Source organism: Pseudoxanthobacter soli DSM 19599 (assembly GCF_900148505.1).
In the GTDB taxonomy this organism is placed as follows: Bacteria; Pseudomonadota; Alphaproteobacteria; order Rhizobiales; family Segnochrobactraceae; genus Pseudoxanthobacter; species Pseudoxanthobacter soli.
In genome coordinates this window covers 1-56436 of the sequence record NZ_FRXO01000014.1, presented here as the reverse complement: position 1 = coordinate 56436, position 56436 = coordinate 1, and the positions used below count along the sequence as shown (strand labels likewise).

Below are 56436 nucleotides of genomic sequence, written 5' to 3'. Positions count from 1 at the left end.
GCGAGATCCTCCTGGGCGTGCGCCGGCCAGAGACCCTCGGACTTAAGGTGCATCATCGCCACCAGCGCGAGGCCGTAGAACAGGTAGCGGAACTCGCCGAACTCACGCAGCAGCTCCGGCAGGCCGATCAGCGCCACCGCGCCGACCACCACGCCCGGCAGGCTGCCGAGGCCGCCGATCACGAGGATCGCCAGCACGTTGATCGAGACCACGAGCTGGAAGGAGTGCGGGAACACCGAGCCGATCAGCACGGCGAACACCGCGCCGGCCGCGCCTGCGAAGGCGGCGCCGACGGTATAGGCCAGAAGCTTCACCGCCACGAGGTCGATGCCGAGCGCCTGGGCGACGTCCTCGTCCTCGCGCACCGCCAGCCATGCCCGCCCGATGCGGGAATGCTGCAGCCGCCAGGAGACGAGCCCGACCACGCCGGCGAGCACGAGCGCGAGATAGTAGAGTTCCGCAGGCGTCTTCAGGATCAGGTTGCCGATGGCGGGCCGGGCGATCTCGATGATGCCCTGCGAGCCGCCGAGGGTGGGGCTCAGCGCGTCGGAGAGGACGAGCACGCGCACGATCTCGCCGAGTGCCAGCGTCGCCATGGCGAGATAGTCGCCCCGGACGCGCAGCACCGGCAGTCCGAAGATCAGGCCCGACACGGCCGCCAGCACCACGGCGATCGGCAGCGCGATCCAGAACGAGACGTGGGCGATCGCCGCGGGCGTCGTCGAGCAGAGCAGCGCGACGGTGTAGGCGCCGACGGCGAAGAACGCCACGAAGCCGAGGTCCACGAGACCGGCGAGGCCGAGTTCGATGTTGAGGCCCATGCCCATCAGGATGTAGAGCGCGACGAGCATCGCCACCTGCGCGACGAAGGCGTTCGTCACGAGCGGCAGCACCACGATCACCGCGATCATCACGCCGATGCCGGCGCGCCGGCGGCGTCGTTCGCCGACTTCGCCGCTGGTGCGGGCGATCACGCTGCCGCGCGCCAGGCTCAGCACCGCGCCGACGATGAACAGCACCACCGCCGCGCCGGGATTGACGCCCATGAAGCCGAAGATGTCGCCTTCCAGGCTGCCGAGCCCGGGAATGTTGTCGAGCACGCTCGCGAACACGTCGCGGAACAGGCCGGCGATGAGAACGGCCGCGAACCCGGCGACGACCGCCTTCCGCGCCCGCTCGGGAAGGGCGAACAGCACGCCGCCCAGCGCGCCGCCGACCGCGCCGCATCCGGCGATGAAGGCGAGCGCCTTCGCCGAGGCGAGGCCCATGCCGAAGCTCAGCGACCGCACCAGCATCGGGCTCGCCGCGACGAGGATCGAGCGCATGTTGACGCTGGCGACGAGCAGGACCAGCGCGGCGAGCATCACGCCCGCCACCAGCCCGGCGAGGGCACCGGCGCCGATCCAGTGTGCGCCCGAGGGCGCGCCCGCGGTCGCGGCGGCCTTTGCGGCGAGCGCGCCGCCGACCACGGCGATCAGCGCCACCACCAGCTGCGACAGCGTGAGCGTGTCCTCCACAACCCAGCGCTTGTCCATGATCACGTAAGCGCCGATCATGGCGAACGCGACGGCGGCGAGGCCGGTGAACAGGCCGACGCGCAGCGTCTCGCCCAGCGGGCCGCGGCGTCGGCGTTCGAGACGGAACGAGCTTGTAACGGCGGCGAACGTCATGCCTCAGGCCCTCTTGGTGGAAAGCCGCTCGCCGAGCAGGCCCTGGGGGCGGAAGATGAGGATCATCACCAGCATGCCGTAGCCGATGACGTCCTTGAGCTGGTAGGGCGCGGGAATGTTGAAGCCTTCGAGCAGCAGCGCGGGCCCCAGCGCCTCGGCGAGGCCGAGCACCAGGCCGCCGAGCATCGCGCCGCCGAGATTGCCGATGCCGCCGAGGATCGCCGCGGCGAAGCCCTTCACGCCGAGGAAGAAGCCCATGAACACGGTGATCTGCTTGAACACGAGCGCGTAGAGCACGCCGGCGACGCCGGCCATCGCGCCGCCGATGGCGAAGGTCGCGACGATGACGCGCCCGACATCGATGCCGACGAGGGCGGCGGCGTCGCGGTCCTCGGCCACCGCGCGCATCGCCTTGCCGAGCGGGGTCAGGCGGACGACGGCGAGCAGCCCGGCGAGCATGATGATGGCGGCGGCGAAGGCGATGAGCTGGGTGATCTGGAAGGTCGTGCCGAACACCGTCACCGAGCCTTCCATCCAGCCGAAACCGGGATAGGCGCGGTTGCGGGTACCGAACAGCCCGCGGGCGGAATATTGCAGCACGAAGGTCAGGCCGATGGCGCAGATCAGCGGCGCCAGCGAGCGCACGTGCAGGAACGGCCGGTAGGCGACGCGCTCGATCGCCATCGAGACGAGGCCGCCTGCGGCCATGCCCGCCGCCAGCACCAGGGGCAGCGCCAGCAGCGGCACCGCGTTGGTGGCGCCGGCCTTGTTGAGGGCGTCGGCCGCGAACAGCCCGGCGAAGGAGCCCACCATCATCACGTCGCCGTGGGCGAAGTTGATCATGCGCAGGATGCCGTAGACCATGGTGTAACCGAGCGCGATCAGGGCATAGACACTGCCGATGGTCAGCCCGAACACGATGAACGAGATCCAGTTCGCCGCCGAATAGGTGTCGGCGAGGATGGAGCCGACGACCCCGACGATCACCAGGGTCGCGACGACGACGCGGATCGCCAGCAGGATGTGGTCGACCCAGGTCGAGCGCCGGAGCCACTCTGCGAGTGGACCCGGCGCCCTGGTTCCGGTGACGCTCGTCACGGATAGATCCGCTTCGGGTTCACGCCCGGCTCGAACGTCGAGGGATCGTCGTTGACGAACTCCCAGATGGCATAGGCCGAGGCGCCGCAGTCGCCGTTGGCGTCGCAGTTGAGGGTGCCCGTCAGCGCCGGCAGGTCCTTCGTCGCCATCATCGCGTCGAACAGCGCCTTGCGGCCGATATAGAGATTGCCGTCGGCGTCGGTCTTGCCGACCTTCTCGATGGCCTTCATCGTCAGCAGCGCGGAATCATAGCCGTAGGCGCTGAAGCCGCCGATCGGGGCCTCGCCATATTCCTCCTTGAACTTCTCGACGAAGGCCGGGAACTGCTTGGAGAACAGGTCGGTCGAGGGACCGGTGATGCGGTAGCCGATCACGGAGGGGCCGGCGGCCTCGATGGTGTTGGCGCTGAAGGTGCCTTCGCCGCCGAGGATCTGGGTGTCCTTCAGCTCGGGAACCTCGCCCTTCTGGCGCAGGATGAAGCCGACGCTCGCCACGAACACCGGCGTGAAGATCACCTGCGGCTTGCCCTGGGCGATGCGGGTCAGCACCGGGCGCATGTCGGTGTCGGTGGGCGAGATCGCCTCGCTGGCGGTGATCGTGCCGCCCTTCTCCTTGAAGTTCTTCTCGAAGGCGCGGACCAGCTGCTCGGTGTAGGGGCTGCCGTCGTGGATGGTGGCGGCGGTCTTCAGCCCGACCTGATCGTAGAGATAGGCGGCGGCGAACTCGCCGGCCTTCAGGTCGTTCGGGATGACCCGCAGGAAGCCCTTGAAACCGTCCGGCCGGTCGGCGGCGGTGAGCGACGGCGAGGTCGCGCCGAACGCGACGCTGGGGATGCCGACATTCCACAGGATCGGGGCGCCGACGCGGGCGCCGGACGAGCAGGACGGGCCGAGCACGGCGACGATCTGCTTGTTGCCGGCGAGCTTGGTCGCCGCCGTCTGGCCGCCTTCGGCGGTGCACTGGGCGTCCTCGCCGACGAGCTTCACGTCGAAGCCCAGCACCTTGCCGTCCAGGTCGCCGATGGCGACTTCGGCGCCGCGCAGTTCGTCGATGCCCTGGTTGGTATCGCCGCCCGACTGCGAGGAATAGCCGCCGATCAGGATCGGCTGGCCCTTCGGAACCTCGACGACGCCGATGTCGTCGGTCACGGGGCCGACGGTCTCGGCCGCGACGCTTGTCGGCGCGATTCCCGTCGAGGCCATCAAGGCCGCGGCGAGCGCAAAGGCGCAGGCGCTGGTCTTTCTCATGGTCTACCCTTCTGGTTGCAGGCCTTATGGTTGCAGGTGCCCTGTCCTGTGGATCAGGTGTTCTTTTTCAGGCTCTGGTCTCCGCGCCGCCGGCCGCGGCTCTCCCCCGCGGTCCGCCGGCGATCTCCGATGGTCCTTAGGCCGCGATCGCCGGCGGCTTGCCGACGGCCGAAAGCGGGCCGACTTCGCGCTCCACCAGCGGCAGCACCTCGGCGGCGAAGCGCTCCAGCGAGCGGCGGGCGCGGGCGACCGGCATGTCGCCGAACTGGAAGAAGCAGTTGTAGTGCTGCGGGTTCAGGCGGCGGATTTCCTCCACCAGCCGCGCGGCGACGTGGTGCGGATCGCCGATCAGCAGGTTGTCGACGAAGGTCTCGATCGGCGGCTCGTCCGGGATCGGCGGGGCGATGACGAACGAGCCGTCGAGGGCGAGGTTCGAGGTGCGCAGGCCGTGGACCATGCGGCCGACATAGCGGGCGCGCTCGCCGGCTTCCAGCGCCTCCTGCCGGCTGTCGGTGACGTGGATATATTGCTGCAGCGCCACCGGCATCGACGGCCCGTCGAGCCCGGCGGCCACCCATGCGCCGCGCACCGCCTCGGCGATGCCGAACAGCGCCTGGCTGCCGCGCCAGCCCGCGGTGATGAACGGCACGCCGCCCCACTTCGACAGCGCCTTCAGGATCGGCGGGTGGGGCGAGGTGCAGTAGACCGACGGCATCGGCGTCTGGAGCGGCCGCACCGTGACGACGGAATCGGGGATCGTGATGTGCTCGCCCTTGAACGACGCCTTGCCGGTGGTCAGGAGCTGCTCGACGATGGACCAGTATTCGAGGAAGATTTCCGTCTTCTTCGCGACGTCGGCGCCGTAGCGCTCGAACTCGTAGGCCTGATAGCCGGTGCCGACGCCGATCACCGCCCGCCCGCCGGTCGCCTGGTCGAGGAAGGCGATCTCCTGGGCGACGCGCATCGGGTGATAGAGCGGCAGCACCACCACGCCCGCGCCGAGCTTGATGCGGCTCGTCGAGCCGGCCATCACGGCCGCGGTCAGCAGCGGCGACACACTGACGGAATAGTTGGTGAAATGGTGTTCGGCGAACCAGGCGATCTCGAAGCCGACGTCCTCCGCCAGCTTCACCATGGAGCGGGTATCCTCGATCACGCCCGCCACGCCGCCGGGATTGTCGCGCAATCCCATCAGGTTGAACAAACCGAAATTCATAGGACGATTGCCATCTGTTTCGGCCCGCCCCGCAAGGCCGGCCAAGGGGAACCAGGGGTGCGGATCAGGGGATGAAGTACCCGCCGGAAACGGCGACGGTCTCGCCGACCATGTAGCGGTTCTTCTCCGACAGCAGGAACAGGATGACGTCGGCGATGTCCGCCGGCTCGGCGACGCGGCCGATGGGCGCCTGGGCGATCAGTTCCGGCAGGAAGCCCGCGGCCTTGGCCTTTTCCGTCGCGATGGCGGCCGGGCCGACGCCGTTGATCAGGATGCCGTCCGCGCAGAACGCGATGCCGAGGCTCTTGGTCAGGCTGACGACTGCCGCCTTCATCGCGGCATAGTGCATGTTCTTCGGGTGCGCCTTGAAGGCGTCGATGGAGGCGACGTTGACAATGCGCCCGCCGCCGGCGGCCTTCATGTGCTCGATGGCCGCGACCGAGACATGATAGAGCCCCTTCACATTGACGGAGAAGCTGAAGTCCCAGTCGGCGTCGGTGATTTCCAGGATGGGCTTGCGCGGATAAACGCCGGCGCAGTTGACGAGCCCATGGATCCGCCCGGCCTTCCCGGCCGCTTCGGCGAACAGGGCCGCCGCGCTGTCGCGGGTGGTGATGTCGCCGATCACGGCGAAGGCGCTGCCGCCCGCGGCGGCGATCTCGTCAACGACCGCGCCCGCGGTCTCGGCGTTGAGGTCGAGGACGACGGCGGTTGCGCCCTCGGCGGCGACGCCCTGGCACACGGCCTTGCCGAGTCCGCTAGCGCCGCCGGTTACGATAACGGTCTGGCCCTTCATAAAGGCTCCACATGCTGAGGCTACGACGGGTGTCGATCTCGAAGGGCGAATGCCGATCGGTGGCGCCGACGTGAGGGACTGTCGCAGACGCAAAAGCGGCGCGACAAACGATCAATTCTACTGAATGGATTAGCTGGGGGCCGCCGGACGGCGATGCCCCAGTGCAGCTTGGGCTGGCGGGCAAAGCCCCAGCAGAGCTTGGCCTGCAATAAGAACGGCTAATTTGCCCGCCCGCCCTTGCCGGCCTACCGTCGGACCCGATGGGAGGACTGTCATGGTCAAGTTGGGCTTGTTCAGCCTCATGGGTCTCTATGACCGCAACACGTCGCCGGCGTCCGTGCTGCGCACGACGGTCGACACCGTGCGGATGGCCGAGGACATGGGGTTCGACGTCGCGTGGTTCGCGGAGCATAACTTCACCAACCATTCGATCTGCCCGTCATCGCTTCTCATGGTGGCGCATTGCGCCGCCGAGACCTCGCGCATCCGTCTTGGCCCGGCCGTGCTCGCCCTGCCGTTCTACGAGCCGCTGCGGATCGTGCAGGAAGCTGCCTTTGCCGATCTCCTCACCCGCGGGCGGCTGGTTCTCGGTCTCGGCACCGGCTACCAGCCCTATGAGTTCGACCGCTTCCGGGTCGATCCGAACTATCGCCACCAGAAGATGATGGAGGCGTGGGACATCATCGAGCAGGGCCTGACGAGCGGCGTGATCGAATATCGCGGCACGATGTTCGACATTCCCCGCACCGAGCTGTCGATGCGCCCGTTCGGCCTGGCGATGCCGGAGGTGTTCGTCGCCTCCAGCCATCCCGAGCTGGTGGCGCGCATGGCCCGTCACGGCCACACCCCGTTCATGAGCTTCGGTCATCGCGGTCTCAATGCCGCCACCGCCTTCCGCGACGTGATCGTGGAGCGCTGGGCCGCCGCCGGCGGCAATCCGGCGACGATGCCGCTTGCCGTGCAGCGCTATGTCTATGTGACCGACGACGAGAACGATGCGCGCCATGCCGCGGCCTGCGTGCGCGATCTCGCCCGCGCCGCCGTGCCGCTCGCCACCGCGGCGCTGCCGAAAAAGGACGGCCCGTTCCTGCGGCTGATGCCGCTGAACGACGAGCCGCCGCTCGACGACTTCCTCGAAAACGCCGTCATCGGGCCGGCGGAATATTGCGCCGAGAAGCTCTACGAAGAGATCGTGGCGCTGAAGCCGACGCATCTGTCGTGCTTCATGGGCTTTGCCGGCATCGGCCGGCGTGAGACGCTGGCCTCCATGGAGCGCTTCGGCTGCGATGTCATTCCGCGGCTCGAAGGGCTGGTCGAGCTGCGGGACGTGGATATGCAGGACGCGGCCTGACACGGCTGGCGGACGCCGCCTTGGCGGCAGGAATGGGAGGGGCAATGACGGACCGGGTCAATCCCGCTTCGGACGCACTTGGGGGCAAGCTGCTCGGGGGCAAGCTGGTCGCCGGTGACGAACGCAGCGAAGCGGGCGAACCGCGCGCCGGCAAGCGCATGCACCGGTTGCCGCCCCTGAACCTGTTCCGGGTGTTCGACGCCGCCGCACGGCACGGGAGCTTCACCACGGCCGCGGACGAACTCTGCGTCACCCAGTCGGCCGTCAGCCAGCAGATCCGCCAGTTGGAGGACCTGCTCGACGTCCGCCTGTTCCGTCGCCTGCCGCGCCGGGTCGAACTGACCCGGGAGGGAAATTCGCTCGCGAGCGCCGTCAGCGAGTCGCTCAGTCTGCTCGCGCGTGCCTGCGACCGTATCGCCGATCCCAAGGCCCCCGCCGTGCTCTGCGTCAACGCGCTGCCGTCGATCGCCTCGCGCTGGCTGGTGCCGCGCCTGAAGCGGTTCATGCAGCTCAACCCGCAGGTCAAGGTCACGCTGCTCGCTTCCAGCGATCCGGTGGACTTCGACCGGCAGGACATCGACGTCGCCATTCGCTGGGGTCGCGGGCCGTGGCCGGACGTTCATGCGGAACCGCTCGGGCGCGACCGCTTCTTTCCGGTGTGCAGTCCGACGCTGCTGCGCGAAGGCCCGGCCATCCTGCGGCCCCACGATCTCAGCCGGCACACGCTGCTGCAGGCGGCCAATTCCAGCCTGTGGGCGGCCTGGTTCAGCGCCGCCGGCGTCGGTTCGATCTCGTTCGAGGAAACCCTGTTCTTCAACGACGCCGGGGTGATGCTCGACGCCGCCGTGCAGGGCCAGGGCATCGCGCTCGCCAGCCACCTGCTCGTCGAGCACGATCTCAAGACCGGCCGCCTCGTCCGACCGTTCGAGGCGGCGATCTCGACCGAGGACGGGTTCCACGTCCTGACGAGCCCGGCCTTTTCTGAGAAGCCGGTGGTGGCGGAATTCCGCCGCTGGATCCGTCAGGAGGCGGCGATGGCTTTCTAGAGCGCGTTCCGATCCGATGGAAACATCAGATCGACAGGAAATCGCTCCGGCTCCGTCTCGCTGCCTCGGCCCTATCCGTCTCTTCACGTCTTCCTCTCCGCGCAGGCGCGACCGCCCCGGTGGCGCGCGGTGCGGTCCGATTTTCGCCGGCCGGCCGCTTCCAGCCGCGCCGTTCAGACGGGAGTTCTCATGCTTCGACTTGGTTTCGTCGGCACCGGTGCCTTGGCCGAGGCGGTGGTGCAGGGCCTTCAGGCGACCCGTGGCGCCGACATCGCCGTCGCCGTGACGCCGCGCTCGAAGGCGCGCGCCGACGCGCTCGCCGCCGCCTATCCGAACGTGAGCGTGGCCGAGACCGCCGCGGTCGTCGCCGGCAGCGACGTGGTGTTTCTCGCGGTGCGGCCGCCGCAGCTCGACGAGGCGCTGGCCGGCATTTCCTTCCGTCCCGATCAGGTGGTGGTGAGCTTCCTCGCGGGCGTCCCGCTGGAAAGGGTGCGGGCGAAGGTCGCCCCTGCCGCGCGCGTCGTGCGCGTCAATCCGCTGCCGCCGATCAGCCTGCGCAAGGGCCCGGTGATGATGGTGCCGCCCGATCCGCTGGTCGAGGAGCTGTTCGCGCCGCTCGGCGATCTCATCGTGTCCGACCGCGAGGCGGATCTGGTGGCGATCGCCAACGGCAGCGCGGTGATGTCCAGCCACTACCAGCTTCAAAACACCGTCGTCGCCTGGCTGGAACAGCGCGGCATGTCGCCGGACCGGGCGACGCTCTATGTGCGCTCGCTGTTCGCCGGCCTCGCCGAGATCGGGCTCAAGTCCTACCGCGACGGCGAGCCGCTCGATCCCGCCCATCACGAAACGAAGGGCGGCCTCAACGAGCGCGCCCGGGCGCACCTGAACGAGGTCGGCTGGTTCGACGAGATCGGGCGCGCGCTCGACATCGTCGAGCGTCACGTGCTCACCAAGGCCAAACCGGCCGAGTAGGCCGACGTTTGCTGGCGAAGGCGAAGCCGGCCGAGCAGCCGGCACGGGCGAGCCGTGATCAGGTCACGGCGTTCGGGCGCGCGGCGGCGTCGTCGATCAGTCCGACGACGGCGTGCAGCCGGCGGACATAGTCTGCTTCCGGCCTGAGCGAGGCGAGCACGCCGCCGCTGCCGAGCCGCACCAGATCCTCCGTCAGCGGCAGCACCGCCGCGACGGGGGTCTGGAACGCCGTGACGATCTTCTCCGCGAGGCCGTCCTGGTCCGTCGTCTCCAGCACCTTGTTGACGACGAGGAGGAGCTGCGACACCTCCAGCCGGTGGGCGAGTTCGAGCGTCACGGCCGTGCCCTGATAGTCCTGATGGTCCGGGCGCAGGACGAACAGCACGCTGTCCGAAATCGCGATCGACAGCAGCGTCTCCTCGTTGACGCCCGGATGGGTGTCGATCAGCAGGATGTCGAGATCGAGCGCCTCCGACAGGATCTGCATGCCGTCATTGAGGCGCTCGACCGCGTAGCCTTCCTTGAGGATGCGGGCGATCTCGCCTGCGCGCATGCTGCACGGCACCAGGAACACCGCGCCGCCCGGCCCGGGCGAGGCGACGCTCGGCGTCACGTCGAGCGCGGCCTGTTCGATCAGGCACTTGCCCCAGAGATAGTCGTTCAGGCTGGCGTGGATCTCGGCGCGTTCGAGGCCGAACAGCGCATGGATGCCGGGCGAGCGGATGTCGGTGTCGATGATGCCGACCCGGCGCCCGCGCTGCGCCAGCAGCACGGCGAGGTTGGCGACGATGTTCGACTTGCCCGTTCCGCCCCGATAGGAATGCACGCAGACGAGTTTCGTCACTGACCGGCCTCTTGCACGCGGCGCTGTCGCGCGCGGATTTCGCGCGCCCGGCTGCTGAGCTGCCGGAAATAATCGGTTTCGGTGATCTCGCCCACCTGCTGCTGGGTCTGGTGGCGGTCGATCTCGACCTTCATCTGCTCGACCACCTCGCTGAGGCGGCGATTGTCCTTCTTGAGCTGGCGGTTGGCGATCTCGAGCTCCTTCTTCGCCTCCGTCAGCTCGGCCACGAGCCGTTCGAGCTGGATCTCGCGCGCCTCGATCCGCACCAGCATCAGCCCGAACGATTCCGCAAGGTCGGCGATCATCGGCGACACGCCGTCGTCGGCCGAGGTTAGCGAGAACAGGTCGTCCGCCTCGCGGTAGTTCCCGTGGGAGATCTGATGGCAGATCTTCTGCAGGTGCTCGACGATGGGGTGAGCGGTCGGGTTGTCTTGCACGTAGCGGTCATCCATGGGGCGAGAGACGATCCGCCCGGGCGCGCCGTTGGGGCCGGGGCGGGATGTCCCGGATTATAGTCCATCCCCATGACGCTGCCATCTCCCATGGCACTGCCATCTTGTTCCGGGCTTGCCGCGACCCGGATGTCGGCGCCGGACCAACCTTCGAAAGCGCGGCGCGTGATCGAGATCAATGCCGCGGTCCCGTCCCGGGCGTCTTCTGGTCCCTCCCGAGAGCAACACCCTTTGACCGGCCCCGCCGCCGGGGTGCAGGATGAGGCGGCAGGGCCGCCGGACCACGGAAATCTGCCCGATGGACACCTTGACCGACAAGGCCGCCGATCTCGAAGGCCGCGTCGTCGCCGTGCGCGGCGCGGTGGTCGATATCGCCTTTGCCGCCTCCCGCCTGCCGCCGATCGACGACGCGCTCGAGATCCGGGGCGACGGCGGCCTCTCCGTCATGGCCGAGGTCCAGGCCCATCTCGACCCGGCGACGGTGCGGGCCATCGCGCTCCAGGCGACCGCCGGGCTGCGGCGCGGCGATGCGGTGCGCGCCATCGGCGGGCCGGTGCAGGTGCCCGTCGGCGAGGCCGTGCTCGGCCGCCTTCTCGACGTCACCGGCCGCATCGGCGACCGGCGCGGTCCGCTTCCCGCCGATGTGCCGCGCCGGCCGATCCACCGCGCGCCGCCGCCGTTCGCCGAGCAGAGCGGAACGTCGGAAATCTTCGCCACCGGCATCAAGGTCATCGATCTTCTCGCGCCGCTCGCCCAGGGCGGCAAGGCGGCGATGTTCGGCGGCGCCGGCGTCGGCAAGACCGTGCTGGTGATGGAACTGATCCAGGCGATGGTGCGCAGCTATCAGGGCATCTCGGTGTTCGCCGGCGTCGGCGAGCGCTCCCGCGAGGGCCACGAGATGCTGCTCGACATGACGAATTCCGGTGTGCTCGACCGCACCGTGCTGGTCTACGGCCAGATGAACGAGCCGCCCGGCGCCCGCTGGCGCGTGCCGATGACCGCGCTCGCCATCGCCGAGTTCTTCCGCGACGAGCGCCACCAGAACGTTCTCCTGCTGATGGACAACATCTTCCGCTTCGTCCAGGCGGGCGCGGAGGTGTCGGGCCTGCTCGGCCGGCTGCCGTCCCGCGTCGGCTACCAGCCGACGCTCGCGAGCGAGGTCGCCGCGCTGCAGGAGCGCATCACCTCGGTCGGCCAGGCCTCGGTCACGGCGATCGAGGCGGTCTATGTCCCGGCCGACGATTTCACCGATCCGGCGGTCACCACCATCGCCGCCCATGTCGATTCCATGGTCGTGCTGTCGCGCTCCATGGCGGCGGAGGGAATGTATCCCGCCGTCGATCCCATCGCCTCGTCGTCGATCCTGCTCGATCCCTTGATCGTCGGCGAGGAGCACGCCGCGGTCGCCACCGAGGTCCGGCGCACCATCGAGCACTATCGCGAGCTTCAGGACGTGATCTCCCTGCTCGGGATGGAGGAACTCGGCGCCGAAGACCGCCGCATCGTCGGCCGCGCGCGCCGCCTGCAGCGCTTCCTCACCCAGCCGTTCACCGTCACCGAGGCGTTCACCGGCGTGCCCGGGCGCACGGTCGCCGTCGCCGACACCATCGCCGGCTGCCGCGCCATCCTGGCCGGCGAATGCGACGACTGGGACGAGAGCTCGCTCTACATGATCGGCGACATCGCGGAGGCCCGCGCCCGCGAGACGGCCGCGCGCGGCAAGGCCGCCGCGCCAGGGCAGGGACCGCCATCATGAGCGCGACCGCGCCCACCCTCATGCCCACCCTCTTGCACCTCACCATCACGACGCCGGCCGCCGTGCTGGTCGACGACGCGGCCGTGCTCGCTGTTCGGGCGGAGGACGGCAGTGGCAGCTTCGGCATCCTTCCGGGCCACACCGGCCTTCTCACGGTGCTCGCCCCGTCAGTGGTGCGCTGGCGCTCGGCCGGCGGTGCAACGCGCTATTGCGCCGTCGATGGCGGCGTCATGACGGTGTCCGCGGGTGCGACGGTCGCGATTGCCTGCCGGGAAGGCACGCTCGGCGACGATCTCGACCGGCTGCGCGACGACGTGGCGGCGCTGCGTGCCGCGCAGGCCGATGCCGGGCGCAAGGCGCGCGTGGAGGAAATGCGTCTCCACGCCCGCGCCGTGCGCCAGTTGATGCGCTACATGCGGCCGGGCTCGGGCGACCTGATCGAGGTGCCGCCGTCGGCCGGGGGAGACGGGGAATGACGTCCGCTCCAACCGGCGACGATGGTTCGAGGGATGAAGACCGCCTCGCGGAGGCGGCCCGGCGCGCCGCCGACCGGGAGGAAAGCAGCCGTCGCACGCCGGAACCCTCGCTGGGCGTCCGTCTCGGCCAGATCGGCGTCCTCGGCTGGGCCATCGTCATTCCCGCCCTCATCGGGGTCTTCGTCGGTCGCTGGCTCGACGAGCGCTTCGGCACGGGCATCTTCTTCTCCGCGCCGCTCCTGATGATCGGCATCGCCATCGGCTGCTGGTCCGCCTGGAAATGGATGCACCGACCATGATGGAAGCAACCGATCCGCAGCCGGTGATGACGTTTCTCGGCCGCCTCGGCGAGGCGCTCGCCCACTTCGGCCTCGCGCTCGGGCCCGCGGGCTCGGCGGCGCTCGCGCTGTGCGTCGGGTTCGCGCTCGGCATCGTGCATTTCGGCTCATTGTGGTGGAACGTGCGGCTCTATGCCGGCGGCGGGGCGCTCAAAGCCTTCGCGGTCCAGGTCGCGCGCTTCGCGCTGCTGGTGGCCGTGTTCGTCGCCCTGGCGCGGCTCGGTGCGCTGGCGCTCGTCGCCGGCGCGCTCGGTCTCGTCGCGGCCCGCGCGCTGCTGGTCCGCCGGCTCGGACGCGCGCCGAGCGAGGATGCGCCATGATCGGCTCGCCCCTCGTCCTCGAACCGTTGTTCTCCATCGGGCCGGTGCCGATCACGTCGCCTGTGGTCGTGACGTGGGCGATCATCGCGGCCCTGTGGGCCTTCTGCGCGCTCGCGACACGGCGGCTCGCGATGCGGCCCACCCGGGCGCAGGCCGTGCTCGAAATCGTGGTCGGCGCCATCGACGGCCAGATCCGCGACACCATGCAGACCGAGCCCGGCCCCTACCGGGCGCTGATCGGCACCATCTTCCTTTATGTGCTGGTGGCGAACTGGAGTTCGCTCATTCCCGGGATAGAGCCGCCGACCGCGCATCTCGAAACCGATGCCGCGCTGGCGCTGGTGGTGTTCTGCGCCACCATCGCCTACGGCATCGCGGTGCGCGGCCTCGGCGGCTACCTGAAGACCTTCGCCGATCCGAGCTGGATCATGATCCCGCTCAATGTCGTCGAGCAGATCACGCGCACCTTCTCCCTGATCGTCCGCCTGTTCGGCAACGTCATGAGCGGCGTGTTCGTCATCGCCATCGTGCTGTCCCTTGCGGGCCTGCTGGTGCCGATCCCGCTGATGGCGCTCGATCTGCTCACCGGTGCGGTGCAGGCCTACATCTTCGCCGTGCTGGCCACGGTGTTCGTCGGCGCCGCCGTGGGCGGGGAGGGCGGCCCGCCGCCCGCGCCTCCCACGGCCGCCGCCGGTCCCTCTCCCAAAGACAGCGAACGGAAGACGTCATGACCGACACCGGTTCGAACCTGATCGAGATCGTCAGCATCCTCGCGGCCGCCATCGCGGTCTCGTTCGGCGCCATCGGTCCGGCCCTCGCCGAGGGTCGCGCGGTGGCGGCGGCGATGGATGCCATCGCCCGCCAGCCCGAAGCCGCCGGCACGCTGTCGCGCACGCTGTTCGTCGGCCTCGCGATGATCGAGACCATGGCGATCTACTGCCTCGTGATCGCGCTTCTGGTGCTGTTCGCAAACCCGTTCATCCACTAGGCCGGCCGCGTCATGCACTTCGATTGGTGGACGCTCGGACTCCAGACGGTAAACGTCCTCGTCCTGCTGTGGATCCTCTCGCGCTTCCTGTTCCGGCCGGTCGCGGCGATGATCACCGCGCGGCAGGCGGAGGCCGCGCGGCTGCTCGACGATGCCGAGGCCGCCCGAACCGCGGCCGAGGCCGAACGCGCCCACGCCGTGGAGGAGGCGCAGAAAACCGTCGCGGCCCGCGCCGCCTTGCTCCAGGCCGCCGCCGCCGAAGCCGATGCCGCCCGCGTCGCCGGGCTCGCCGCCGCCAAAGCCGAGGCCGATCGCCTGCGCGCCGCCGCGGCGGCGGACATGGAACGGGCGAAGCGCGAGGAGGCGGCCGGTGCCGATGCCCGCGCCGCGAGCCTCGCCGTCGATATCGCGGCGAGGGTGATGCGGCGCCTGCCGGACAGCGCCCGCGTCACCGGCTTCATCGAAGGGCTTGCGGAAGGCATCGCCGCGCTTCCCGCGTCATCCCGTGCCGATCTGGCCTCGGGCGATGCGCCCGTCCGCCTCGCGGCCCCCCGTGCGCTCGATGCAGACGAAACCGCCGCCTGCCGGGAGGCTCTCGCCCGCGTTCTCGGCCGTCCGGTGGAGATAGCGGTCGATCCCGATCCGGACCTGATCGCCGGCCTCGAACTCCGGGCGGAGCACGCCGTCGTGCGCAACAGCCTCAAGGCCGATCTCGACCGCATCGCCGCCGCCCTCGAGGCGGAAGCGGGCGGGCCCGAAACGAAGGATGCCGCGTCATGACGCCGTCGGAAACGGACTGGCTCGGCCGCAACCGGTCCGTTGTGGAACGCACGCCGCTTGCGCCGCAGGTCGAAGCCGTCGGCCGCGTCGAGCGCGTCGCCGACGGGATCGCGCGCGTCTCCGGCCTGCCGGATGTCCGGCTCGACGAACTCCTGCGTTTCGAGAACGGTGTCGCCGGTTTCGCGCTCACGCTCGACGCCGAGGACATCGGCGCCGTGCTGCTCGACGACGGCGCCGCCATCGAGGCCGGCTCGCGCGTTGCCGGCACCGGCGAGGTCATCCGGGTTCCGGTCGGGCCGGGGCTGCTCGGCCGGGTGGTCGATCCGCTCGGCCGCCCGCTCGACGGCGGCCCGCCCATCGTCGCGGAAGACCATCACCCCATCGAGCGGCCCGCGCCCGCCATCATCGAGCGCGATCTCGTCGCAGAGCCCGTCGAAACCGGCATCCTCGTGCTCGACGCGCTGTTCGCGCTCGGTCGCGGCCAGCGCGAACTCGTCATCGGCGACCGCGCCACCGGCAAGACCGCGATCGCGGTCGATGCCATCGTCAACCAGAAGCGCTCCGACGTGATCTCGGTCTATGTCGCGGTCGGCCAGCGCGCCACCGCGGTGGAGCGCGTGATCGAGGCGGTGCGCGCCCACGGCGCGCCGGAACGCTGCATCTTCGTGGTCGCCTCGGCGGCGGCGCCGGCGGGCCAGCAGTGGATCGCCCCGTTCGCCGCCTTCACCATGGCGGAATATTTCCGCGACCGGGGCGGCCATGCCCTCATCGTCATCGACGACCTCACCAAGCATGCCGCGACCCACCGCGAACTGGCACTCCTCACCCGCGAGCCGCCCGGCCGCGAGGCCTATCCGGGTGACATCTTCTATGTCCACGCGCGGATGCTGGAGCGCGCCGCGAAGCTCGCGGCCGACAAGGGCGGCGGCTCGCTCACCGCGCTGCCGATCGCCGAGACCGATGCCGGCAACCTGTCCGCCTATATCCCGACCAACCTGATCTCCATCACCGACGGGCAGATCGTGCTCGATTCCCGCCTGTTCGCGGCGAACCAGCGCCCGGCGGTGGATGTCGGCCTCAGCGTCAGCCGCGTCGGCGGCAAGGCGCAGCGTCCGGCGCTGCGGCAGCTTTCGGGCCGCATCCGGCTCGATTACTCGCAATTTCTGGAACTGGAAATGTTCACCCGCTTCGGCGGCATTTCCGATACGCGCGTCAAGGCGCAGATCACGCGCGGCGAGCGCATCCGCGCGCTCCTGACCCAGCCTCGCTTCGCCAATCTCAGGCTCGTCGATCAGGCGGCGCTGCTCGCCGCCCTGGCCGCGGGCGTGTTCGACAGCCTGCCGCCGGAGCGCCTCGCCGCCCTGCGCGCCGCGCTTCCGTCCCGGCTCGATGCGACGACGCAGGATATAGCCCGGGCGCTCGATGCCGGCGGCAAGCTCGACGACGCGGCCCGCGATCGCCTCGTCGCCATCGTCCGCGATCTGGCCGCGGGCCTCGCCGGCGCGGCGGCGGAGCCGGCCTCATGACCGAACGCCTCAGCGACGTCGAGGCCCGCATCGGCACGGTGAACCAGCTGTCGGCCGTGATCGCCGCCATGCGGGGCATCGCCGCCGCCCGCGCCCGCGAGGCGCGGGGTCGTGTCGACGGCATCCGGGCCTATGCCGGCATGATCGCCCATGCCGTCAGCCAGGCGTTGGCATTCCTGCCCGAGGTCGAGCGCCGCCATATCGCCGATCCGGGGGACGGCGGCGGTGCGCGCGGCGTCCGGGGTCACGCCGTCATCGTGCTCACGGCGGAGCAGGGCTTCGCCGGCACCTTCAGCGAGCGGGTGCTGGAAGCGGCCGATGCCGTCGCGGTGGAGGGCGGGGAAGGCGGTGTCGAACGTTTCCTCATCGGCGACCGCGGTCTTTCCCTCGCGGAGGAACGCGGCTCGCCCGTCGCATGGTCGGCGCCGATGGTCGCCCACGCCGCCCAGGCCCCCGTGCTGGCCGGTCGGATCGTCGATGCCCTCTATGACCGCATCGAAGCCGGCCGGATCGCGCGGGTGACCGTGGTTCATGCCGTGCCGGGGGGCGCTGCGGCGGTCGAGACGACGGCGCGCCGGCTGGTGCCGTTCGATGTCGCCCGCTTCCCTCCGGCGACGGACGGCATCCCGCCGGTGCTGACGCTGCCGCCCGCCGACCTTCTGGCACGCCTGATCGAGGAATATGTGTTCGCCGAACTCTGCGAGGCGGTGACGCTGTCGTTCGCGGCGGAGAACGAGGCGCGGATGCGCGCGATGACCGCGGCGAAGACGAATGTCGAGGCGACGCTGGGCACGCTGGTCGCCCGGTCCCGCCAGCTGCGCCAGGAAGAGATCACCAACGAGATCGTAGAACTTGCCGCGAGTTCCTCGACCATCGCATGAGGCGTTTGCGACGGGCGGCGCGATCGGCTGTTTGGAAAACGCGTTTTTGCACAAGTCGATAGAGCGATGCCTTGAAGTCCGCACGCATCGTTTGGCCGCGCGCGGTCAGCGCGTCCGCTGTGCCGGATCGCGCGCGACGATGCCCGGCGCGAGCACGGCGAGTTCCGTCAGCTCGCCGGCAATATCCCGAAGGACCGGCAGCACGCTTTCGACCAGGGCGTCTCGCTCCAGATGCGCGGCGGCGGCGCCGACATTGAGCGCGGCGACGACGCGGCCGGAGGCGTCGCGGATCGGCACGGCGATCGAGCGCAGGCCGATCTCCATCTCCTGATCGATCAGCGCATAGCCGGAAGCCGCGACGGTCGCGAGTTCGGCGCGGAGGTCGGCGGCGGTCACGCGCGTATGAGGCGTTCGGGCGGGAAAGGGCGCCGCGGCGAGATAGCGGTCGAGCGCGGCCGGATCGAGTTGGGCCAGCAGAACGCGCCCCATCGAGGTGCAATAGGCCGGGACCCGGCTGCCGACATGGAGCGCGATGGAGATGATCCGCTTCGTTTCCGCACGGGCGATGTAGGCGACCTCGTCGCCGTCGAAGACGCCGATCGAGCAGGATTCTCCGACCGTGTCGCGCAGCCGTGTCAGATAGGGCTGGGCGGCCTCCGCGAAGCTGGTCGAGGTGAGATAGGCCTGCGCCAGCGTCAGCAGCATCGGCCGCAGCCGCCATTCGCCATCGCCGCCGCCGATATAGCCGAGCTGCTCCAGTGTGTAGAGGCAGCGCCGGGCTGCCGCGCGCGGCAACCCTGTCAGGGCGGCGGCGCGGCTGACGCTCAGCACCGGCTCCCGCTCGAAGGCCCGCAGCACGAGAAGTCCGCGCGCCAGCGACAGCATGAAATCGGGGTCACCCGCGAACCGGTCCAGCGCCTGCGCGGGCGTCTGTTCGGCCGCGACCTCGTCCTCGCACGCATCTTTTCGCTTGACCATGGGCGGTTCCGGTTCCATCAATGACGAATATCGTACAGTATGTGCGATTATCGGTCAAACTTAAATCGACAAACCGTCAGTCAGAACGCGGCGGACAAAAGCGATGGCAAAATTTCTGGCGCTCGCGGAAGCGTGCGAGGAGGTCGTCCGGGACGGCGACACCGTGGCCTTCGAGGGCTTCACCCATCTCATTCCCTATGCCGCCGGCCACGAGGTGATCCGGCAGAAGCGCCGGGAACTGGCGCTGGTGCGGATGACCCCGGACCTGCTCTACGACCAGATGATCGGCTGCGGCATGGCCCGCAAGCTTACCTTCTCCTGGGGCGGCAATCCGGGCGTCGGCTCCGCCCACCGCATCCGCGAGGCGGTGGAGAAGGACTGGCCGCGCCCGCTCGAAATCGAGGAGCACAGCCACGCCGCGATGGCCGCCGCCTATTGGGCGGGAGCCGCCAATCTGCCGTTCGCGACGCTGCGCGGCTATCGCGGTGCCGAGCTGCCGCGGGTCAATCCCAACATCAGGTCGGTCACCTGTCCGTTCACCGGCGAGGTGCTGGCGGCGGTTCCCGCGATCCGTCCCGACGCCGCGGTGATCCACGCCCAGAAGGCCGACCGGGAGGGCAACGTCCTGATCGAGGGCATCGTCGGCGTGCAGAAGGAGGCGGTGCTGGCCGCCCGTCGCTCGCTCGTCACGGTCGAGGAAGTGGTCGACGACCTGCGCGGCTCCTACCCCAATGCCTGCATTCTCCCGCACTGGGCGGTCACCGCGATCTCTGTCGTGCCGGGTGGTGCGTTCCCGTCCTACGCCCACGGCTTTTATCCCCGCAACAACGCCTTCTATCTCGCCTGGGACGCGATCTCGCGCGATCGCGACAGCTTCCTCGCCTGGATCGAGGAGAACGTGATGAACGCCGGACCGGAAGCCTTCCTGCCTCATGCCGGCGCTGCGCGCTCCGGCAAGGCGGTTTGAGAGCGGTAACCAAGCAATGAGCGCCCAAATCAACGCTTCGAGCGCCTATTCACCGACCGAAATCATGACAGTAACCGCCGCGCGCCTGCTCACAGACCGCGACGTGTGCTTCGTCGGCATCGGCGCGCCGTCCGCCGCGTGCAACCTCGCGCGCCTCACCCACGCGCCCGGGATCACGCTGATCTACGAGAGCGGCACCATCGCCACCCGCCCGAACGTCCTGCCGCTGTCTATCGGAGACGGCGAATTGTGCGAGACAGCTCTGACCACGGTTTCCGTGCCGGAAATGTTCAATTACTGGCTCCAGGGCGGGCGGATCACGGTCGGTTTCCTCGGCGCGGCCCAGGTCGATTGCTATGCGAACCTGAATACCACCGTCGTCGGTCCCTACGATCACCCGAAGACTCGCCTTCCCGGCGGCGGCGGCGCCCCTGAAATCGCAACCAACTGCCAGGAAGTCTTCATCATCCTCAAGCAGTCGAAGCGCGGCTTCGTGCCGAAGGTCGATTTCGTCACCTCCATCGGCTACGGCCGCGGCGGCAACGAACGCGAGTCGCTCGGCATCACCACCAAGGGGCCGACCCAGGTCATCACCGACCTCTGCATCATGCGCCCCGACCCCGAGACGAAGGAACTGACCGTCGTCTCGCTCCATCCTGGAACGACGCGGGAGCAGGTGGCCGAAGCCACTGGCTGGCCAGTGAAATTCGCCGCCGTCCTCGAAGAAACCCCGGCGCCGAGCGCGCTGGAACTCGATGTCCTGCGTGACCTTCAGGCGCGCACCAAGGCCGCGCACGGGAGCTGACCATGACCGAGGCCTTCATCTGCGATGCCGTTCGCACCCCCATCGGCCGTTTCGGCGGCTCGCTCGCCCACGTCCGCATCGACGACCTCGCCACGGTGCCGCTCAAGGCGCTGATGGCCCGCAATCCGGGGCTCGACCCGGCGGCGATCGACGAGGTCATTCTGGGCTGCGCCAACCAGGCGGGAGAGGACAATCGCGACGTCGCGCGCATGGCGCTGCTGCTGGCCGGCCTGCCGGTGAGTGTGCCGGGCGTGACCGTCAACCGGCTGTGCGCATCCGGCCTTGAGGCGGTGGGGCAGGCCGCCCGCATGGTGCGGACCGGCGAAGCCGGGCTCGTCGTCGCCGGCGGCGTCGAATCCATGAGCCGGGCGCCCTTCGTAATGGGGAAGGCGGAGACGGCATTTTCCCGCGCTGCCCAGATCGAGGATACCACCATCGGCTGGCGCTTTATAAATCCGGCGATGAAAGCGCTCTACGGCGTTGATTCCATGCCAGAAACCGGCGAGAATGTCGCCGATATGTATGGCATCTCGCGCGAGGCTCAGGACGCCTACGCGGCCCAGAGCCAGGCGCGTGCGGGTGCCGCGCAGGCCGCCGGATTCTTCGCCGAGGAGATCGTGCCCGTCGAGGCGCTCGATGCAAAGCGCAAGCCGTTCGCCTTCACCGCGGACGAACACCCCCGGCCGGAAACCACCGTCGAGGCGCTGGCGAAGCTCAAGGCGCCGTTCCGCACGCCCGGCACGGTGACGGCCGGCAATGCCTCGGGCGTCAACGACGGCGCGGCGGCGATGTTCGTCGCCGACGAGGCGACCGCGAAGGCACAGGGGCTCACGCCGCGGGCGCGCATCCTCGGGATGGCCTCGGCCGGCGTCGAGCCGCGGGTGATGGGCATCGGCCCGGTCCCCGCGAGCCGCAAGCTGATGGCGCGCCTCGGGCTGACGATTGACGATTTCGGCGTGATCGAGATCAATGAGGCGTTCGCGAGCCAGGTCATCGCCTCCATGGGCGATCTCGGCGTCGATACCCGCGAGGAGCGCGTCAACCGCCACGGCGGAGGCATCGCCCTCGGTCATCCCCTCGGCATGAGCGGCGCGCGCATCGCACTCACCGCGGCCCATGCGCTGGAGAAGACCGGCGAGCGCTATGCCCTCGTGACGCTCTGCGTCGGCGTCGGCCAGGGGCTCGCCGTGGCATTGGAGCGGGTGTGATGGATGTCGAATACCTGACCGTCGACGACGGTTGCCGGCTGGCCTATCGCTTCGACGGGCCCGCCGACGCGCCGGTGGTGGTGCTGTCGAATTCGCTCGGCACCGCAATGGAAATGTGGGCGGCGCAGGTGCCTGCCTTGACGCAGCGCCATCGCGTGCTGCGCTACGACACGCGCGGCCATGGACGCTCGGGCGTTCCGGCCGGCGCCTATTCCATGGACCGGCTCGGCCGCGACGTGGTCGGGCTCATCGACGGGCTCGGGCTGGAACAGGTGTCGTTCTGCGGGCTTTCCATGGGCGGCATGGTCGGCCAGTGGCTGGGCGTGCGGGCGCCGGAGCGGCTGGCGCGGCTCGCGCTCTGCAACACCGCCGCCTATATGGGGCCGCCGTCGAACTGGTCCGCCCGGATCGATACCGTGCTCGCCAGCGGCATGCCGGCGATGGTGGACGCGGTGATCGAGCGATGGTTCACGCGGCCTTTCCGGGACACTGCGCCCGACGCCATCGCCCCCGTCCGCGCCATGCTGCTCGCGACCGATCCCATCGGCTATGCCGGCGCCTGCGCGGCCATCCGCGACATGGATCAACGCCCCACCGCCCCGCTGATCAAGGCGCCGACGCTCGTGATCGGCGGCGACCACGATCCGGCAACGCCGCCGGCGACGGCGGTCTGGCTCACCGAAGCCATTCCCGGGGCCCGGCTGACGATGCTCGAAGCCGCGCATCTCTCCAACATCGAACAGGCGGAGCGCTTCACCGCGACGCTGGTCGACTTCCTCGGCTGACGCTGCGCATCCGTCCGGCCGATGCCGGTTCGTCGCGACGAGGGTGTGTCGCCCATCATGGCCGGCGAACGCCTTCGGAAGCGGCGAGGGGTCGCCCCCGAGGCTGGACGCGCCGCGGCAAGATCGCCGCGCGTCGAACGCGACAGGAGTGTCTGCGGCCGGCCGGCGGGAATGCCGGCCGGCCGTTTCTTCATGTCTTGGTCTGCACGACCTCAACGGGGCCATGATCGTCGCAGTGGTCGCCATGAGGATGGTGCAGCCGGCCGTCGACCAGATAGTCGACGTGGTCGCCATGGGGCACAGCCTCATGGCCGCAGTCCGGCCCGTGGGCATGACCGGTCCCGTGGCCTGCCGCCGCCGAGGTGCAGCCGTCAGGATTGGTGTCGCTCACCTCGATGACGTGCTCGTCGACGTGATCACCGTGCGGATGATGCAGGTGGCCGTCGTGCAGGTAGTCGACGTGGTCGCCGTGGCGTATGGCGGTATGGCCGCAGCCGGCGCCATGATCGTGGTCATGGCCGGCATGGGTCTTGTGGTCGTGCGCGGTCTCTTTGTCGGGCATCAGGCTCTCCTTGGCCGTCGGTTCGTGGGCAACGCAGGCGAACGGCGTGGTCTTCCGCGGCCTTGCGGCGCGGTCGAAAAAGTCCATGGTCCGGCCTCGACGCGTTCACGCCGACACGGCGTCCCAGGCCGGGAACGGGTCGCGCAGATGCCGGTAGGCGAGCGGATCGAAGCGCTCGACCCGTTCCGGCCCGGCGAGGCAGTCGTCGAGCGCCGCGCGGATGGCGCCCTCATCCATGCCGGTCCCGATGAACACGAGTTCCTGCCGCCGGTCGCCCCAGACCTCGTCCCAGTTCCCGGCGACGGCGCGGCGCCATTCCGGATGGTCCGGCCAGCGTTCCACCGGCACCGCGACCCACCACCGGCCGAGCGGGGTCACCCGCGCGGTCGCGCCGGCGAGCGAAAATTCACCCACCCAGTTCGGCCGCGTCGCCAGCCAGAAGTGGCCCTTGGCGCGGATCAGACCCGGCCACGTGCGGGCGATGAAGGCGTTGAGCCGGACGGGATCGAACGGCCGTCGCGCCCGGTAGACGAAGCTCTCGATGCCGTACTCCGCCGTCTCGGGAACATGATCCTTGAAGCCGTAGAGTTCCTTGAACCACAGCGGATGCTCTTGAGCCTTCTCCTCGTCGAACAGGCCGGTATCGAGGATGTCGGAGAGCGGAGCGCGGCCGAAATCGGTCTCGACGATCCGCGCATCGGCATTGAGCGAGCTGACAATCTTGCGGACGAGTTCACGCTCACCCCGTGCCACATCTGAGATCTTGTTGATGACCACGACATCGGCGAATTCGATCTGCTCGACCATCAGGTCGACGATGGTGCGGGCGTCCTCCTCGCCGGCGGTCTCGCCGCGGTCGCGCAGGAAATCGCGCGAACCGTAGTCCCGCACGAGGCTTGCGGCGTCGACCACCGTCACCATGGTGTCGAGACGGGCGACGTCGGACAGGCTGTCGCCGTTCTCGTCGCGGAAGGAGAAGGTGCTCGCGACGGGCAGGGGCTCGGCGATGCCGGTGCCCTCGATCAGGAGGTAATCGAACCGTCCCTCGCGGCTGAGCCGGCGGACTTCCTGCAGCAGGTCGTCCCGCAGCGTGCAGCAGATGCAGCCGTTGGTCATCTCCACCAGCTTCTCGTCGGTGCGCGAGAGGTTCGAACCGCCCTCGCGCACCAGATCCGCGTCGATGTTGACCTCGCTCATGTCGTTGACGATGACGGCGACGCGGCGGCCTTCGCGGTTATGGAGGACGTGGTTCAGCAGGGTGGTCTTGCCCGCGCCGAGAAAGCCGGACAGGACCGTCACGGGCAGACGCCCGTCATGCGCCGGAAGGGGCGACATCGCAAACTCCGTAACTGTAATGTTATAACATTACACATTGATACCGGCGGGCGGGTGGGGAAGTCAATGGCGGCCTCCGCGACGGACGGGCGGGCCGTTCCGACGAGAATCGGGCGGTCATTCGTAAACGATTCGACGTCGCGACTGCCGCGGGGAGATTCGCCTGCGAGGCGCCGGACGGCCTTATCCCCGACTCGCGCGGTGTGTCCGGATCCGGCGATGCGCCGGAGACGCGGGCGGCGAGTGCTCCGTGTCGCCGCTATTGAAGTATCTGAAATAACATAGAAAAAAGCAATTCGTGCGCGCGGGGGCTTGTGCATCCGGCGGCGTTCGGCCATCGAGCGGCAGGGGAAATGGCGATGTTGTCCGTGCCCGGGCTGTGCTTTCCACAGAGCGGCATGGAAAGGTTAACCACCGTTAACCCGCAATTAACCATATCGGCGCTGACTGGAAGCACACGGAGAGACACGATCGTGACCATCGCCATCAGACAGCCTCGCCTTCCGATCCGGTTTCGTGGCCGTTCCTATCTGGCCCTGGTGCTGACGCCGGAAGAGCCGACCGAGGCATGGTTCGCCGGCCTCGATGCGTGGTCGGCGCAGTCGCCGGGCTTCTTCCGAACCCGTCCGGTGGTGCTGGACGTGTCGGCGGTCGCCAAGGGGCGGTCGGATGTGGAGGCGCTCGTCGCGGGTTTTGCGGAACGTGGCGTGCGGCTCGTGGGCATCGAGGGCGCGAAGCCCTCGTGGGTGACGCCGGAGATGCCGCCGCTGTTCACGGGCGGCAAGGTGGTCGACCCGGACAAGTTGACGGACTGTGCGGACGAGAAGGCCGTTGCCGAGGCGCCTCCGGAGCCGGCGCCGATTCCGCAGCCGGTGCGCGACATGCCGCGAATCGAGCCCGCCTCGCGGCAGGAAGCGGCGTCGCTGTTGATCGAAGAGCCGGTGCGCTCGGGCGCGTCGGTGTTCTTCCCGCAGGGCGACGTGACCGTGCTCGGCTCCGTCGCCTCGGGCGCGGAGGTGGTCGCGGGCGGTTCGATCCACGTCTACGGCACGCTGCGCGGCCGGGCCATCGCCGGCTGCGGCGGCAACCCGAAGGCGCGCATCTTCTGCCGGAAGATGGAGGCGGAACTGCTGGCGATCGACGGTCTCTACAAGACGACGGAAGATTTGGCGCGCGATCTGAGGGGCAAGCCGGTGCAGGCTTGGCTCGAAGGCGATGCGATGAAGGTGGCAGCGCTCGGCTGATCGAGCATGGAGGCAGGAAAGATGGCCAAAGTTCTGGTCGTGACGTCGGGCAAGGGCGGAGTCGGCAAGACGACGTCGACTGCCGCTCTCGGAGCAGCCCTTGCCGATGGCGGCAAGAAGAAGGTGGCCGTCGTCGATTTCGACGTCGGTCTTCGCAACCTGGACCTGATCATGGGCGCTGAGCGCCGGGTGGTCTATGACCTGATCAACGTCGTCCAGGGTGATGCCAAGCTCAACCAGGCGCTGATCCGCGACAAGCGCATCGAGAGCCTGTTCCTGCTGCCCGCCTCCCAGACCCGCGACAAGGACGCCCTGACCGAGGAAGGCGTCGCCCGCGTCATCGAGGACCTGAAGAAGGAATTCGACTGGGTCGTGTGCGACAGCCCGGCCGGAATCGAGCGCGGCGCCACCCTCGCCATGCGCTTCGCGGACGTCGCGGTGGTCGTGACCAACCCGGAAGTGTCGTCGGTACGCGATTCCGACCGCATCATCGGCATGCTCGATTCCAAGACCAAGAAGGCCGAGGACGGCGGGCGCATCGACAAGCACCTGCTGATCACCCGCTACGATCGTAACCGCGCCGAGCGCGGGGAGATGCTGAAGATCGAGGACGTGCTCGAAATCCTGTCCGTGCCGCTGGTCGGCGTGGTGCCGGAGAGCGAGGAAGTCCTGCGTGCGTCCAATCTGGGTTCGCCGGTGACGGTCCTGAGCCCGCTCAGCGCCGCCGGCCGGGCCTATACCGACGCCGCCAAGCGCCTGACGGGCGAGGACGTGCCGATGGTGGTGACCAACGAGCGCCGCGGCTTCATGACCCGGCTGTTCGGACGGAGGGCGGCATGAAGCGGTTCAATTTCTTCCGGGCGAAGCGCGTTCCTCCGGCCTCGGCGGCGCGCGACCGGCTCCAGCTCCTGCTTCAGCACGAGCGCGGCGTCGGCGGCGATCCGAACCTGATCCTCGTGCTGCGCGAGGAGATCCTGAAGGCCATCGCCAAGCATGTCGACGTCGCCTCCGACAAGGTGCGGGTTGCGATGCGCCGCGAGGACCTGATGTCGACCCTCGAAGTCGAAGTCGATCTGCCCGGCGCAGTGGGTGCCAAGCAGGCGGCCTGATTCCGGCGTGGCCGCCTTGCCGCGGCCACCGTCCAGCGGTCGCTGCCGCATGATTGGCCCCGCTCCGGTTGCCGCCGGGGCGGGGCTCTCCATTTTGCGTGTGCGGGTTCTTTCCGAAGTGCCGGGTTGAGGCTGCTTTTCCCGGGGGGAATATCTCGTTCGCCCCGGAAATCGGCTATGGTGCCGGCTCGCCGATGCGTTCCGCCATGCCTCTCGCGGGCGCTTCGGTCCTCCGCAAGCATCGGTTCGGGATTGGCGCCTTGGTTCGGTTCCTCAAGCGAGAGTGGTATACGATTGCGATCGTCGGCATGGTCGTGCTGGCATCGCTGCTGCCGATCCGGGGAGAGGCGGCGCGCGGGTTCGATACCGCAACGACCCTCGCCATCGCGCTTCTGTTCTTTCTGCACGGCGCGCGTCTGTCGCGGGCGGTGGTTATCGCCGGCCTGACCCACTGGCGGCTTCACATCGTCATTCTCGCGACGACGTTCGTGCTGTTCCCGGTGCTGGGCTCGGCCGTGTTCCTGATGCCGGGAATCCTGCCTCAGGCGCTGATCACGGGCATCATGTTCCTGTGCGTGCTGCCGTCGACGGTGCAGTCCTCGATCGCATTCGTTTCGATCGCCAAGGGCAACGTGCCGGCGGCGATCTGCGCAGCCTCAGCGTCGAACATTCTCGGCATGTTCATTACGCCGCTGATGAGCGGGGTGATCTTTCACAGCCTCGGTCACGGCAGCGGGTTCTCGACCGATGCGCTGGTGTCCATCCTGCTCCAGCTGCTGGCGCCGTTCATCGCCGGCCAGATCGTGCAGCCCTGGCTCGGAAGCTGGTTCGGCCGCCACAAGATCCTGACCCAGATCGTCGACCGCGGGTCGATCCTGATGGTGGTCTACGCTGCGTTCAGCGAGGCGGTCATCGGCGGCATCTGGCACCAGATCTCCATCGGCTCGCTCGCCATCGTGCTCGTGCTCGACGCCGTTCTGCTGGCGATCGTGCTGGTGATGACCTATTTCGGCAGCGGCTGGCTCGGCTTCAACCGCGAGGACCGCATCACGATCACGTTCTGCGGCTCGAAGAAGAGCCTCGCGTCCGGCGCGCCGATGGCGAACGTCATCTTCAGCGGGCAGGATGTGGGCGCGATCGTGCTGCCGCTGATGTTCTTCCACCAGATCCAGCTGATGACCTGCGCCGTGCTGGCCCGGCGTTTCGCGGCGGCGGTCGATGCCGACGAGGCCGCGCTGAAAGGCGCGGCGGAATAGGAGCGGTCGCCGGTCACGGGCTTCTCGATCGCACGGCAATCGTCGCAGCCACGATTGCCAAACCGGCGAATAGGGTTTTCAACGAGAGGCTCAGGGAAGGCCGCAGCCGCGCGCTCGCACGGCGCGAAGGCCGGCAAGAACCGCCCGACGGGAAGAAGCCATGTTCGATTCAGCCACGAAGCTCGCCCACAACCTGACCAAAGATGCGTTCAAGGAACTGGAGCCGCAGCTGCGCGAGGACCTGCTGAACGCCCAGTTCGACCTGGTAGACCAGCGCAAGAAGGCGGTGCTGGTGCTTCTGAACGGACCGGACGGGGCCGGCAAGGGGCAGGTGCTGAACCGCTTCTACCAGTGGCTCGACGCCCACTATCTCGAGACGATTTCCTACGACAATCCGGACCGCTTCCATCATCACCACCCGCAGGCGTGGCGTTACTGGCGCGATCTCCCGGCCAAAGGCCGGATCGGCGTGATGCTGGGCAACTGGTATCACATCATCCTGCGCGAGATGCTGGAGGGTGACGTCTCCCCGGCGACGCTGACCCATACGCTGGACCGTGTGAACCGTATGGAGGCGATGCTCTCGGCCGAGAACGTCGTCATCGTGAAGCTGTGGCTGCACCTCGGCCGCGACGAGGCGATGGAGCGTCTGAAGCGGGGCAACGGCCACCGCGACATCGACGACCTGACCATCCGCGAATGGCCGCAGATCGAGACTGGCAAGGACCACGACAGGCTCCTGATGGAAAGCGTGCGCGTCGCCGAGATCACGTCGACGGCCTACGCGCCGTGGATCGTCGTGCCGGCGGGCGACAGCCGCTATCGCGACGCCGCCGCCGGCAAGGCGCTGCTCGACGCGCTGCTGCGCGCCTCCACCCCCCAGGCGGCGGCCCCGGCCCCGACCGCCGCTTCCACGCCGTCCGCGCCTTGCGGCCCGATGCAGTCGAACGACACGCAGGCGGGCGCGAACGGCACCGACGCCGCGCCCTCGACCCGCTTCAAGCTGCCCGTCGCCTCGCTGGTCGGCTCGCTCGATCTCTCCAAGCGCCTCGATGAGGACGAGTACAAGGCCCGCCTCGAAAAGGCGCAGCTCGGCATCGCCGAGCGGATGGCCTCCAAGGCGATGCGCAAGCGGGGGCTGATCTGCGTGTTCGAGGGCAACGACGCGGCCGGCAAGGGCGGCGCGATCATGAGGCTGCGGCAGGCGCTCGATCCACGCCGGGTGCGCGTGCATCCGATCGCCGCGCCGAGCGACGAGGAACTCGCGCATCCCTATCTCTGGCGATTCTGGCGCCGGATCCCCGCCGTCGGCCATTCCGCCGTGTTCGATCGCAGCTGGTACGGCCGCGTGCTGGTGGAGCGCGTCGAAGGCTACTGCACCGAGGAAGACTGGATGCGGGCCTACGGCGAGATCAATGATTTCGAACGCGATCTCGACGCCAACGGTTTCCTCGTCATGAAGTTCTGGCTGGCGATCAGCCAGGACGAGCAGTACCGGCGCTTCAAGGAACGCGAGGCGGTTCCCTTCAAGCGCTTCAAGCTGACGCCCGACGACTGGCGCAACCGCGAGAAGTGGCCGCTTTACGAAGCCGCGGCCAACGACATGGTCGACCGGACGAGCACGACGTTCGCGCCCTGGACGCTGGTGGAGGCGCAGGACAAGCTCTATTCCCGCGTCAAGATTCTGGAGACCATCGTGGGCCGGCTGAAGGACGCGGTCGCCGGCTGAAGGCGGCGGCGACCGGCCGCCGAAACGCGTTGAAGCGGCCTCGCGATTTCGTGATCATACCGTCTGCAGCGTGCCACGTTGATTGTGGCATGCGGCTATCACAGTTGTGGAGCCTTGGTGCCACAGACGGGAGTTCCACTTGGACTATCTTGCCAGCCTTGCCGCCGATCCGGCCGCCTGGGCCGCCCTCGCCACGCTGATCGCCATGGAAGTGGTGCTCGGTATCGACAATCTGCTCTTCATCTCCATCCTGACGAACAAGCTGCCTGAGGAGCGACGCAGTTCGGCACGCCGCATCGGCATCGGCCTGGCTCTGGTTCTCCGCCTCGGGCTGCTCGGGACGGTTGCGTTCATCGTGCAGCTCACGACGCCGATCTTCGAGGCGTTCGGCCACGGCTTCTCCTGGCGGGACATCATCCTTGTGGCGGGCGGTCTCTTTCTGGTGTGGAAGGCGACCAAGGAAATTCACCACAGTGTCGATCCCGATTCCGGGGACATGCTCACGAGCGGCAAGGCGACGCTGAGTTTCTCCGCGGCGATCGTGCAGATCCTGATGCTCGATCTGGTGTTCTCCATCGACAGCATCATCACCGCGGTCGGCATGACCGATCACATCCCGATCATGGTCGTCGCCGTCCTCGTCGCGGTTGCCGTGATGCTGCTGGCTGCCGATCCGCTGGCCGGCTTCATTCACAAGAACCCGACCATCGTCATGCTGGCGCTCGGCTTCCTGCTGCTGATCGGGACAACGCTCATCGCCGACGGCTTCGGCTTCCATGTGCCGAAGGGCTACATCTACGCCGCGATGGCGTTCTCCGCCGCCGTCGAGGCGCTGAACATGCTCGCCCGCCGGCGGAAGAAAAGTCCGCCGCCGGCCGCGTAAACCCGGCCTCCGGGTCGACGGCGCGGCATCGGCATGGTTCATTGACTCCATGCCTTACGTCATCGTCGACCCGGTTCCGTGGCGATCCCTGATCGGCGCCTTCGAGCGCGCCGAAGCGACGCTGGCGCGCCTCGACGAGCGGCTCGCCGGCAGCCCGGTGGCGGACGGTTGGCGCGCCCGCGCGGACTATAGCGAAGCCGGCGCGTCGCTGCGGCTGGAAGGGGCGCTGGTGCCGCTCGAGGACCTCGTGCTCAACGACGCGGCGATGGACATCAGAGCCCCGACAGCGGAACTGGCGCGAGCCGCTACCGTGCTCGCCACCCGTCGCCTGATGACCGGGGCGCCGGCGGACGAGCCCTTCACGCCGGTCGGGCTCGCCCGGCTGAAGGGCGTCGCCGATCCGCGCCGTGACGGCGACCGGCTGGAACCGGCAACGCCGACGCGCCAGCGAACGGCGGAGCCGGATGCCATGGCGTCGCTGTTCGCCGATCTCGATGCCGTTCTCGCCCGGACCAGCCGCCATCTCGCAGGGGAGGAGCCGGTGGCGGACAGCCGGCCGGTCGCGCCCACGCATGACCGTCGTACCCGGCAGGCCGAGCCGGACGACGACGATGGCGAGGCGGCGCTCGCGGAGTGGTGCGACGTCGTGGCTGCGACCGGCGGCCAGCCGGCGATGCTGGCTGCGGCCGTCGCCGTCGATGCCTGGACCGTCCTGCAGCCGATCCCGAGCCGGCCATGGCTAGGGCCGCTGCTGGGCGCCGCATTGCTGCGCCGGCGCGGCAAGACGCTCAACCACCTCGCCTGCCTGAATGCCGGCCTGCTCGAAGGCCGGCGCGGACCGACCCCGGCTGGTGCTACCGGCAGGCTCGTGCGCATCCTCGACGGCATTGCCGCAGGCGCGCGTATCGGCCTCGAAGACCACGACCGTCTGCTCCTGGTGCACCGCCGGCTTGCCGCCCGGCTCGCCGGGCGACGCAAGAACTCCCGGATGCCGGATCTGGTCGATTTTCTGCTCGCGAAGCCCATCATCACGGTCGCCATGGCGGCGGCGGCGCTCGATATCAGCCCGCAGGCGATCCAGGTGCTGCTGGCCGACCTCGATCCCGTGGTGCGCGACATCACCGGCCGCCGGCGCTACCGTGCGTTCACGGCGCTACCGGGCTGACGGTCGGCCCGTGGCCGGCGCCTTGACCGGCGCCGGGCGGGGACGGATTGTGCCGCTCCATCTTCGCCGCGCCGCGTGAGCGGCCGACGCTTCCAGCCCGGGGGACCAATCGTGACGACGTTGCTGGCGAAGAACGCCACCGTTCTGGTGACCATGGACGACGAGCGTCGCGAACTGCGCGATGCGGGCCTGTTCGCACGCGACGGCATCATCGTCGCGGTCGGTCCGGCCGACACGCTGCCGGAGACGGCGGACGAGGTGATCGACCTCTCCGGTCAGATCGTGCTGCCCGGCCTCGTCAACTGCCACCATCACCTCGACCAGGTGCTGACGCGCAATCTTCCGGCCGCTCAGGACACGAACCTGTTCCCCTGGCTGAAGGCGCATTACCGCATCTGGGCCTCCCGAACGCCTGAAGCGTCGCGGACGGCCACGATCGTCGGTGCGGCGGAACTGGCGCTTTCCGGCTGCACCACGCTGTTCGACCACGCCTATGTGTTCCAGAATGGCTGCCGGGTGGACGACCAGATCGCGGCGGCGCGGGAGATCGGCATCCGCTTCGTGGTATCGCGCGGCTCGATGTCGCTCGGGGAATCGAGGGGCGGGCTGCCACCGGATTCGTGCGTGGAGGACGAGGACGCGATCCTCGCCGATTGCGAGCGGGTGGTGGCGCGCTATCACGAGACCGGACCGGGCGCGATGACGCAGATCGTGCTGGCGCCGTGCTCGCCGTTCTCGGTGACACCTGAACTGATGCGGGAATCGGCCGGTATGGCGCGCCGCCTCGGCGTTCGGCTGCACACCCATTTGTGCGAGACCATCGACGAGGAGCGTTTCACGCTGGAGCGCTTCGGCATGCGCCCGGTGGACTATCTGGAGACGCTCGACTGGGCCGGCGGCGACGTCTGGTATGCCCATGCCATCCACGTCAACGACGACGAGATCCGGCGCTTCGCCCATCGCGGCACAGGAGTATGTCACTGCCCGAGTTCGAACATGCGGCTCGCCTCGGGCATCGCGCCGGTGCGCCAATATCTCGATGCCGGAGTGAAGGTCGGCCTCGGGGTGGACGGCTCGGCCAGTAACGACGCCAACCACATGCTCAATGAGGCTCGCATGGCGATGTTGCTCGCGCGCCTGAGGTTGGGGCTGCCGCCACCGGCCGGGCCCGACAATCCGCTGCCGACCTCGCACCCCGACCGGGCGCACGAGTGGATGAAGGCGCGCGAGATCCTGGAGGTCGCGACCCGTGGCGGCGCGGCGGTGCTCGGCCGCGACGACATCGGCGCACTGCAGCCGGGCAAGTGCGCCGATTTCTTTACGCTCGACCTTAATGCGGTGACGTTCGCCGGCGGGCTGTCCGATCCGGTCGCGGCGACGCTGTTCTGCATGCCGGGCAATGCCCGGCACACCTTCGTCGGCGGCCGGGCCATCGTGCGCGACGGCAGGGTGGTGACGGTGGACCTGCCGGCGGTCGTCGCCGAGCACAACCGGCACGCCGCACGGATGGCGGCGTCCGGAGGCTGACGAACCGGCCTCCGTCAGGCGAAGCCGAGGAAGCGCGCGGTGTCGGGATCGATCGGGATGCCGTCGCGGGCCCGCGCGTCTGCGACCTTCCATTCGCGGTCGCCCGGCGCCATCACCTCGGGATCGCCGCGCCGGGGTGCGGCGCGCACGGCGGCCACATAGCGCGACATCGTCGCTTCGTAGAGCGCGCGGCCGGCAAAGCGCTCGGGGTCGATCACCAGCACGAAGTGCCCCATGTTGCGCGGCGTGGAACGCTCCTCGCTGTACATCGGGATGAAGTCGTGATCGAGCGTCGTGCCCATCAGCACGGCGGACAGCAGCGTGGCGAGGCCGGCGAGACCGGCGCCCTTGTAGCCATATTCCGTGCCGCCGAGCGGCAGCAGCATGCGGAACGCGAACGGGTCGATGGTGGCGTAGCCGTGCTCGTCGGCGGCGACCCCTTCCGGCAGCGCCTTGTTCAGGGAGCGATAGAGCAGCACGCGGTTCATCGGGATGGATGACGTCGCCATATCGAACAGCCACGGCCGCTCGCCGGGCACCGGTGCGGCAAGCGCGATCGGATTGGTGCCGTGGAACGGAGCCGCGCCATCGTGCAGGGTGACGACAGAGTCGGTGTTGGTGGTCGCGAACGTGATGAAGCCGTCTTCAGCGCCCGCGAGCGCGTAGGCGCCGGCCGCGCCGAAATGCGAGGAGTGCTCGACGCCGACAGCGGCGACACCGGCCTCGCGGGCGATCTCGCAACCGAGCTCAACCGCGCGGTAGGCGCCGACGTGGCCAGGGCCGTCATCGCAATTCACGACCGCGGAACCGGCGGCCGTCCGGCGTACCGTCACGTTCGGGCGCGGGTTGACGCGGCCGCCTTCCATCATGCGCACGTAATGCTCGGTCAGCCGCACGCCGTGGCTGTCGACGCCGAGGCGCGAGGCGTGCATCATCGCCCGCGTGGTCGCCTCCACGACCAGCGGACTCGCACCCACCGTCGCCAGCCTGTCGCGAACAGCGGCGGCGAGGGCCGCTTCCGCCACCAGAACCACGTCCTTCTCGCGAACGTCGCTCCTGTCTCGATCCGTCATGAGAAGCGCCTCCCGACGCCTGAAGCTTGCCGGGGGACCACGCCGGCGCTGGCGTGATCCCCCGCTTCTTATGTGGAACCTGAATCGGTCAGGCGGCCGTCAGGACGACCTTTACGCTCTGGGAACGGTCGAGCGCCAGCCGGAAGGCGGCCGGCGCATCCGAAAGCGGCCGGTAGCCCGTGACGATGCCGAGCACGTCGATCTCGCCCGCCACGATGAGGTCCACCGCCTCGCGGAACTCGGGACCGAACCGGAAAGAGCCGCGCAGGTCGAGTTCCTTGGCCATCAGCTTGTTCGCCGGCACGGGCAGAAGCCCGCCGGGCAGGTTGCCGATCTGCACGAGCGTGCCGCCCCGACGGACCGTGTCGATCGCCGTCGTCAGCCCCGCTGCGGTGCCCGAGATTTCCATCGCGACGTCGAACGGCCGATCGGCCGCAACGGTCTCAAGCTCACCTGTGCCGGTGGAAATGTCGAGAATGCGGTCGGCGCCGAGCCGGCTCGCGAAGGCGAGCGGAGCGGCGGCGATATCGACCACGGTGATCGCGGCCGCGCCGGCCCGCCGGGCTGCGATCATGGTGAGGAGGCCGATGGGGCCTGCGCCGAACAGCACCACGTTGCGGCCGCGAAGATCGCCCGCCCGGGCGACGGCGTGGAGGCAGACGGCGAGGGGTTCGGCGAGTGCCGCAGCAGCGAACGGCAGCGTTGCCGGCACCTTCACGCATTGCTCAGCGGTCGCATCGAACAGGGTGGCGAAGCCGCCCTGCATGTGGGGTGTCTTCGAGGCCGACCCCATGAAGTAGATGTTCTCGCAGAGGTTCTCGCGCCCCTCCAGGCAGCGCGGGCACCGATGGCACCAGCGCGACGGATTGACCGCAACCCGGTCGCCGACGGCAAGGCCGGGCGCCGCGCCGGCGATCTCGACGATCTCGCCCGCGACCTCGTGGCCGAGCACGAGCGGCGAGCGCACGACGAAATCGCCGGTCCGGCCATGGCGGAAATAGTGCATGTCCGAGCCGCAGATCCCGCCCGCCCCGAACCGCACCCGGACCATGCCGGGTGCGAGGGGGGCGAGAGCGCCTTCGACGATGCGAAGGTCTTCGGCGCCGAACAGCGTCGCCGCAACGGTCCCTGTCATCGCAGCAGCCCCAGATGACGCGGCAGCCACAGGGTGATCTCCGGGATGAAGGTGATCGCGATGAGGGCGACGATGAGCGGGACCAGCCACGGCAGGATCGCCATCGTGGTGCGCTCGACGGAGAGCTTGGCGACGCGCGACAGCACGAACAGCACCATGCCGAGCGGCGGGTGCAGCAGGCCGATCATCAGGTTCAGGGTGATGATGAGGCCGAAATGCACCGGATCGATGCCGAACTTGAGCACGATCGGCAGGAGGATCGGCACCAGGATCGTGATCGCCGCCGTTGTGTCGAGGAAGCAGCCGACGAACAGCACCAGCAGGTTCACCAGGATCAGAAACACCCACTTGCTCGCGGTGAGCGACAGGATTGCATCCGACAGCAACTGTGCCGTCTGGCTGACGGTTAGGAGCCAGGCGAAGATCGAGGCGGCGGTGACGATGAACAGCACCGAGGCCGTCGTCTCGATAGTATCGAAGCTCGCCTTGGCGAGGGTCGCAAGCGTCATGGTGCGATAGCGCACGAGGCCGAGGAACAGCGACCAGATCACGGCGGCGACGGCAGCCTCGGTGGGGGTGAACCAGCCGAGCGTCATGCCGCCGATCAGAATGACCGGCGTCATCAGCGCCATCACGGCGGAGAAGTCGAAATACCAGTCGAGCGCCAGCAGCACGACGAGCGCGATGAGAATGGAGACGTTGACCGACAGGCCGGACATCATCATCGCATAGACCGCCGCCGGGAAGGCGAGCACCACAACGACCTCGGTCGAGGCGGCGGCAAGCCGGCGGATCTCGAACTTCGTGTCCGAACCCCAGCCGAGCCGGTAGGCGAACAGCGCGACCGTGATCATCATCAGCACGGTCATGAACACGCCCGGCATCACGCCCGCCATGAACAGCGCGCCGATGGAGACGTTCGACATCATGCCGTAGATCACGAACGGCAGGGACGGCGGGAAGATCGGTCCGAGCGTCGCCGAGGCGGCGGTGACGCCGACGGCGGCCTCGACCGGATAGCCGTGGTCCTTCATCGCCTTGATCTCGATGGTGCCGATGCCGGCAGCATCCGCCAGCGCGGTGCCGGACATGCCCGAGAAGATCACGGAGCCGATGATGTTCACCTGGGCGAGGCCGCCCTTCATCCAGCCGACGAGCGCGAGCGCGAAGGAATAGATGCGGCCGGTCACACCGGCGATGTTCATCAGGTTACCGGCGAGAATGAAGAACGGAACGGCAAGCAGCGGGAAGCTCTCGACGCCGGCGATCATGCGCTGCGCCAGGATGACGGGCGGCGCCACGTCGTAGATCAGCATGTAGAGCACGGAGGCGACGGCCATCGAAATCGCCACCGGGACGCCGATCGCCATCAGGACGATGAAGGAGAGGAGAAGAAGCGTCATGAATCAGTCCCCGGCGTGCTCGAAGGTGCCGTCGAAGGCATCCGGTCGTTCCAGAACCGAATATCCACGGCGGATATTGGCGATGAAAACCTGGATGGAGCGGATCGTCATAAGGATGAAACCGGCGAATACCGTGTAGAACACGATCGATTTCGGCAGGTCGACGGTTGTCATCATCTCGTCGGGGATCATCGCGGCATAGTCCCAGACGAGGTAGGCGCCGTAGGCCAGGAACGCGATGCGGATGAGGTCGACCACCGTCGCCAGGACGCGGGCGACGGACTTCGGCATGTAGTGGTAGAGCACGTCGACCTGGATATGCCGCGACAGCCGCACGCACATTGACGCGCCCAGGAAGACGACCGCGATCAGGCAGTTGATCGCGATTTCCTCCGTCCACGCGAAGCTGTTGTTGAGAACATAACGCGTGAAGAACTGCAGAAACACGCAGAATGTCATGACCCAGAAAACCGCAAGGTTTATCCAGTCCTCGAAGGCGTATTTCGACAGATCAACCGGGGCGGCCTCTTCCTCGAAGGCGTGGGCCATTTCCGCGGTGGAAATCGGAGCGTGAGTTTCCTGGGACAATATGGTCTCCTCCTCGGAAGGTGACGGCCTCGGCACGTCTCGACCAGGTGACGGTTGGGTGACCTCAGGGCAGGCGCTGCTAACGGGCCCGTTGTGTGGCTTCCGTCGGGATCCCCGCGTTCATGCCCTTGCGCAAAGGCGATACCGGCTCGCCGCCGCTGAACGACGGCGCCGATCAGGCGCGGTCGCGTTTCCGCGCCGCGCCTGACGACACGGGCCGCCGGCGTGCCCCCGCAGGAGCCGGCGGCCCGGTTTCACGACGAGTTACTGGATTGCCTGGATCGCGTCCCAGTCGCTTTTGCTGTAACCGAAGTCTTCCATCGGCACGCGCTCCATCACGGCGTTCTTGAAGTCGTTCTTGTCGACTTCCGTGACGGTGATACCGCGATCCCGGAAGACCTGCACGAGTTCGCCTTCACGCTTCTCCACCTTCGCGGTGGCGCGCTCCGCGGCCTCCTGGACGACGTCCGTGAAGATTTTCTTGTCCTCGTCGGAAAGGCTGTTCCAGAGCTTCTTGGAGAACACGGTGTTGAGGTGATCGACGATGTGGCCGGTCAGCACGATGTACTTCTGGACTTCGTAGAATTTCTTCGCCTCGATCGTGGTCAGCGGGTTCTCCTGGGCCTCCACAGTGCCGTTCTGCAGCGCCAGATAGACTTCGGCGAACGCGATCGGCGCCGTGTTCGCGCCACAGGCGCGCGGCATGGCCAGATAGGCCGGCACGTCGGGCACGCGCATCTTCAGGTTTTCCATGTCGGCACACTTCTCGATCGGCTTGTTAGAAGTGGTTTGCCGGGTGCCGTAATAGGTGACCGCCGCGATATGGTTGCCAGTCTTCTTCTCGTAGCCTTCGGCCAGCCGCTTGAACACGTCGCTCTTCGAGTAGGCGATGAGGTGCTCCGGGCTGCGGAAGGTGTAGGGATAATAGGCGACGCCGATCGGCGGGTAGGAACGGGCGGCGAAACTGGAGCCGGAGACGATGATGTCGACGGTGCCGAGCGTCAGGCCCTGGTTGATGTCGCCTTCCTTGCCGAGCTGGGAAGCCGGATAGACATCGATCTGGTAGCGGCCGTTGGTGCGCTTGGCGATTTCCTCAGCGGCCCAGACCGATTCCGTGTGGAACGGCTCGGACGTTTCGTAGACGTGGGCCCATTTGAGCTTGGTCTGTGCGTCTGCCGTGCCGGCGAGGCCGAAGCTCAGGCCAACGGCCAGCGCTGCAATGGCTGTCTTGAAGAGCATGCGTTTTCCTTCCCTCTTTTTATGGTCGGCTACCGAGACAAAGTGTTCCCGGTGTCGGGCGTGCCGCCGTTGTCGCCTTGCGGACGGCGCGGCTTCGATGGAGAGGCACTGCTGGCGTCTGCGCCCGAACGAGCCCACGGCAGCCGTCAGGCGGACAATGTTTCCCCGCTTGTGGAAGCGGGGGTGATTTCCTCGAAATTGGTCTGAAAGCGGATCTGCGACTGGGCGAGGTGATAACGCATCGCGTTGCGGGCCAGTTGAGGGTCCCGCGCGACGATGGCATCCCGGATCGCCTGATGCTCGCCGAACGCGAGGCGCCAGGTCTCCGCGTTCTCGAAGTAGCGCGACAGCTTCTCGAAATAGGGGTTGATGCGCTGGTCGAACAATTCGCCGACGAAGCGCACCAGCACGCCGTTGCCGATGATTCCGGCGACGGCGGTGTGAAACTGCCTGTCCAGCTGCAAGGTCTCGCGCGTCGGATGTGCCGAGCCATGCATGCGGGCGAGCAGGTCGTCGAGCACGGCGATGTGCTCCGGTGTGACCATCAGCGCGGCTTCCTCGGAGATGCTGCCCTCGATCAGCTCCCGGGCGCGCAGAAGCTCGAACGGGCCTTCGATGGGCGTGGCGCCAGGCGGCGGCGGGAACCCGGCGGACGGGGGCTCCAAGACATAGACCCCCGACCCGACCCGAATACGGACCCGGCCTTCCACCTCGAGCGCGATCAGCGCCTCGCGGACGGTCGGTCGTGACACGCCGAGCTGCTCGGCGAGATCGCGCTCCGCCGGCAGCCGCCCGCCGGACGTGAACTCGCCGCGGGCGATGAGCTGGCGCAAATGATCCGCGACCTGCCGGTAGAGCCGGCGGGATTCGATCGGTTCGATCGGCATCGGGATGGAGTCCCTATGGTGCGTTTCCTGCCGGTCTTTGCCGGCTTTGGTCAGTTGGTATGACCAATTAAAACGATTTGTGGCTTCTTTTATTCTCGCCGTCAAGTTGCCGTACGAACATTTTCACATTTCCGCCTTAGTTCCCGCTGCCGCGTCTCGGCCGGAACCCGCACCGGCTTCGGCATTCCGGGCTCTTACGCGCATGTCGTCAGAAGCCGTGCAGTGCCCCGCCGTCGACCACAAGAACGTGGCCGGTGACATAGGCGGCCGCGGGCGAGGCGAGATAGGTCATCGCCCATCCGATATCGGACGGCTCAGCGAGGCGGCCGAGCGGAATTCGGGCATCGATCTTCGCGCGGCGTGCCGGGTCCGAGGCGGTCGCCGCGCGGAACAGCGGCGTATCCACCCAGCCCGGAGCGACGCCGTTGACGCGGATGCCGCGCGGCGCGAGTTCCGTCGCCATGGCGCGGATCATGCCGACGTGGGCGGCCTTCGCGGCGGAGTAGCCGATGACGAACGGGACGCCGAGGAAGGATGCCATCGACGCCGTGAACAGGATCGAGGAATCGCGACGGCGTGCGAGTTGCGGCAGGAATGCCCGCGACAACGCATAGGCACCCACCACATGGACGTCGAGCACGGCCTCGACGTCGGCTGGCGTCATGTCGTCGATCGGCTTCTTGATTGTTTGCCCGGCATTGTTGACGAGGATCGAAACGGCGCCGCGCTCGGCTTCGACCCGCCCGGCGAACGCGGCAACGTCCCCGGTTTGCGTGATGTCGAAGACGAGCCCCGCCACCGCATCGCCGCCGAGCTCGGCGCTCGCGGCTCCGAGCTTCGACGCATTCGTCCCGACGATGGTCACGCGGGCGCCGGCGGCGAGAAAGCACCGCGCCGTCGCCAGCCCGAGTCCCGAGCCGCCGCCTGTGATGAGGGCGTGATGCCCGGCGAGACTGAAAGGAGAGGCAATGGCGTCGGCCTTGCCGTCCATAGGCGTCATGATCTTCCTCGAATCCCGTGCAGCGCTGCGGGAAGGCGTCCTCAGGACGGGGTGCTCCGGGCTGACTCGCGCACGATGTTGGCGAGGGTGTTGTTGCGGCTCTCGATGAGGTGCGTCTCGACGGCGTTGCGGACGGCTGCTTCATAGCCGGCGGCGAACGCCTCGATGATGGTGCGGTGCTCGTCGACCGAGCGGGCATAGTTGCCCGCGTTGTAGACGAACACGGTGTGGGTCTGCCGGAGGATGCGCAGGTGCCACTCGGCGACCAGGGCATTCCCGGCGGCGAGCACGATGTGCTGGTGGAATTCGCGGTCGAAGGCGAGGGCACTCGAGAGTTCGTCTAGGCCCTCCCGGCCCGCATGGAAGGCGTGGCGGGCGAGATTGCCGCGCAGGGTCTCGATGAAGGCCGGCGTGTTCGCGCCGCGCTCGAAGATCCGCGCGACCGCATTCAACTCGATCAGCAGCCGGGCTTCGTAGAGCTCCTCCACCTCATGGGTGGTGAAGCGGCGCACGACCGCACCGCGCCGGAGCGGCCATTCCACCAACCCGTCGGATTCGAGCCGGAGCAGGGCCTCCTTGATCGGCGTCGGGCTGATGGCGAGTTCGACAGACAGCTCTTCCGGCAACAGCCGCTGCCCGCCCGCGAGCCGCCCTGAAAGGATGCGGGTTCGAAGCTCTTGATAGGCCTGCTCGGCAAGTGTGGCGCGGACGACGATGCTCATGGCGCCGGACTGTGCCGGCTTCAAAACCCGAATTCAAGATATTCGATAGAAAATTTTTTATTTTCGATTTTGCATCGGCTCGGCTAGAACAAGCGCATGGGAGCCGGGTCGAGGCTGGTCGGTCATCCATGCGCGTCCTGCATTGGACGGTGGCGATGCGGCTCATCCAACCGCCCAATCAGGGGAGGCCAGCCGTCCCCTTCCTCCCGAGCAACGACAACAGCCACCGCGGAAGCGCCCACATGAAAATCGTCGCCGTCGAGCCTTTCATTCTCCACTTGCCGCTCACTGCGGATTCGATCTCCGACTCGACCCACTCGATCACCCACTGGGGCGTGGTCGGAACCCGCATCGTCACGTCGGACGGGCTGGAAGGATACGGCTTCACCGGCACCCATGCGGATCTCGCGTCCGACCGGCTGATCACCTCGTGCATCCGCGACTGCTACGCGCCGCTGCTGATCGGCGAGGACGCGGTGGAACAGACGCGGCTGTGGAAGAAGCTGGCGCGCTCGCCCGCGCTGCAGTGGGTCGGCCGGGCCGGCATCACCCACCTTGCCCTCGCCGCCGTCGACGTCGCGCTGTGGGACCTGCGTGCCAAGCAGGCCGGGTTGCCGCTGTGGAAGTTCCTGGGCGGCGCGACCACCGGCAAAGTCGAAGCGTACAACACCGATATCGGCTGGCTGTCGTTCACCCAGCAGCAGCTGCTCGACGGCTCCCGCCGCGCGGTCGAGGTCGACGGCTTCACACGCATCAAGCTGAAGGTGGGCCACGACAATCCGAACGTCGACATCGCCCGGCTGACGGCGGTGCGCGAGGCGGTCGGTCCCGCCATCCGCATTGCCATCGACGGCAACGGCAAGTGGGACCTGCCGACCTGCCTGCGGTTCGTCGCGGCGGCGAGAGACCTCGACATCTTCTGGTTCGAGGAACCGCTCTGGTACGACGATGTCGGCTCCCACGCGGCGCTGGCGCGCGCTAGCGCCATTCCGGTGGCGCTCGGCGAGCAGCTCTATACCGTCGACGCCTTCCGCGGCTTCATCGAGGCCGGTGCCGTCGCCTATGTGCAGCCCGACGTGACGCGCCTTGGCGGAATCACCGAATATATTCAGGTCGCGGATCTGGCGCTGGCCTACCGGCTGCCGGTTGCGCCCCATGCCGGCGAGATGAGCCAGGTGCACGTCCACCTGTCGCACTGGCATCCGGCCTCCTCGATCCTGGAATATATTCCCTGGATCAAGGACCACTTCGTCGAGCCCATCCGGGTCGAAGCGGGCATCTACCAGCGGCCGGAACAGCCGGGCGCCGGGACCACGCCGCTCGCCGCCAGCATGGAGCGCTACGGCAAGAGCATCGGCTGACGCGCGCGACGCCCGGACACGGACGCGCCGATCCGACGGGACGAAGCCCGTCGCGCACAAGCGCGGCGGGCTTTTTCATGACGGGGAGGGGGCGGCTCCGCAGGAACGATCGCGCCTTTGAACGGTGGGCGAAGCAGCCTTGCCACGGAGAGATGCGACGTCGCCCTTGTTCGAAACCGACAAGATACTATCCTCGCGCCGCTTCATTGCCGCGGCCGCCCCGGCGGACCGCCGCGTTGCCTGCCAACCAGAACAGAACCGGACGCTTCATGGATACCACCCGCATCAGCCGAGAGATCACCAGCCTCGTTCAGGACGAAGGGGCGCTTTTCGTCGGCCGCGTCCACCGGCCGGATGTCGACGGCCCGGCGGTCGTGCGCGTCGACGGCGACAGTCTGGTCGACATCACCTCCGCCTTCGCCACCGTGCGCGACCTGTTCGAGGCTGAGGATCCGGCGGCAGCCCTTCGGTCGGCATCTGGCGAAGCCATCGGCTCGCTGGCGGAAATCGCCGCCAACACGCCCGCTGCCGTTCGCGACGCAACGAAGCCCTATCTGCTGGCGCCGGTCGACCTGCAGGCGATCAAGGCCTCGGGCGTGACCTTCGTGGTGTCGATGATCGAACGCGTGATCGAGGAGCGCGCGCGGGGCGACGCCGATGCGGCCGAAGGCATCCGCCGCCATATCCGCGCGCTTGTCGGCGACGACCTGCGCCGCCTGAAGCCCGGCTCGCCGGAGGCGATGGCGCTGAAGCAGACCCTGATCGAAGCCGGCGCGTGGAGCCAGTATCTCGAAGTCGGCATCGGCCCGGACGCGGAGATCTTCACGAAGTCGCAGCCGATGTCGGCCGTCGGCGCGCTTTCCGATATCGGCGTTCACCCGAAATCGACCTGGAACAATCCCGAGCCGGAAGTGGTGCTGGCGGTATCCTCGGCCGGCCGGATCGTGGGGGCCACCCTCGGCAACGACGTCAACCTGCGCGACGTCGAGGGCCGTTCGGCGCTGCTGCTCGGCAAGGCGAAGGACAACAATGCGTCGGCTTCTATCGGTCCGTTCGTTCGCCTGTTCGATGAGGGCTTCACCCTCGACGACGTGCGCCAGCTCGACCTGACGCTCGTTGTGGATGGACCGGAGGGATATCGCCTCGAAGGCCGCTCGTCGCTCGGCGAGATCAGCCGCGACCCTGCCGACCTCGTCGCCCAGACCGTCAACGCCCACCATGCCTACCCCGACGGCCTGGTGCTCTATCTCGGCACGATGTTCGCGCCGGTCGATGATCGCGACGAGCCCGGCCGCGGCTTCACCCACAAGACCGGCGACATCGTCACCATCTCCACCCCGCGGCTCGGCAGCCTCGTCAACCGCGTGCAGCCGACGGACGCCATCGCGCCGTGGAGTTTCGGCGCCGGCCAGTTGATGCGGAATCTCGCCGCGCGCGGCCTTCTCGCGTAAGCAGCCTTCCGGCGCGGCGGGCTGATCCCGTCGCGCCGGCTAGCCGTTCGGCCGAAAGCCGGTCCTGCGCCGCCGGACGGCAAGAGTTCACGCAACGCGGCGCCGCAAAGATGGGTCGGTTGATCAGGACCGGGTGAACCATCACCGCGTCCGGCGCCGCGCCCCGCGTGTCGACGGCAAGGTCGGTTGCGCGGGACGGGCATCAACACTGGGCCCCCTGTCCCACAAAGGTTCCCACACCCCGCCTTCGGCCCGGGAGGCTGGCGAAGCGGAGCCGCCGCCGCCTGCCGACCGCTCGATCTCCGGAAATTGATTGGCGTCGACGCGAACCAGTCGTATGAGAAGCATATGATCTGTGTATCGTCGCAGTGCGATGCCGGCCCCGCAGAGTGCTTCCCGTGCCTCCTCCACGGGAAGCGCGATCGTCGCCGGCAGACGTTGAACCGCGGAGATCCCGCCGCAGAATCGGTCGTTGCGTGCCGTAGGTGATGCGCTTCGTCTGCGTTCCGTCCGGTGCGACCGTCGGACGGAACGCCACGTGGCGTTCTCCACGGCCGACGGCGGTCGAAGGATGTTCCATCTGGGGAGCGCGAGCGCCTTCCAAGATTTCATCCTGCGGTGGTCTTGCCTTCTCCGTCTCCTGACGAGCCTGCTTCCCGAGGCGCCATCGGCGGCGCTTCTCCGTCGCCAGCAAAGATACGGTTCGGTTTCCCACTCATGGACATGTCGGTGCGTCGCCTCAGTTTGTCCGCGTCCTTCGCTCTCATCTCCCGCCGGTCCCGCGGCACCGATCCGCTGGAGGGGCAACGCGGCCGCCCTGCCGCCAGGCGCCTTGCAGCCGGTTTCGCCGTGATCCTCGCCCTTGCCGCCTGCAACAAGGAGGAAGGAAAGGCGAACAATCCGCCCAATGCGGCGGCCGGCCGGCCCGAGGTCGGCGTCGTCACGCTTCATCCGCAGTCTGTCGCGATCACGGCGGAGTTGCCGGGCCGTACCAGCGCGTCACTTGTCGCCGAAGTCCGCCCGCAGGTGAGCGGCATCATCCAGAAGCGCCTGTTCGAGGAAGGCGGCGAGGTCAAGGCCGGCGATCCGCTCTACAAGATCGATCCTGCGAGCTATCAGGCGGCCTATGACAGCGCCCTTGCCGACCTGCAGCGCGCCGAGGCGGCGGTTCCGAGCGCGCAGGCCAAGGTCGAGCGCTATCAGGGTCTCGCCAAGCAGAACGCCGTCAGCAAGCAGGACCTCGACGACGCCACCGCCGCCTTCGCGCAGGCGAAAGCCGATGTCGCCGCCGCGAAGGCCGCCGTTCAGACCGCAAAGATCAATCTCGATTACACCACCATCACAGCGCCGATCAGCGGCCGTATCGACAAGTCATCGCTGACCGAGGGCGCGCTGGTGACGGCAAACCAGGACACGCTGCTCACGACCATCCGCACGCTCGATCCGATCAATGTCGACGTGACCCAGTCGAGCACCAATCTTCTCAACCTCCGCCAGGCCATCGCGGCCGGCAAGGTGAAGCTCAGCGGCAGCAATGTCAGCGTGAAATTGAAGCTCGAGAACGGGACGATCTACCCCTCCGCCGGCCACCTCGAGTTCTCGGAATCCTATGTGAGCCAGACCACGGGCACATACGCGATGCGGGCGGAGTTCCCGAACCGCGACCGGCTCTTGCTGCCCGGCATGTATGTGCGGGCGATCGTGGAGGAGGGTGTAGCGCCGAACAGCTTCCTCATTCCCCAGCGCGCCGTCAGCCGCAATACCAAGGGCGAGGCAGTGGCGTGGTTCATCGACGCCGACGGCAAGGCCCAGCAACGGGTGCTCTCGGTGTCGAGCAGCGTCGGCAACAACTGGCTGGTGGATTCCGGTGTCGGTGACAACGATCGCGTCATCGTGGAGGGCACGCAGCTGGTGCGGGCCGGTCAGCCCGTCAGCCCGGTCGAAGTGGTCATCGACGATACCACCGGCGAAGTGCGCAGCCGCAACGAATCCGGCTCGATTTCCGGAGAACAGCCGTCCGCCGAAGCCGGGCGCGGGTGAGGCGGCAGCATGTCGAGCTTCTTTATCAACCGGCCGATCTTCGCCTGGGTGATCGCGATCGTCATCATGCTCGGCGGCCTGCTGGCATTGAGATCGCTGTCGATCTCGCAATATCCCCAGATCGCGCCGACGACGGTGCGCATCACCGGCACCTACCCGGGCGCCGACGCCCAGACCGTCGAGAACTCGGTGACCAAGATCATCGAGCAGGGCATGACCGGGATCGACAATCTCGACTACATGACCTCGACGTCCACCTCGACCGGCCAGTCGCAGATCACGCTGACCTTCACCAGCGCCGCCGATCCGGACGTGGCGCAGATGCAGGTGCAGAACAAGCTTCAGCTCGTCACCTCGCAGCTGCCGCAGATCGTGCAGAGCAACGGAATCACGGTCACTAAGTCGTCTTCCGGCTTTCTGATGGTGGTCGGCTTCGTCTCGACCGACGGCAAGATGACCAACACCGACCTTGCCGACTATGTCGACAGCACGCTGAACGACACGCTGAAGCGCGTCGAGGGCGTCGGCGATACCCAGCTGTTCGGCTCGGGCTATGCCATGCGCATCTGGCTCGATCCCGACAAGCTGCAGAAATATGCGCTGATGCCGAGCGACGTCGCCTCGGCGATCGAGGCGCAGAACACGCAGGTCTCGGCCGGCCAGCTCGGTGGACTGCCCTCCCGCAAGGGCCAGCAGCTCAATGCCACCGTGACCGCGCGCAGCCGCCTTCAGACGCCCGAACAGTTCCGCAACATCATTCTGAAAAGCACCACCAGCGGGTCGCTGGTGCGGCTCAACGACGTTGCGACGGTCGAACTCGGTGCGGAGAGCTACAACACGGACTCGCGCTACAACGGCAAGCCCTCTGCCGGCCTCGCCATCAGCCTTGCCACCGGCGCCAACGCCATCAGCACGGCGGAGGGCGTGAAGGCCACCATCGCGAGGCTGTCCTCGACATTCCCCGAGGGCGTCGAGGTGGTCTATCCCTACGACACGACGCCGTTCGTGCTGCTGTCGATCGAGGAGGTCGTCCGCACGCTGATCGAGGCGATCGTCCTCGTGTTCGTCGTCATGCTCGTATTCCTGCAGAACATCCGGGCGACGTTGATCCCAACGCTGGCCGTGCCGGTCGTGCTGCTCGGGACCTTCGGCGTGCTGGCGGTGGCCGGCTATTCCATCAACACGCTGACGATGTTCGCGATGGTGCTCGCCATCGGCCTGCTGGTGGACGACGCCATCGTGGTCGTCGAGAACGTCGAGCGCGTGATGCACGAGGAGGGGCTTTCGCCTCGCGACGCCACGCGCAAGTCGATGAAGGAAATCACCGGCGCGCTGATCGGCATCGCCATCGTGCTGTCGGCCGTGTTCGTGCCGATGGCGTTCTTCGGCGGCTCCGTCGGCGTGATCTACCGGCAGTTCTCTGTCACCATCGTCTCGGCGATGGTGCTTTCGGTCGTGGTCGCGCTCATCCTCACACCGGCGCTCTGCGCCACCATCCTGCGGCCGCCCAAGCCCCACGACCAGAAGCGGGGGCTGTTCGGGCTGTTCAATCGGGGTCTCGAAAGCGGCACGCGGTCCTATGAGCGTGCTGCGGGCGGCATCATCCGGCGGCCGAAACGCTTCCTTCTCGCCTTCGTCCTCATCACCGCCAGCATGGGATGGATGTTCCTTCATCTGCCAAGCTCGTTCCTGCCGGAAGAGGATCGCGGCATCCTGATCACCAGCGTGCAGCTTCCTGTCGGAGCCACGCAGGGCCGGACCCAGCATGTGCTCGATCAGGTTCGTGAGCACTATCTGACGGAAGAGAAAGGTGCTGTGGAAGGCGTGTTCACCGTCGCCGGATTTGGCTTCGGCGGCCAGGGCCAGAATGTCGGCCTCGCGTTCGTGCGGTTGAAGCCGTTCGACGAGCGCAAGGACCCGTCGCTGTCGGCACAGGCAGTCGCCCGTCGCGCCACGATGGCCTTCTCGAAGATCCGCGATGGCCGGGTGTTCGCCCTCGCGCCGCCTGCCATCCAGGGCATGGGGAACACCAGCGGGTTCGATTTCTATCTTCAGGACATCAATGGCTTCGGTCACGACCGCCTGATGCAGGTCCGCAACCAGCTTCTGGCCGCGGCCGCAAAAAGTCCGCTCCTTACCAACACCCGTCCGAACGGGCAGGAGGACACGCCGCAGTTCTCGGTCGATATCGACCAGGAGAAGGCATCCGCCCTCGGTGTCGGCCTGGACGACATCAATCGCACGCTCTCGACCGCTTGGGGCAGTGACTACGTCAACGATTTCATCGACAGGGGCCGCGTGAAGCCGGTCTACCTGCAGGGCGGGGTCGATTTCCGCATGCAGCCGGAAGATCTCGGCAAGTGGTATGTGCGCAATGCCAGCGGCGACATGGTGCCGTTCTCCGCATTCGCCTCCAGCCGGTGGACGTTCGGTTCGCCGCGGCTTGAGCGCTATAACGGCTCGGCCGCCGTCGAAATCCAGGGCGATCCGGCGCCGGGCGTCAGTTCCGGCGACGCCATGGATGAGATCGACCGGCTGGCGGCCGAGCTGCCGGCCGGCTACGGCCACGAATGGACCGGCCTTTCCTATCAGGAGCGACTATCCGGCAGCCAGGCGACGGCGCTCTATGCCATCTCAATCCTGGTGGTGTTCCTCTGTCTCGCGGCGCTCTACGAGAGCTGGTCGATCCCGTTCGCCGTCATGCTGTCGGTCCCGATCGGGGTGTTCGGCGCGCTCGCCGCGGCGCTCTGGTTCGGACAGGCCAACGACGTCTACTTCAAGGTCGGGCTGCTGACGACCATCGGCCTTGCCGCGAAGAACGCGATCCTGATCGTGGAATTCGCCATCGAGCGGCAGGCGGCGGGCCACGACCTCGTCAAGGCGACCATCGAAGCGTCGCGCCAGCGCCTGCGGCCGATCCTGATGACGTCATTCGCCTTCATCCTGGGCGTGACGCCGCTTGCGATCGCGACCGGCGCGGGCTCCGGTGCGCAGAACGCCATCGGCATCGGCGTGATGGGCGGCATGATCGCCGCGACCGCACTTGGCGTGCTCTTCGTGCCGCTGCTGTTCGTCACCGTGCGGCGGGTCTTCAAGGGGCGGCCACGAACGGGTGTTCAGGCCCCGGCGGAATCGGCATCATGACCGGCGCGCGCCGGGCCGGGAATGCCGGCAGCCATGCGATGGTTCTTCCTCCAGCCCACACGGTGATCGCGACGATGCCGGCAATCGATCTTCGTTCGCGCAGGACGGCGCTGCCTGTCGCCCGCGCGTTCGCGCTGGCCATGGCGGCTGTTACACTGGCCGGCTGCGTGGTGGGCCCGGACTATCACAAGCCGAACCTTACGATGCCCGCGAAGTGGGGCAACGCCAAGCCGGCGGAGAATGACGGCGCGCCGCAGCTTTCCAAGTGGTGGACCCGCCTCGGCGATCCGATGCTGGACGAACTGGTCGACCAGGCCGTCGCCGGCAATCTCGACGTCGCCGCGGCGAAGGCGAGGGTGCGCGAGGCGCGCGCGACCTATCGTCAGCAGGTCGGCACGCTGTTCCCGGTCGTCGATGCCAGCGCCTCCGCCACCCGCTCGGCGAACGGCGGAAAGGTGTCTGATTCTGGTGACATCACGGTCGAGGGCCCCTTCAATTCCTTCCAGGCCGGCTTCGACGCCAGCTGGGAACTCGATCTGTTCGGCGCCAACCGGCGCGGCATCGAGGCGGCCCGTTATGGTGCGCAGGCTGCGGACGAGGAACTGCGCGACACCCTCGTGACGCTGATCGGCGACGTCACGTCCAACTATGTCGCCGCGCGCGGCTTCCAGGCGCGGCTCGATCTTGCGCGGCGGACGGCAGCCTCCCAGCGCGAGACGGCGGGGTTGACCCGAACCAAGCTCGAAGCCGGTGCTGCCTCCGCCGTCGATGTCGCCAACGCCACCGGACAGGCGGCCAGCACCGAGGCGAACGTGCCGGCGCTCGAAAGCCAACTCGCCCAGACGGTGCATCGGCTCAGCGTGCTCACCGGCCAGCCGCCGACCGCCCTTGCGGACCGCATGAAGAAGGCGAAGCCGATACCGACGCCGAAGCTGCCCATTCCGGCCGGGATACCGGCCGATATCCTCGCCACACGGCCGGACGTGCGGATGGCCGAGCGCCAGCTTGCCCAATCCACCGCGCTCATCGGCCAGGCCGAGGCCAACCGCTATCCTGCCGTCAGCCTCGTCGGCAGCGTCGCGACCTCCGGCGTTCACATCGGTGACCTCGCGAAACAGTCGTCCATCAGCTGGTCGTTCGGACCCACCCTGACGCTGCCGGTGTTTCAGGGCGGACAGCTGCAGGCGGCGGTGGAGATCGCCCAGGCGCAACGCGACCAATCGTTCGTCGCCTATCGCGCATCGGTGCTGACGGCCCTGGAAGATGTGGAGAACGCGCTCGTCGCACTGGCGCAGGAGAGGGCGCGCCGCGCCAAGCTCGCCACCGCATCGGCGTCCTACAGGCAGGCGTCGACGCTTTCCCGCGCGCTCTACGAAACCGGCGCGGCAAGCTTCCTCGACGTGCTCGTTGCGGAGCGCTCGCTCTACACCGCGGAGGACGCGCTCATCCAGAGCCGGATCGACATCACCAACGACTACATCGCGCTCAACAAGGCACTCGGCGGCGGCTGGGATGGTATCGTCGACGCGTCCCGTCCCGAAATCGTCGATACCGGCACCGGGCCGCACCTTCCCCGCAAGAGCGACGGCCCCAACGCAGGCAAGCTCGCCCTGGTCCCTTGATCGGGGCAAGACGGCGAGACTTGCGCGGTGACACCCCGCCGCGCGTCGTCGGCGGTGCGCGCGCGTCATTGGTGGTGCGATGGAGGCCGGTTCGCAGCGCAGACACCGCTCCGGCCTCCGCCCTTGCCGGCGCGCGCGCTGACACGCGCGATCCTCACGCGAGACCATCGGGCATCCAGCCCTTGACACGCCACGCCGCACGTTGGAAACGAGGGCGCGCCGGACGGGTGGCCGAGTGGTTTAAGGCAGCGGTCTTGAAAACCGCCGGGGGTGCAAGCCTCCCGTGAGTTCGAATCTCACCCCGTCCGCCAGCTCCGCTGAAACTGCCCTCCTGGCTCCAGGCAGGAGAGCACCATCGGACTGGCGGAACACGACGCTGTTGGCGACATGGGCGAGGGTGTGGAACTCGCACACGAAATAGCGGAGCATAGGCTCGACCGAGACCTCGACCGGGCCGTGGGGTGCGTCCTCGGCCTCCCGTTTTGCGCCAGCCTTCGTCGTCGGCCTCGCAGCTGCGAACGAACGCGTTTGCGATGTCGCCTTGGCATGGCGCGTCGACTGGGCCATGATCCTGTCATGAAGGCCGCAGACCGAACCACCGGTATCGCGCTTCCACGTTTCTGACGTGAGAAGCTGGGGCGGGCGATCGATTTGATCGCCTGTCGGCTTTTGCCCGCAAGACACCGGGCGAACCGTCGCCGCACGCGCGGCTTGCGAACCTTCGGTTTATTTCATGCACAACGTTTTCGAGAGCCCATTCAGGGGCATCACGCTCGATCGCCTCGTCACCAATCCCAACATCCGGGTCGGGCGGTACAGCTACTATTCCGGCTACTATCACGGACATGGCTTCGACGACTGCGCCCGCTTCCTTCTGCCTGACGAGGGCGTCGACAAACTCGTCATCGGATCGTTCTGTTCGATCGGCTCGGGCGCGGCCTTCATCATGGCCGGCAACCAAGGCCATCGGAGCGATTGGGTCAGCACCTTTCCGTTCTTCTGGATGTCGGACGTGCCTGCCTTCGCCGGAGCGGAGAACGGATACAAACCGGCTGGCGACACGGTGATCGGCAATGATGTCTGGATCGGTTCCGAGGCCATCGTCATGCCTGGGGTCACGATTGGGGACGGTGCGGTCATCGGAACGCGAGCGCTGGTGACGAAGGACGTCGAGCCCTACGCCATCGTTGGTGGTAACCCCGCCAAGATCATTCGGAAGCGTTTCGGCGAAGTGGACATCGCCAAACTCCTCGAGCTTCGCTGGTGGGACTGGAGCGAAGAAGAGCTGCGGGATGCCATGCCCGTTCTGACCAGCGGGGACGTCTCGGCCCTACATCATCACTGGCGATCGGTTGTGGCGCCAGGATCATAGGACAAAGCGTTAGAGGCAGCTTGCCCGTCCCGTCCGAAAACCGGACGGGCAGTTTTCCGTCACGGTTCGGACGGTGGCATCGACCGGACTGTCGTCCGCGGTTGAGGCATGAATCGGGAGAGGATCGGACGAAGGACCGATATCCACGCCATAGCCCACCGTTTTTCCCGCGTCGCATGACTCTCGAACAGCGGGGACACCGCACATCATGGCGCACTCCCCTTCCGGCTTGCCCGAGGCGACGCGGCCAGACCGAGGAAGACGATCATCGCCTGATTGAGCCGGACCATGTCCTCGTCGTCCAGACGACCGACCTGCTGCCCGAACTTCGCCTTCCGAACGGTCGTGATCTTGTCGACCATGAGGCGGCAGGCCGCGCGCAGGCCATTTCTCTCGTTCGGCTGGACAATCAGCCGGAACAGTGGAGCATCCGTCTCGTCGGTCGTGAAGGCGCATATGGTGAGAGAGTCCGTTCCATCGAAACTGTCGTCCTGCACGATGACAACCGGGCGCGGCTTGCCCGCATAGTCCTGCCCTCCGGCAACGGTCCACACTTCGCCGCGCCTCATTCGTCGCCCCAGTCGGACACGGCATCGATGAAGGCCTGATCATCGCCGGCCTGCGCGCCAGCCGCGACGGCCAGCGACTGGCGCCGCGCTTCCGCCCGGAACGCGGGCGCCCGCACATCCGGCACCCAGATCTGGATCGGCCGAAGCCCCTGGGCGCGCAGTCGCGCGCGATGCTCGCCGACCTTCACGCGCGAAGGCTTGGGCCTGGAAGCGGATGACATGACAGCCTCCTTAAAAGTTACATGTAACTAGCATATGGAGACCCTTCTTGCCAGTCCATCCGACCCCTTCGAAGACTCTCTCAGGATGTCATTGCGAGTCGCTCGGCGGGAACCCGTCTCAGGCGTGCGCATTGAGCGATCCAGGGAGAACGATGCGATCAAGCGCGGCTTTGGCTGATGCAACCGGAGCATGGCGGTGAATGCACCCGGAGGCGCGGCGCTTAAAAGCGCGCTTGGCCGTCGCGACTATAAGTAGAAAATCTCGCAAGAAGTACCCATTCAAAGTGCGCAATATCGCCACCACGACTGTGGCAAACGCGCCCTCAGAGAAAGAAATTTTCGCCGCATTTCGCATTCCGTATGCCGCTTCGCAATCACGGTTGCGACCATCCCCGGACACCCTCCAGAAACGCACAGATCACATGCGTTCGTTGCGGAACGTGAGACGCGGCCGATTCGCCGGTTGTGTCCCGCCGTTTCGATGGCGAGACCGCGGACTCTCGCAGGGGCAAGCAGATATGGAATGCAACGGGGCCGAGCACGGCAATTTCGCGACGAGCGTCGATGGCTCGGATGAGCGTCTGGTCGCCGGGCGGCGGACGGGGTCCCGAAATGCCGGGCTTGCGCGGGCCATACGCCGTGGTCTGCTGCTCTCTTCTGCGCTCGTGCCTGTGCTGGCTCTCTCGCTGATCGGCGCCTCTCCGGTCTCCGCCGCAGGCGGTGCCGGTGGCAACGGCGGCGGTGGTGGCGTCGATTCCGCCACCGGCGCCGGGGGCGCGGGCGGTAACGGCTCGGCCAACATGCAGGGCGGCGGCGGCGGCGGAGCCGGCGTCACGGGCGGCGACGGCGGATCGATCACGGATGGGACCACGACGACACCTGGTGGCGCAGGCGGAGCATCACCCGGCGCAGCCGGTGCGGACGGCACTTCGGCGCACCTGACCAGCACCGGCGGCGGCGGCGGTGCTCACGGCTTCGTGGGCTCTGCTCTTCCCGGCAACGTCACCACCATCACGGGCGGCCGGGGCGGTAACGGCGGCGGCACGTCCTCTGACTCATCGGCTGCCGGCGGCGGCGGCGCGGGCGGCTGGGGTGCCGTGGTCACCGGGAGCGGCGCGTACGACTGGTCCGCGCTTACCCTGCAGATCGCAGGTGGAGATGGCGGCAACGGCGGCAACGCTGACACCAGCGGCCTGATGGGAGGTGGTGGCTCCGGCGGCAACGGCCTCTACGTCACGAATTCCGTCATCTTGACGACGGGTCCGCTTGTCACGTTGACCGGTGGTCACGGCGGCAACGGGATAACCGGCGGCGCCGGCGGTGTGGGCCTGGTGTTCGGGGCATCGACGGGTACCGGCGTCATCAACGGCGCCGTAACCGGCGGCGGAGGCGGCAACGGACAGGACGGTCTGGGCGGTGCCGGTGCCCACGCAATCGTGGGTGGAAACCTGTCGCTGACGATCAACGCCAGTCTGCTGGGTGGCGCGGGTGGCACATCCGATTACTCGCCCGGGGGTGTCGGAGGTGCCGGCATATTCGCCGACACGCTGCAGGCGACCATCAACGCTTCCGTCACGGGAGGTGCCGGCGGCAGCAACGTCACCAACTACGCTGCCGGCGCGGCTGCAGGCGCGGGTATCTACGTGGCGAACGGCAATGCCGCGACGATCACTGTCACCAGCGCGGGTTCGGTCACGGGTGGAAATGGCGGATCCGGCTCGACCTCGGGAGACGGCGGTGCTGGCATCGTCGGCGGCAATCTCCATGTGACGCTGGAGACCGGTTCGACCGTGACCGGCGGGATGGCGGGCGGCAACGTATCGCAGGCGAACGCGATCCTGTTCAACAGCGGCATCAACATCCTCGAAATCAATCCCGGGGCGACGATCAACGGTGTCGCCGGTATCGATCACAACACCGCTGCAACTGCCACGTTGAGGCTGGGCGGCGCTTCGGGAAGCGCATCCTTCGATGTCGGCAACACGGTCGGAAGCAATCCGCTTTTCGATGGATTTGCGGCTTTCGAAAAGACAGGCACCGCGACGTGGACCCTGACCGGTTCGACCAACTCGCCCCAGAATGTCCAGGACTGGACGGTCAAGCAGGGTGAGCTCATCCTCGACAACGGCCTGTGGCTCAAGGGAAACGTCACCGTGGCCAACGGCGCGACCCTGACGGCGCCGACGGTGAGCAACGGCAGCGCGAAAATCGAGGCCCTTCTTCTCGTCCAGAATGGCGGCACGGTCAGCGCCACCCAGGCCAACGCGGGTTCCAGCGGCAACACGCCGATCAACGCGGACAACATCACCTTCAACACCGGCGCGATTGTTGATCTCAACCTCACGGGCAGCGGGGCCGATGCGGCTCTCACAACCGGCGGCTTCCTCACCATCCAGTCCGGTGTCACGATCAACCTGGCCAGCACCAGCACGCTGACGGCGGGGGCGTACAATCTGATCGAATATTCCGGAGCCGGCAGCACGTTCGTTCTGCCGACACTCGGCACCACGCCCGGCGACCTGGAAGGCGTCATCTCCACGACGCCCAGTTCCACTGGAAGTCTTCTGATCGTGACCTTGTCCGAAGGCGGCCTTTACTGGAACGGGACGACGACGTCGGGCTCCGGTCCCGTTGCGGGCGGTGACGGGACGTGGACGGCTTCCCAATCGCAGCTCAACTGGACGAACTCCAGCGGCACGACGCATGTTGCGTCGGACATCAGCAAGGCCGCGATCTTCGCCGGAACTGCGGGGACGGTGACGATCGACACGTCGAACGGGGCGGTCGGCGCCAAGAGCCTGAAGTTCCTGACGTCGGGCTACACGATCGGCGGCGGCGTGCTGACCCTGGCGAACGGTTCGGCGACGCCGGCGGTGAATGTCGACGGTGCGGGCACGACGGCGACGATTTCTTCGTCGATTTCGGGTTCGGACGGTCTTGAGAAGACGGGAGCCGGCACGCTGGTTCTGTCGGGTGCGAACACATACACCGGGGGCACGACGGTTACCGATGGCACGCTGCAGCTGGGCGATGCGACGGGCGTTGGGTCGGTTGTCGGGAATATCGTCGACAACGCGGCGCTGGTGTTCGCCAATCCGACCGCCCAGACCTTTGCGGGCGTGGTGTCGGGTTCGGGCACGGTGACGAAGCAGGGCGCTGGCACGCTGACGCTGACGGCGAACAACACCTACACCGGCACGACGACGATCTCGGCGGGCACCCTGCAGATCCGTGACGGCGGCTCCACGGGATCGGTGGCGGGTGCCATCGTCAACAACGCCGCGCTGGTTCTGAAC

At 67.8% G+C, this 56436-nt stretch carries 51 protein-coding genes and 1 tRNA gene (1 of these 52 only partly in view); 32 read left to right on the top strand and 20 right to left on the bottom strand.

Annotation, left to right across the window (positions count from 1 at the left end; all coding sequences use genetic code 11):
• From BUF17_RS20660 to BUF17_RS20640, 5 genes are all read right to left on the bottom strand, one after another.
• Positions 1–1670, bottom strand: partial view of a branched-chain amino acid ABC transporter permease gene (locus BUF17_RS20660; protein WP_073632313.1) — the 5' portion only. 121 nt of this gene lie to the left of the window's left edge; 1670 of the gene's 1791 nt are visible here — the first part of the coding sequence; it begins with the start codon at positions 1668–1670; its stop codon lies off the left edge, out of view.
• A gap of 3 nt (positions 1671–1673) precedes the next feature.
• Positions 1674–2768, bottom strand: coding sequence for a branched-chain amino acid ABC transporter permease (locus BUF17_RS20655; RefSeq protein ID WP_073632310.1), 1095 nt, complete (start codon positions 2766–2768; stop codon positions 1674–1676).
• The gene (locus tag BUF17_RS20650; RefSeq protein ID WP_073632308.1) at positions 2765–4015 is read right to left on the bottom strand and encodes a branched-chain amino acid ABC transporter substrate-binding protein; all 1251 of its coding nucleotides are present in this window, start codon (positions 4013–4015) and stop codon (positions 2765–2767) included. Before BUF17_RS20650 ends, BUF17_RS20655 begins: the two co-directional genes overlap by 4 nt.
• Before the next feature lie 136 nt (positions 4016–4151).
• Positions 4152–5231, bottom strand: a complete 1080-nt coding sequence (locus BUF17_RS20645) for an LLM class flavin-dependent oxidoreductase (protein ID WP_073632306.1) — start codon at positions 5229–5231, stop codon at positions 4152–4154.
• Positions 5232–5295: 64 nt separating this feature from the next.
• Positions 5296–6027: an SDR family NAD(P)-dependent oxidoreductase gene (locus BUF17_RS20640; protein WP_073632304.1), complete on the bottom strand. Its 732-nt coding sequence runs from the start codon at positions 6025–6027 to the stop codon at positions 5296–5298.
• A gap of 274 nt (positions 6028–6301) precedes the next feature.
• Between BUF17_RS20640 and BUF17_RS20635 the strand changes: the two genes are divergently transcribed.
• From BUF17_RS20635 to BUF17_RS20625, 3 genes are all read left to right on the top strand, one after another.
• Complete coding sequence (locus BUF17_RS20635) at positions 6302–7378, top strand: LLM class flavin-dependent oxidoreductase (protein ID WP_073632302.1); 1077 nt, start codon at positions 6302–6304, stop codon at positions 7376–7378.
• A 44-nt stretch (positions 7379–7422) separates the two neighbouring features.
• Entirely contained in the window at positions 7423–8424 is a 1002-nt protein-coding gene (gene gcvA, locus BUF17_RS20630; RefSeq protein WP_084565037.1) for a transcriptional regulator GcvA, read from the top strand.
• A 189-nt stretch (positions 8425–8613) separates the two neighbouring features.
• Complete coding sequence (locus tag BUF17_RS20625; protein WP_073632300.1) at positions 8614–9399, top strand: NAD(P)-binding domain-containing protein; 786 nt, start codon at positions 8614–8616, stop codon at positions 9397–9399.
• 58 nt (positions 9400–9457) lie between these two features.
• Here BUF17_RS20625 and BUF17_RS20620 read toward each other — a convergent pair whose 3' ends face one another.
• Both BUF17_RS20620 and BUF17_RS20615 read right to left on the bottom strand, forming a co-directional pair.
• A complete protein-coding gene (locus BUF17_RS20620; protein ID WP_073632298.1) occupies positions 9458–10243 on the bottom strand; it encodes a MinD/ParA family ATP-binding protein in 786 nt (261 codons plus the stop codon).
• Positions 10240–10695: a hypothetical protein gene (locus BUF17_RS20615; RefSeq protein ID WP_073632296.1), complete on the bottom strand. Its 456-nt coding sequence runs from the start codon at positions 10693–10695 to the stop codon at positions 10240–10242. The genes BUF17_RS20620 and BUF17_RS20615 overlap by 4 nt, the downstream gene beginning before the upstream one ends.
• A gap of 298 nt (positions 10696–10993) precedes the next feature.
• Here BUF17_RS20615 and atpD point away from each other — a divergent pair, with 298 nt between their 5' ends.
• The 9 genes from atpD to BUF17_RS20570 are packed head-to-tail and all read left to right on the top strand — an operon-like array spanning position 10994 to position 17760.
• Positions 10994–12451, top strand: coding sequence for a F0F1 ATP synthase subunit beta (gene atpD / locus BUF17_RS20610; protein ID WP_073632293.1), 1458 nt, complete (start codon positions 10994–10996; stop codon positions 12449–12451).
• Entirely contained in the window at positions 12448–12927 is a 480-nt protein-coding gene (locus BUF17_RS20605; RefSeq protein ID WP_244530977.1) for a F0F1 ATP synthase subunit epsilon, read from the top strand. The genes atpD and BUF17_RS20605 overlap by 4 nt, the downstream gene beginning before the upstream one ends.
• A complete protein-coding gene (locus tag BUF17_RS20600; protein ID WP_073632291.1) occupies positions 12924–13226 on the top strand; it encodes an AtpZ/AtpI family protein in 303 nt (100 codons plus the stop codon). The genes BUF17_RS20605 and BUF17_RS20600 overlap by 4 nt, the downstream gene beginning before the upstream one ends.
• Positions 13223–13585, top strand: a complete 363-nt coding sequence (locus tag BUF17_RS20595; RefSeq protein ID WP_244530976.1) for an ATP synthase subunit I — start codon at positions 13223–13225, stop codon at positions 13583–13585. The genes BUF17_RS20600 and BUF17_RS20595 overlap by 4 nt, the downstream gene beginning before the upstream one ends.
• Positions 13585–14316 (top strand): F0F1 ATP synthase subunit A, encoded by a 732-nt coding sequence (locus tag BUF17_RS20590; protein ID WP_084565053.1) that lies wholly within the window; start codon positions 13585–13587, stop codon positions 14314–14316. Before BUF17_RS20595 ends, BUF17_RS20590 begins: the two co-directional genes overlap by 1 nt.
• A complete protein-coding gene (locus tag BUF17_RS20585) occupies positions 14313–14573 on the top strand; it encodes a F0F1 ATP synthase subunit C (RefSeq protein WP_073632289.1) in 261 nt (86 codons plus the stop codon). Before BUF17_RS20590 ends, BUF17_RS20585 begins: the two co-directional genes overlap by 4 nt.
• Positions 14574–14585: 12 nt before the next feature.
• Positions 14586–15353, top strand: coding sequence for a F0F1 ATP synthase subunit delta (locus BUF17_RS20580; RefSeq protein ID WP_073632287.1), 768 nt, complete (start codon positions 14586–14588; stop codon positions 15351–15353).
• Positions 15350–16879, top strand: a complete 1530-nt coding sequence (locus tag BUF17_RS20575; protein WP_073632285.1) for a F0F1 ATP synthase subunit alpha — start codon at positions 15350–15352, stop codon at positions 16877–16879. Before BUF17_RS20580 ends, BUF17_RS20575 begins: the two co-directional genes overlap by 4 nt.
• The gene (locus BUF17_RS20570; protein WP_073632284.1) at positions 16876–17760 is read left to right on the top strand and encodes a F0F1 ATP synthase subunit gamma; all 885 of its coding nucleotides are present in this window, start codon (positions 16876–16878) and stop codon (positions 17758–17760) included. Before BUF17_RS20575 ends, BUF17_RS20570 begins: the two co-directional genes overlap by 4 nt.
• Before the next feature lie 105 nt (positions 17761–17865).
• On the opposite strand, the gene BUF17_RS20565 is transcribed toward BUF17_RS20570, so the two are convergent.
• Positions 17866–18738 (bottom strand): IclR family transcriptional regulator domain-containing protein, encoded by an 873-nt coding sequence (locus BUF17_RS20565; RefSeq protein ID WP_073632283.1) that lies wholly within the window; start codon positions 18736–18738, stop codon positions 17866–17868.
• Between the two features lie 103 nt (positions 18739–18841).
• On the opposite strand from BUF17_RS20565, the gene BUF17_RS20560 reads away from it, so the two are divergent.
• From BUF17_RS20560 to pcaD, 4 genes are read left to right on the top strand one after another with little or no spacing between them, the layout of a single operon-like run.
• Positions 18842–19705 (top strand): CoA transferase subunit A, encoded by an 864-nt coding sequence (locus BUF17_RS20560; protein ID WP_073632281.1) that lies wholly within the window; start codon positions 18842–18844, stop codon positions 19703–19705.
• A 16-nt stretch (positions 19706–19721) separates the two neighbouring features.
• Positions 19722–20510, top strand: a complete 789-nt coding sequence (locus BUF17_RS20555; protein ID WP_073632279.1) for a CoA-transferase subunit beta — start codon at positions 19722–19724, stop codon at positions 20508–20510.
• Between the two features lie 2 nt (positions 20511–20512).
• On the top strand, positions 20513–21718 hold the full coding sequence (gene pcaF / locus BUF17_RS20550; protein WP_073632277.1) for a 3-oxoadipyl-CoA thiolase: 1206 nt from the start codon (positions 20513–20515) through the stop codon (positions 21716–21718).
• Positions 21718–22503, top strand: a complete 786-nt coding sequence (gene pcaD / locus BUF17_RS20545) for a 3-oxoadipate enol-lactonase (RefSeq protein ID WP_175563765.1) — start codon at positions 21718–21720, stop codon at positions 22501–22503. Before pcaF ends, pcaD begins: the two co-directional genes overlap by 1 nt.
• A 190-nt stretch (positions 22504–22693) precedes the next feature.
• Here pcaD and BUF17_RS20540 read toward each other — a convergent pair whose 3' ends face one another.
• Both BUF17_RS20540 and zigA read right to left on the bottom strand, forming a co-directional pair.
• Positions 22694–23152 (bottom strand): hypothetical protein, encoded by a 459-nt coding sequence (locus tag BUF17_RS20540; protein ID WP_244530975.1) that lies wholly within the window; start codon positions 23150–23152, stop codon positions 22694–22696.
• 18 nt (positions 23153–23170) lie between these two features.
• Positions 23171–24400 carry a zinc metallochaperone GTPase ZigA gene (gene zigA, locus BUF17_RS20535; protein WP_073632272.1) on the bottom strand — a complete coding sequence of 410 codons (1230 nt, stop codon included), beginning with the start codon at positions 24398–24400 and terminating at the stop codon, positions 23171–23173.
• 353 nt (positions 24401–24753) lie between these two features.
• Between zigA and minC the strand changes: the two genes are divergently transcribed.
• The 8 genes from minC (at position 24754) to BUF17_RS20495 (ending at position 33313) form a co-directional block, all read left to right on the top strand.
• Positions 24754–25644: a septum site-determining protein MinC gene (gene minC, locus BUF17_RS20530; RefSeq protein ID WP_244530974.1), complete on the top strand. Its 891-nt coding sequence runs from the start codon at positions 24754–24756 to the stop codon at positions 25642–25644.
• Between the two features lie 21 nt (positions 25645–25665).
• The gene (gene minD, locus BUF17_RS20525) at positions 25666–26484 is read left to right on the top strand and encodes a septum site-determining protein MinD (RefSeq protein WP_073632270.1); all 819 of its coding nucleotides are present in this window, start codon (positions 25666–25668) and stop codon (positions 26482–26484) included.
• The gene (gene minE, locus BUF17_RS20520; RefSeq protein WP_073632268.1) at positions 26481–26753 is read left to right on the top strand and encodes a cell division topological specificity factor MinE; all 273 of its coding nucleotides are present in this window, start codon (positions 26481–26483) and stop codon (positions 26751–26753) included. Before minD ends, minE begins: the two co-directional genes overlap by 4 nt.
• 206 nt (positions 26754–26959) lie before the next feature.
• Positions 26960–28009: a bile acid:sodium symporter family protein gene (locus tag BUF17_RS20515; protein WP_073632366.1), complete on the top strand. Its 1050-nt coding sequence runs from the start codon at positions 26960–26962 to the stop codon at positions 28007–28009.
• Positions 28010–28169: 160 nt separating this feature from the next.
• Complete coding sequence (pap, locus tag BUF17_RS20510) at positions 28170–29738, top strand: polyphosphate:AMP phosphotransferase (RefSeq protein WP_073632266.1); 1569 nt, start codon at positions 28170–28172, stop codon at positions 29736–29738.
• Positions 29739–29877: 139 nt separating this feature from the next.
• Positions 29878–30621 (top strand): TerC family protein, encoded by a 744-nt coding sequence (locus tag BUF17_RS20505; protein WP_073632264.1) that lies wholly within the window; start codon positions 29878–29880, stop codon positions 30619–30621.
• A gap of 49 nt (positions 30622–30670) precedes the next feature.
• A complete protein-coding gene (locus tag BUF17_RS20500) occupies positions 30671–31786 on the top strand; it encodes an RHE_PE00001 family protein (RefSeq protein ID WP_073632262.1) in 1116 nt (371 codons plus the stop codon).
• A 111-nt stretch (positions 31787–31897) separates the two neighbouring features.
• Positions 31898–33313, top strand: a complete 1416-nt coding sequence (locus BUF17_RS20495) for an 8-oxoguanine deaminase (protein ID WP_073632261.1) — start codon at positions 31898–31900, stop codon at positions 33311–33313.
• A 14-nt stretch (positions 33314–33327) separates the two neighbouring features.
• Here BUF17_RS20495 and BUF17_RS20490 read toward each other — a convergent pair whose 3' ends face one another.
• From BUF17_RS20490 to BUF17_RS20455, 8 genes are all read right to left on the bottom strand, one after another.
• Entirely contained in the window at positions 33328–34386 is a 1059-nt protein-coding gene (locus BUF17_RS20490) for an Ldh family oxidoreductase (protein ID WP_073632259.1), read from the bottom strand.
• 88 nt (positions 34387–34474) lie between these two features.
• Positions 34475–35521 (bottom strand): L-idonate 5-dehydrogenase, encoded by a 1047-nt coding sequence (locus tag BUF17_RS20485; RefSeq protein ID WP_073632257.1) that lies wholly within the window; start codon positions 35519–35521, stop codon positions 34475–34477.
• The gene (locus BUF17_RS20480; RefSeq protein WP_073632255.1) at positions 35518–36924 is read right to left on the bottom strand and encodes a TRAP transporter large permease; all 1407 of its coding nucleotides are present in this window, start codon (positions 36922–36924) and stop codon (positions 35518–35520) included. The genes BUF17_RS20485 and BUF17_RS20480 overlap by 4 nt, the downstream gene beginning before the upstream one ends.
• A gap of 3 nt (positions 36925–36927) precedes the next feature.
• Positions 36928–37512 (bottom strand): TRAP transporter small permease, encoded by a 585-nt coding sequence (locus BUF17_RS20475; RefSeq protein WP_073632253.1) that lies wholly within the window; start codon positions 37510–37512, stop codon positions 36928–36930.
• 264 nt (positions 37513–37776) lie between these two features.
• Positions 37777–38751, bottom strand: coding sequence for a sialic acid TRAP transporter substrate-binding protein SiaP (locus BUF17_RS20470; RefSeq protein WP_073632251.1), 975 nt, complete (start codon positions 38749–38751; stop codon positions 37777–37779).
• A 146-nt stretch (positions 38752–38897) separates the two neighbouring features.
• On the bottom strand, positions 38898–39638 hold the full coding sequence (locus BUF17_RS20465) for a FadR/GntR family transcriptional regulator (protein ID WP_073632250.1): 741 nt from the start codon (positions 39636–39638) through the stop codon (positions 38898–38900).
• A gap of 208 nt (positions 39639–39846) precedes the next feature.
• The gene (locus BUF17_RS20460) at positions 39847–40638 is read right to left on the bottom strand and encodes an SDR family NAD(P)-dependent oxidoreductase (RefSeq protein WP_244530973.1); all 792 of its coding nucleotides are present in this window, start codon (positions 40636–40638) and stop codon (positions 39847–39849) included.
• Positions 40639–40679: 41 nt separating this feature from the next.
• Complete coding sequence (locus BUF17_RS20455) at positions 40680–41360, bottom strand: GntR family transcriptional regulator (protein ID WP_073632246.1); 681 nt, start codon at positions 41358–41360, stop codon at positions 40680–40682.
• 242 nt (positions 41361–41602) lie between these two features.
• Here BUF17_RS20455 and BUF17_RS20450 point away from each other — a divergent pair, with 242 nt between their 5' ends.
• From BUF17_RS20450 to catB, 7 genes are all read left to right on the top strand, one after another.
• Positions 41603–42721, top strand: a complete 1119-nt coding sequence (locus tag BUF17_RS20450; RefSeq protein WP_073632244.1) for a mandelate racemase/muconate lactonizing enzyme family protein — start codon at positions 41603–41605, stop codon at positions 42719–42721.
• 269 nt (positions 42722–42990) lie between these two features.
• Positions 42991–44172 carry a fumarylacetoacetate hydrolase family protein gene (locus tag BUF17_RS20445; protein ID WP_073632242.1) on the top strand — a complete coding sequence of 394 codons (1182 nt, stop codon included), beginning with the start codon at positions 42991–42993 and terminating at the stop codon, positions 44170–44172.
• Between the two features lie 795 nt (positions 44173–44967).
• Entirely contained in the window at positions 44968–46212 is a 1245-nt protein-coding gene (locus BUF17_RS20440; protein ID WP_073632363.1) for an efflux RND transporter periplasmic adaptor subunit, read from the top strand.
• A 9-nt stretch (positions 46213–46221) separates the two neighbouring features.
• Positions 46222–49356 carry an efflux RND transporter permease subunit gene (locus BUF17_RS20435; RefSeq protein WP_073632240.1) on the top strand — a complete coding sequence of 1045 codons (3135 nt, stop codon included), beginning with the start codon at positions 46222–46224 and terminating at the stop codon, positions 49354–49356.
• 74 nt (positions 49357–49430) lie between these two features.
• Entirely contained in the window at positions 49431–50978 is a 1548-nt protein-coding gene (locus tag BUF17_RS20430; RefSeq protein ID WP_073632361.1) for an efflux transporter outer membrane subunit, read from the top strand.
• A gap of 221 nt (positions 50979–51199) precedes the next feature.
• Positions 51200–51289, top strand: a tRNA-Ser gene (locus BUF17_RS20425).
• A gap of 422 nt (positions 51290–51711) precedes the next feature.
• Complete coding sequence (catB, locus tag BUF17_RS20420) at positions 51712–52350, top strand: type B chloramphenicol O-acetyltransferase (RefSeq protein WP_073632238.1); 639 nt, start codon at positions 51712–51714, stop codon at positions 52348–52350.
• A gap of 206 nt (positions 52351–52556) precedes the next feature.
• Here the strand turns inward: catB and BUF17_RS20415 are convergent, their stop codons facing one another.
• Positions 52557–52919 carry a type II toxin-antitoxin system PemK/MazF family toxin gene (locus BUF17_RS20415; protein WP_073632236.1) on the bottom strand — a complete coding sequence of 121 codons (363 nt, stop codon included), beginning with the start codon at positions 52917–52919 and terminating at the stop codon, positions 52557–52559.
• On the bottom strand, positions 52916–53140 hold the full coding sequence (locus tag BUF17_RS20410; protein WP_073632234.1) for an antitoxin MazE family protein: 225 nt from the start codon (positions 53138–53140) through the stop codon (positions 52916–52918). Before BUF17_RS20410 ends, BUF17_RS20415 begins: the two co-directional genes overlap by 4 nt.
• Before the next feature lie 200 nt (positions 53141–53340).
• Here BUF17_RS20410 and BUF17_RS20405 point away from each other — a divergent pair.
• Positions 53341–56436: beta strand repeat-containing protein (locus tag BUF17_RS20405; protein WP_175563764.1), on the top strand; the 3096-nt coding region annotated here is incomplete at its 3' end.

What these genes read in the sequence shown, in the direction of transcription:
- BUF17_RS20650 (WP_073632308.1), bottom strand. Translation starts at nt 4,015, where the DNA reads ATGAGAAAGACCAGCGCCTGCGCCTTTGCGCTCGCCGCGGCCTTGATG.
- BUF17_RS20645 (WP_073632306.1), bottom strand. Translation starts at nt 5,231, where the DNA reads ATGAATTTCGGTTTGTTCAACCTGATGGGATTGCGCGACAATCCCGGC.
- BUF17_RS20640 (WP_073632304.1), bottom strand. Translation starts at nt 6,027, where the DNA reads ATGAAGGGCCAGACCGTTATCGTAACCGGCGGCGCTAGCGGACTCGGC.
- BUF17_RS20635 (WP_073632302.1), top strand. Translation starts at nt 6,302, where the DNA reads ATGGTCAAGTTGGGCTTGTTCAGCCTCATGGGTCTCTATGACCGCAAC.
- gcvA (WP_084565037.1), top strand. Translation starts at nt 7,423, where the DNA reads ATGACGGACCGGGTCAATCCCGCTTCGGACGCACTTGGGGGCAAGCTG.
- BUF17_RS20625 (WP_073632300.1), top strand. Translation starts at nt 8,614, where the DNA reads ATGCTTCGACTTGGTTTCGTCGGCACCGGTGCCTTGGCCGAGGCGGTG.
- BUF17_RS20615 (WP_073632296.1), bottom strand. Translation starts at nt 10,695, where the DNA reads ATGGATGACCGCTACGTGCAAGACAACCCGACCGCTCACCCCATCGTC.
- atpD (WP_073632293.1), top strand. Translation starts at nt 10,994, where the DNA reads ATGGACACCTTGACCGACAAGGCCGCCGATCTCGAAGGCCGCGTCGTC.
- BUF17_RS20605 (WP_244530977.1), top strand. Translation starts at nt 12,448, where the DNA reads ATGAGCGCGACCGCGCCCACCCTCATGCCCACCCTCTTGCACCTCACC.
- BUF17_RS20600 (WP_073632291.1), top strand. Translation starts at nt 12,924, where the DNA reads ATGACGTCCGCTCCAACCGGCGACGATGGTTCGAGGGATGAAGACCGC.
- BUF17_RS20595 (WP_244530976.1), top strand. Translation starts at nt 13,223, where the DNA reads ATGATGGAAGCAACCGATCCGCAGCCGGTGATGACGTTTCTCGGCCGC.
- BUF17_RS20585 (WP_073632289.1), top strand. Translation starts at nt 14,313, where the DNA reads ATGACCGACACCGGTTCGAACCTGATCGAGATCGTCAGCATCCTCGCG.
- BUF17_RS20580 (WP_073632287.1), top strand. Translation starts at nt 14,586, where the DNA reads ATGCACTTCGATTGGTGGACGCTCGGACTCCAGACGGTAAACGTCCTC.
- BUF17_RS20575 (WP_073632285.1), top strand. Translation starts at nt 15,350, where the DNA reads ATGACGCCGTCGGAAACGGACTGGCTCGGCCGCAACCGGTCCGTTGTG.
- BUF17_RS20570 (WP_073632284.1), top strand. Translation starts at nt 16,876, where the DNA reads ATGACCGAACGCCTCAGCGACGTCGAGGCCCGCATCGGCACGGTGAAC.
- BUF17_RS20565 (WP_073632283.1), bottom strand. Translation starts at nt 18,738, where the DNA reads ATGGTCAAGCGAAAAGATGCGTGCGAGGACGAGGTCGCGGCCGAACAG.
- BUF17_RS20560 (WP_073632281.1), top strand. Translation starts at nt 18,842, where the DNA reads ATGGCAAAATTTCTGGCGCTCGCGGAAGCGTGCGAGGAGGTCGTCCGG.
- BUF17_RS20555 (WP_073632279.1), top strand. Translation starts at nt 19,722, where the DNA reads ATGAGCGCCCAAATCAACGCTTCGAGCGCCTATTCACCGACCGAAATC.
- pcaF (WP_073632277.1), top strand. Translation starts at nt 20,513, where the DNA reads ATGACCGAGGCCTTCATCTGCGATGCCGTTCGCACCCCCATCGGCCGT.
- pcaD (WP_175563765.1), top strand. Translation starts at nt 21,718, where the DNA reads ATGGATGTCGAATACCTGACCGTCGACGACGGTTGCCGGCTGGCCTAT.
- BUF17_RS20540 (WP_244530975.1), bottom strand. Translation starts at nt 23,152, where the DNA reads ATGGACTTTTTCGACCGCGCCGCAAGGCCGCGGAAGACCACGCCGTTC.
- zigA (WP_073632272.1), bottom strand. Translation starts at nt 24,400, where the DNA reads ATGTCGCCCCTTCCGGCGCATGACGGGCGTCTGCCCGTGACGGTCCTG.
- minC (WP_244530974.1), top strand. Translation starts at nt 24,754, where the DNA reads ATGGCGATGTTGTCCGTGCCCGGGCTGTGCTTTCCACAGAGCGGCATG.
- minD (WP_073632270.1), top strand. Translation starts at nt 25,666, where the DNA reads ATGGCCAAAGTTCTGGTCGTGACGTCGGGCAAGGGCGGAGTCGGCAAG.
- minE (WP_073632268.1), top strand. Translation starts at nt 26,481, where the DNA reads ATGAAGCGGTTCAATTTCTTCCGGGCGAAGCGCGTTCCTCCGGCCTCG.
- BUF17_RS20515 (WP_073632366.1), top strand. Translation starts at nt 26,960, where the DNA reads ATGCCTCTCGCGGGCGCTTCGGTCCTCCGCAAGCATCGGTTCGGGATT.
- pap (WP_073632266.1), top strand. Translation starts at nt 28,170, where the DNA reads ATGTTCGATTCAGCCACGAAGCTCGCCCACAACCTGACCAAAGATGCG.
- BUF17_RS20500 (WP_073632262.1), top strand. Translation starts at nt 30,671, where the DNA reads ATGCCTTACGTCATCGTCGACCCGGTTCCGTGGCGATCCCTGATCGGC.
- BUF17_RS20490 (WP_073632259.1), bottom strand. Translation starts at nt 34,386, where the DNA reads ATGACGGATCGAGACAGGAGCGACGTTCGCGAGAAGGACGTGGTTCTG.
- BUF17_RS20485 (WP_073632257.1), bottom strand. Translation starts at nt 35,521, where the DNA reads ATGACAGGGACCGTTGCGGCGACGCTGTTCGGCGCCGAAGACCTTCGC.
- BUF17_RS20480 (WP_073632255.1), bottom strand. Translation starts at nt 36,924, where the DNA reads ATGACGCTTCTTCTCCTCTCCTTCATCGTCCTGATGGCGATCGGCGTC.
- BUF17_RS20470 (WP_073632251.1), bottom strand. Translation starts at nt 38,751, where the DNA reads ATGCTCTTCAAGACAGCCATTGCAGCGCTGGCCGTTGGCCTGAGCTTC.
- BUF17_RS20465 (WP_073632250.1), bottom strand. Translation starts at nt 39,638, where the DNA reads ATGCCGATCGAACCGATCGAATCCCGCCGGCTCTACCGGCAGGTCGCG.
- BUF17_RS20460 (WP_244530973.1), bottom strand. Translation starts at nt 40,638, where the DNA reads ATGACGCCTATGGACGGCAAGGCCGACGCCATTGCCTCTCCTTTCAGT.
- BUF17_RS20455 (WP_073632246.1), bottom strand. Translation starts at nt 41,360, where the DNA reads ATGAGCATCGTCGTCCGCGCCACACTTGCCGAGCAGGCCTATCAAGAG.
- BUF17_RS20450 (WP_073632244.1), top strand. Translation starts at nt 41,603, where the DNA reads ATGAAAATCGTCGCCGTCGAGCCTTTCATTCTCCACTTGCCGCTCACT.
- BUF17_RS20445 (WP_073632242.1), top strand. Translation starts at nt 42,991, where the DNA reads ATGGATACCACCCGCATCAGCCGAGAGATCACCAGCCTCGTTCAGGAC.
- BUF17_RS20435 (WP_073632240.1), top strand. Translation starts at nt 46,222, where the DNA reads ATGTCGAGCTTCTTTATCAACCGGCCGATCTTCGCCTGGGTGATCGCG.
- BUF17_RS20430 (WP_073632361.1), top strand. Translation starts at nt 49,431, where the DNA reads ATGCCGGCAATCGATCTTCGTTCGCGCAGGACGGCGCTGCCTGTCGCC.
- catB (WP_073632238.1), top strand. Translation starts at nt 51,712, where the DNA reads ATGCACAACGTTTTCGAGAGCCCATTCAGGGGCATCACGCTCGATCGC.
- BUF17_RS20415 (WP_073632236.1), bottom strand. Translation starts at nt 52,919, where the DNA reads ATGAGGCGCGGCGAAGTGTGGACCGTTGCCGGAGGGCAGGACTATGCG.
- BUF17_RS20410 (WP_073632234.1), bottom strand. Translation starts at nt 53,140, where the DNA reads ATGTCATCCGCTTCCAGGCCCAAGCCTTCGCGCGTGAAGGTCGGCGAG.